The organism is Pseudomonas caspiana, from assembly GCF_040224095.2.
Classification (GTDB): Bacteria; Pseudomonadota; Gammaproteobacteria; order Pseudomonadales; family Pseudomonadaceae; genus Aquipseudomonas; species Aquipseudomonas caspiana.
This window is the reverse complement of record NZ_CP167995.1, coordinates 2,415,114-2,472,784: the sequence shown is the minus strand read 5'-3', so window position 1 is coordinate 2,472,784 and position 57,671 is coordinate 2,415,114. Positions and strand designations below refer to the sequence as shown.

General features: G+C 57.8%; 49 protein-coding genes (2 of these 49 cut by a window edge). 9 read left to right on the top strand and 40 right to left on the bottom strand.

Annotated features, from left to right (window positions below; all coding sequences use genetic code 11):
- The 21 genes from ABRP31_RS11325 to ABRP31_RS11225 form a co-directional block, all read right to left on the bottom strand.
- On the bottom strand, positions 1 to 1,494 hold the 5' portion of the coding sequence (locus ABRP31_RS11325; protein WP_349970720.1) for a gamma-glutamyltransferase. 78 nt of this gene lie to the left of the window's left edge; the window shows 1,494 of its 1,572 coding nt (coding positions 1–1,494); its start codon is at positions 1,492 to 1,494; the stop codon falls past the left edge of the window.
- 219 nt (positions 1,495 to 1,713) lie between these two features.
- Positions 1,714 to 2,901 (bottom strand): MFS transporter, encoded by a 1,188-nt coding sequence (locus ABRP31_RS11320; RefSeq protein WP_349970719.1) that lies wholly within the window; start codon positions 2,899 to 2,901, stop codon positions 1,714 to 1,716.
- Between the two features lie 275 nt (positions 2,902 to 3,176).
- Entirely contained in the window at positions 3,177 to 3,698 is a 522-nt protein-coding gene (locus ABRP31_RS11315; protein ID WP_087268236.1) for a DUF3833 domain-containing protein, read from the bottom strand.
- A 25-nt stretch (positions 3,699 to 3,723) separates the two neighbouring features.
- Positions 3,724 to 4,251: a chalcone isomerase family protein gene (locus ABRP31_RS11310; RefSeq protein ID WP_349970718.1), complete on the bottom strand. Its 528-nt coding sequence runs from the start codon at positions 4,249 to 4,251 to the stop codon at positions 3,724 to 3,726.
- Positions 4,252 to 4,436: 185 nt separating this feature from the next.
- A complete protein-coding gene (locus tag ABRP31_RS11305; protein WP_349970717.1) occupies positions 4,437 to 5,024 on the bottom strand; it encodes a peroxidase-related enzyme in 588 nt (195 codons plus the stop codon).
- Positions 5,024 to 5,542 carry a CMD domain protein gene (locus ABRP31_RS11300; protein ID WP_349970716.1) on the bottom strand — a complete coding sequence of 173 codons (519 nt, stop codon included), beginning with the start codon at positions 5,540 to 5,542 and terminating at the stop codon, positions 5,024 to 5,026. The genes ABRP31_RS11305 and ABRP31_RS11300 overlap by 1 nt, the downstream gene beginning before the upstream one ends.
- 61 nt (positions 5,543 to 5,603) lie before the next feature.
- A complete protein-coding gene (locus ABRP31_RS11295; RefSeq protein ID WP_349970715.1) occupies positions 5,604 to 7,169 on the bottom strand; it encodes an ABC transporter substrate-binding protein in 1,566 nt (521 codons plus the stop codon).
- A 55-nt stretch (positions 7,170 to 7,224) separates the two neighbouring features.
- A complete protein-coding gene (locus ABRP31_RS11290) occupies positions 7,225 to 8,238 on the bottom strand; it encodes an ABC transporter ATP-binding protein (protein ID WP_349970714.1) in 1,014 nt (337 codons plus the stop codon).
- Entirely contained in the window at positions 8,228 to 9,256 is a 1,029-nt protein-coding gene (locus ABRP31_RS11285; protein ID WP_087268217.1) for an ABC transporter ATP-binding protein, read from the bottom strand. Before ABRP31_RS11285 ends, ABRP31_RS11290 begins: the two co-directional genes overlap by 11 nt.
- Entirely contained in the window at positions 9,253 to 10,158 is a 906-nt protein-coding gene (locus ABRP31_RS11280; protein WP_349970713.1) for an ABC transporter permease, read from the bottom strand. Before ABRP31_RS11280 ends, ABRP31_RS11285 begins: the two co-directional genes overlap by 4 nt.
- On the bottom strand, positions 10,155 to 11,129 hold the full coding sequence (locus tag ABRP31_RS11275) for an ABC transporter permease (RefSeq protein WP_187522937.1): 975 nt from the start codon (positions 11,127 to 11,129) through the stop codon (positions 10,155 to 10,157). Before ABRP31_RS11275 ends, ABRP31_RS11280 begins: the two co-directional genes overlap by 4 nt.
- Positions 11,126 to 12,586, bottom strand: coding sequence for an NAD(P)/FAD-dependent oxidoreductase (locus tag ABRP31_RS11270; RefSeq protein WP_349970712.1), 1,461 nt, complete (start codon positions 12,584 to 12,586; stop codon positions 11,126 to 11,128). The genes ABRP31_RS11275 and ABRP31_RS11270 overlap by 4 nt, the downstream gene beginning before the upstream one ends.
- 294 nt (positions 12,587 to 12,880) lie before the next feature.
- Entirely contained in the window at positions 12,881 to 13,831 is a 951-nt protein-coding gene (locus tag ABRP31_RS11265) for a LysR family transcriptional regulator (RefSeq protein ID WP_349970711.1), read from the bottom strand.
- A 512-nt stretch (positions 13,832 to 14,343) separates the two neighbouring features.
- Positions 14,344 to 14,673 carry a hypothetical protein gene (locus ABRP31_RS11260; RefSeq protein WP_349970710.1) on the bottom strand — a complete coding sequence of 110 codons (330 nt, stop codon included), beginning with the start codon at positions 14,671 to 14,673 and terminating at the stop codon, positions 14,344 to 14,346.
- A 532-nt stretch (positions 14,674 to 15,205) separates the two neighbouring features.
- A complete protein-coding gene (locus ABRP31_RS11255) occupies positions 15,206 to 17,152 on the bottom strand; it encodes a response regulator (protein WP_349970709.1) in 1,947 nt (648 codons plus the stop codon).
- Complete coding sequence (locus ABRP31_RS11250; protein ID WP_349970842.1) at positions 17,142 to 17,966, bottom strand: ATP-binding protein; 825 nt, start codon at positions 17,964 to 17,966, stop codon at positions 17,142 to 17,144. The genes ABRP31_RS11255 and ABRP31_RS11250 overlap by 11 nt, the downstream gene beginning before the upstream one ends.
- Before the next feature lie 34 nt (positions 17,967 to 18,000).
- The gene (locus ABRP31_RS11245) at positions 18,001 to 19,017 is read right to left on the bottom strand and encodes an ATP-binding SpoIIE family protein phosphatase (RefSeq protein WP_349970708.1); all 1,017 of its coding nucleotides are present in this window, start codon (positions 19,015 to 19,017) and stop codon (positions 18,001 to 18,003) included.
- A complete protein-coding gene (locus ABRP31_RS11240; protein ID WP_087268196.1) occupies positions 19,008 to 19,412 on the bottom strand; it encodes an anti-sigma regulatory factor in 405 nt (134 codons plus the stop codon). Before ABRP31_RS11240 ends, ABRP31_RS11245 begins: the two co-directional genes overlap by 10 nt.
- Entirely contained in the window at positions 19,409 to 19,771 is a 363-nt protein-coding gene (locus tag ABRP31_RS11235; RefSeq protein WP_032625918.1) for an STAS domain-containing protein, read from the bottom strand. Before ABRP31_RS11235 ends, ABRP31_RS11240 begins: the two co-directional genes overlap by 4 nt.
- Before the next feature lie 4 nt (positions 19,772 to 19,775).
- A complete protein-coding gene (locus ABRP31_RS11230; RefSeq protein WP_349970707.1) occupies positions 19,776 to 20,627 on the bottom strand; it encodes an STAS domain-containing protein in 852 nt (283 codons plus the stop codon).
- 248 nt (positions 20,628 to 20,875) lie between these two features.
- The gene (locus ABRP31_RS11225) at positions 20,876 to 21,748 is read right to left on the bottom strand and encodes a LysR family transcriptional regulator (protein ID WP_349970706.1); all 873 of its coding nucleotides are present in this window, start codon (positions 21,746 to 21,748) and stop codon (positions 20,876 to 20,878) included.
- Positions 21,749 to 21,895: 147 nt separating this feature from the next.
- Here ABRP31_RS11225 and ABRP31_RS11220 point away from each other — a divergent pair, with 147 nt between their 5' ends.
- Entirely contained in the window at positions 21,896 to 23,101 is a 1,206-nt protein-coding gene (locus ABRP31_RS11220; protein ID WP_349970705.1) for a YbfB/YjiJ family MFS transporter, read from the top strand.
- Positions 23,102 to 23,253: 152 nt separating this feature from the next.
- On the opposite strand, the gene ABRP31_RS11215 is transcribed toward ABRP31_RS11220, so the two are convergent.
- From ABRP31_RS11215 to ABRP31_RS11190, 6 genes are all read right to left on the bottom strand, one after another.
- Positions 23,254 to 24,096, bottom strand: a complete 843-nt coding sequence (locus tag ABRP31_RS11215) for a fumarylacetoacetate hydrolase family protein (RefSeq protein ID WP_349970704.1) — start codon at positions 24,094 to 24,096, stop codon at positions 23,254 to 23,256.
- 164 nt (positions 24,097 to 24,260) lie between these two features.
- The gene (ycaC, locus tag ABRP31_RS11210) at positions 24,261 to 24,890 is read right to left on the bottom strand and encodes an isochorismate family cysteine hydrolase YcaC (protein ID WP_087268181.1); all 630 of its coding nucleotides are present in this window, start codon (positions 24,888 to 24,890) and stop codon (positions 24,261 to 24,263) included.
- A gap of 53 nt (positions 24,891 to 24,943) precedes the next feature.
- A complete protein-coding gene (locus ABRP31_RS11205; RefSeq protein ID WP_349970841.1) occupies positions 24,944 to 26,782 on the bottom strand; it encodes an amidohydrolase in 1,839 nt (612 codons plus the stop codon).
- A 148-nt stretch (positions 26,783 to 26,930) separates the two neighbouring features.
- A complete protein-coding gene (locus ABRP31_RS11200) occupies positions 26,931 to 27,560 on the bottom strand; it encodes an antibiotic biosynthesis monooxygenase (protein WP_087268177.1) in 630 nt (209 codons plus the stop codon).
- Entirely contained in the window at positions 27,553 to 27,984 is a 432-nt protein-coding gene (locus ABRP31_RS11195) for a DoxX family protein (RefSeq protein WP_349970703.1), read from the bottom strand. The genes ABRP31_RS11200 and ABRP31_RS11195 overlap by 8 nt, the downstream gene beginning before the upstream one ends.
- A gap of 328 nt (positions 27,985 to 28,312) precedes the next feature.
- Entirely contained in the window at positions 28,313 to 29,230 is a 918-nt protein-coding gene (locus tag ABRP31_RS11190; protein WP_087268171.1) for a LysR substrate-binding domain-containing protein, read from the bottom strand.
- A gap of 248 nt (positions 29,231 to 29,478) precedes the next feature.
- Between ABRP31_RS11190 and ABRP31_RS11185 the strand changes: the two genes are divergently transcribed.
- The gene (locus ABRP31_RS11185) at positions 29,479 to 29,817 is read left to right on the top strand and encodes a hypothetical protein (RefSeq protein WP_372489375.1); all 339 of its coding nucleotides are present in this window, start codon (positions 29,479 to 29,481) and stop codon (positions 29,815 to 29,817) included.
- Positions 29,818 to 29,901: 84 nt separating this feature from the next.
- Positions 29,902 to 31,221: an OprD family porin gene (locus tag ABRP31_RS11180; protein ID WP_372489374.1), complete on the top strand. Its 1,320-nt coding sequence runs from the start codon at positions 29,902 to 29,904 to the stop codon at positions 31,219 to 31,221.
- On the opposite strand, the gene ABRP31_RS11175 is transcribed toward ABRP31_RS11180, so the two are convergent.
- The gene (locus ABRP31_RS11175; protein WP_349970702.1) at positions 31,222 to 31,908 is read right to left on the bottom strand and encodes an AraC family transcriptional regulator; all 687 of its coding nucleotides are present in this window, start codon (positions 31,906 to 31,908) and stop codon (positions 31,222 to 31,224) included.
- A gap of 235 nt (positions 31,909 to 32,143) precedes the next feature.
- Between ABRP31_RS11175 and ABRP31_RS11170 the strand changes: the two genes are divergently transcribed.
- Positions 32,144 to 32,965: an alpha/beta hydrolase gene (locus ABRP31_RS11170; RefSeq protein ID WP_349970701.1), complete on the top strand. Its 822-nt coding sequence runs from the start codon at positions 32,144 to 32,146 to the stop codon at positions 32,963 to 32,965.
- A gap of 114 nt (positions 32,966 to 33,079) precedes the next feature.
- Here ABRP31_RS11170 and ABRP31_RS11165 read toward each other — a convergent pair whose 3' ends face one another.
- The 4 genes from ABRP31_RS11165 to ABRP31_RS11150 are packed head-to-tail and all read right to left on the bottom strand — an operon-like array spanning position 33,080 to position 41,333.
- On the bottom strand, positions 33,080 to 38,659 hold the full coding sequence (locus ABRP31_RS11165; RefSeq protein WP_349970700.1) for an AAA family ATPase: 5,580 nt from the start codon (positions 38,657 to 38,659) through the stop codon (positions 33,080 to 33,082).
- A gap of 9 nt (positions 38,660 to 38,668) precedes the next feature.
- Positions 38,669 to 39,073 (bottom strand): response regulator, encoded by a 405-nt coding sequence (locus tag ABRP31_RS11160; RefSeq protein ID WP_349970699.1) that lies wholly within the window; start codon positions 39,071 to 39,073, stop codon positions 38,669 to 38,671.
- Between the two features lie 55 nt (positions 39,074 to 39,128).
- Positions 39,129 to 39,743 carry a response regulator gene (locus ABRP31_RS11155; protein ID WP_349970698.1) on the bottom strand — a complete coding sequence of 205 codons (615 nt, stop codon included), beginning with the start codon at positions 39,741 to 39,743 and terminating at the stop codon, positions 39,129 to 39,131.
- Positions 39,744 to 39,767: 24 nt separating this feature from the next.
- The gene (locus ABRP31_RS11150) at positions 39,768 to 41,333 is read right to left on the bottom strand and encodes a winged helix-turn-helix domain-containing protein (protein WP_349970697.1); all 1,566 of its coding nucleotides are present in this window, start codon (positions 41,331 to 41,333) and stop codon (positions 39,768 to 39,770) included.
- Between the two features lie 424 nt (positions 41,334 to 41,757).
- On the opposite strand from ABRP31_RS11150, the gene ABRP31_RS11145 reads away from it, so the two are divergent.
- Both ABRP31_RS11145 and ABRP31_RS11140 read left to right on the top strand, forming a co-directional pair.
- Positions 41,758 to 42,663, top strand: a complete 906-nt coding sequence (locus tag ABRP31_RS11145) for a LysR family transcriptional regulator (protein WP_349970696.1) — start codon at positions 41,758 to 41,760, stop codon at positions 42,661 to 42,663.
- 161 nt (positions 42,664 to 42,824) lie between these two features.
- Complete coding sequence (locus ABRP31_RS11140; RefSeq protein WP_349970695.1) at positions 42,825 to 44,024, top strand: MFS transporter; 1,200 nt, start codon at positions 42,825 to 42,827, stop codon at positions 44,022 to 44,024.
- 183 nt (positions 44,025 to 44,207) lie between these two features.
- Here the strand turns inward: ABRP31_RS11140 and ABRP31_RS11135 are convergent, their stop codons facing one another.
- The 3 genes from ABRP31_RS11135 to ABRP31_RS11125 all read right to left on the bottom strand — a co-directional run bounded on the left by ABRP31_RS11135 (position 44,208) and on the right by ABRP31_RS11125 (position 47,259).
- Entirely contained in the window at positions 44,208 to 45,077 is an 870-nt protein-coding gene (locus ABRP31_RS11135) for an AraC family transcriptional regulator (RefSeq protein ID WP_087268151.1), read from the bottom strand.
- Between the two features lie 129 nt (positions 45,078 to 45,206).
- The gene (locus tag ABRP31_RS11130; RefSeq protein ID WP_349970694.1) at positions 45,207 to 46,199 is read right to left on the bottom strand and encodes an MBL fold metallo-hydrolase; all 993 of its coding nucleotides are present in this window, start codon (positions 46,197 to 46,199) and stop codon (positions 45,207 to 45,209) included.
- Between the two features lie 154 nt (positions 46,200 to 46,353).
- A complete protein-coding gene (locus ABRP31_RS11125) occupies positions 46,354 to 47,259 on the bottom strand; it encodes a LysR family transcriptional regulator (RefSeq protein WP_349970693.1) in 906 nt (301 codons plus the stop codon).
- A 114-nt stretch (positions 47,260 to 47,373) separates the two neighbouring features.
- Between ABRP31_RS11125 and ABRP31_RS11120 the strand changes: the two genes are divergently transcribed.
- A complete protein-coding gene (locus ABRP31_RS11120) occupies positions 47,374 to 48,804 on the top strand; it encodes a mechanosensitive ion channel family protein (protein ID WP_349970692.1) in 1,431 nt (476 codons plus the stop codon).
- 116 nt (positions 48,805 to 48,920) lie between these two features.
- Here the strand turns inward: ABRP31_RS11120 and ABRP31_RS11115 are convergent, their stop codons facing one another.
- Together ABRP31_RS11115 and ABRP31_RS11110 are read right to left on the bottom strand one after the other, a co-directional pair.
- Positions 48,921 to 49,961 (bottom strand): histone deacetylase family protein, encoded by a 1,041-nt coding sequence (locus tag ABRP31_RS11115; protein WP_349970691.1) that lies wholly within the window; start codon positions 49,959 to 49,961, stop codon positions 48,921 to 48,923.
- 30 nt (positions 49,962 to 49,991) lie between these two features.
- Positions 49,992 to 51,317 (bottom strand): MFS transporter, encoded by a 1,326-nt coding sequence (locus ABRP31_RS11110; RefSeq protein ID WP_349970690.1) that lies wholly within the window; start codon positions 51,315 to 51,317, stop codon positions 49,992 to 49,994.
- Positions 51,318 to 51,474: 157 nt separating this feature from the next.
- On the opposite strand from ABRP31_RS11110, the gene ABRP31_RS11105 reads away from it, so the two are divergent.
- Complete coding sequence (locus ABRP31_RS11105; RefSeq protein ID WP_349970689.1) at positions 51,475 to 52,416, top strand: LysR family transcriptional regulator; 942 nt, start codon at positions 51,475 to 51,477, stop codon at positions 52,414 to 52,416.
- A 77-nt stretch (positions 52,417 to 52,493) separates the two neighbouring features.
- Here the strand turns inward: ABRP31_RS11105 and ABRP31_RS11100 are convergent, their stop codons facing one another.
- Positions 52,494 to 52,832, bottom strand: coding sequence for a DUF2790 domain-containing protein (locus ABRP31_RS11100; protein WP_349970688.1), 339 nt, complete (start codon positions 52,830 to 52,832; stop codon positions 52,494 to 52,496).
- Positions 52,833 to 53,087: 255 nt separating this feature from the next.
- Between ABRP31_RS11100 and ABRP31_RS11095 the strand changes: the two genes are divergently transcribed.
- On the top strand, positions 53,088 to 53,297 hold the full coding sequence (locus ABRP31_RS11095) for a hypothetical protein (RefSeq protein WP_349970687.1): 210 nt from the start codon (positions 53,088 to 53,090) through the stop codon (positions 53,295 to 53,297).
- A 433-nt stretch (positions 53,298 to 53,730) separates the two neighbouring features.
- Here ABRP31_RS11095 and ABRP31_RS11090 read toward each other — a convergent pair whose 3' ends face one another.
- Together ABRP31_RS11090 and ABRP31_RS11085 are read right to left on the bottom strand one after the other, a co-directional pair.
- On the bottom strand, positions 53,731 to 56,877 hold the full coding sequence (locus ABRP31_RS11090; protein WP_349970686.1) for a CusA/CzcA family heavy metal efflux RND transporter: 3,147 nt from the start codon (positions 56,875 to 56,877) through the stop codon (positions 53,731 to 53,733).
- A 24-nt stretch (positions 56,878 to 56,901) separates the two neighbouring features.
- Positions 56,902 to 57,671, bottom strand: partial view of an efflux RND transporter periplasmic adaptor subunit gene (locus ABRP31_RS11085; protein ID WP_349970685.1) — the 3' portion only. 565 nt of this gene lie beyond the right edge of the window; 770 of the gene's 1,335 nt are visible here — the last part of the coding sequence; the start codon falls outside the window, past its right edge — the gene reads right to left on this strand; its stop codon occupies positions 56,902 to 56,904.

The window sequence follows — 57,671 nt, the reverse complement described above, 5'->3', positions numbered from 1 at the left end:
AATGATCCCGGCATGCCCGGTCATGGGGCTGCGGGCTGGGATGATTTCCACCTCGTGCCCGAGCGCGGCAAGACCCTCGACAGTCGCCGTACTCATGTCACCTTCAAGCTTCAGATTGTCGGTGCTGTCGAAGAAACTGCGCCCCAGCAGGAAGCGTGGCGTCTCCAGTGCCAGATCAATCGGCTGCTGAAAGTCGACCAATTGCGTCGCCAGGACCATTTGCGTCTGCGGCTGACCGTCGCCACCCTGCGTGCCGAAGAACCAGCGACGGCCGTCGTCCGCCAGATAGCAGGACGGATTCAGGGTATGCGCCGGGCGCTTGCCCGGTGCCCAGCCGTTGGCGTGGTGCATATCGGCATTGAAACCGGCAGCGCGGTTCTGCCACAACACACCTGTGTCACCGAGGATGCAGCCCGAGCCAAAATCGTGAAACAGGCTCTGAATCAAGCACGCGGTTCGCCCTTGAGCATCAGTGGCAGCCATCCAGATGGTGTCGGCAGGCCGACCCGGTTCATTCCACGGGGCAGCACGCTGGTCGTTGATGGCATCGGCGTAAGCCTTGATCTGCGCATCCTCCAGGCTGGCGAGGAAATCCCATGAGGTGCTGAGCGGATCGCATAACTGCGCATTACGGCGCAGCAAGCCCTGTTTAATGGCTTCCACCAGATAGTGGTAATACTGCGCGCTGCCGTTATCCACCTGTGCCAATGGTTTGTGTTGCAGTGCGGCCATGGCTTGCAAGGTGTAAAGCCCCTGACAGGGCGGTGCGACGTTATAGAGTCGACCCTGGCGATAACGCACCGAAATCGGTGCAGCCTCAAGCGCACGGGTGGCAGCCAGATCAGCGGCCGTAAGGCCACATCCAAGCCGGTCAAAAGCCGCACCGAAAGCCTCGGCCAGCTCACCTCGATAGAAGTCCTCGACGCCATGCCTGGCCAGATGACGCAGGGTATTGGCCAATTCCGGCTGACGCAGTGTGTCGCCCTCACCCATCCAGCGGCCGTCGGTCTTGCACAGGCGATGCAGGTCCGGTAACTGCTCGATCAGCGGTTGGCGCAAGGTCTGCCAGAACAATTGTGATTGTGAAATAAGCGTGCCTTGATCCGCCATCACGGCAGCGTCATCGAGCAAGTCGCTCCACCCCAGCTTCGAACCCCATTCATGTCGACTGATGTTCGCTGCGGTCTGCCAGCTGGCCAGCGCGCCTGCGGTGCTTGCCACCGAGGCCGGACCACGCACGGTTATCTTTCCGCCCTGAGGCATATGCTGACCGGCCCGACCGATCCCCACGATGGTGCGCACCTTGCTGTCGTGGATCATCCATAGCGCATCGCCGCCCAGCCCGGTCATGTGAGGAAATACCGCCGCAAGCATCGCGCTGGCAGCCAGCATTGCATCAATAGCCGTGCCCCCGGCATCGAGAATACGCATCCCGGCGGCGCTGGCTTCGGCATGAGGCGTACAAATCACGGCACGAGTTGAGGTAGCGATCATGATCAAAGGCTCTCTATTTTTTGCTAGCTATCAATAGTTTTATTGTTAGCAAAGCAAGAAATGTGCCTTGGATATTTCTGACTGAATGAAGACATATGTGGGAGCTGAGCTTGCTCGCGATAAGGTTGAATGCGATTTACTTTAGATCGCGTCCAGCCTTATCGTGAGCAAGCTCAGCTCCCACAAAAGCCTAGCTATCACAAGAGATCATCGCCAAGGCTACACCGCCGCAGCCTGCGCCCTTCTCATGCTCCACATCGCAATCACGGCAATCAACGCAACAAGAGCGCTGAAGAACTCACCCACATGGCGCAAGCCAAACACCGGCACGCTGACGCCAACGGCGATCACCGGCAATGACATCGACAGGTAAAGCACCACAAACAGCGCCGAGGCGACTGCGGCTTTCTGATGTGGCGGGCTGGCGGCCGTTACCGCGCCCATGCCAGCGCGGAACACCATGCCCTGGCCGATACCTGCAGTAATGCCCGCGATGATCAGCAACAGCATTTGTTCGGTGGCGATGCTCAGGCCCAACGTCAACATGCCCAGGATCAGCGCGACGCAACCCAGGGTCATGTGCTGGCGCGATGGCAGCCATTGCAGCAGCGCCTGACCGACTACCGAGGCGGCGAAGAACGAACCTACAACCGCACCGATCACGATGCCACTGGATTGCTCCATGACCTGGCGCATGATCGACGGCACCATGCTGGTGAACAGCCCGGCAACGCTGAAACCTGCCAGACCGGCGATGGCTGCGGGAATAAACAGACCGCGCACTTGGGCAGGAATCGAAGGCCGCATGACTCGCAGACGGGGCACTGCCGGACGCGTGACCGTTTCCCGCGCAATCAAGACGCCCACCAGTGCGATCGCAAGAAAGCCCAGATGCAGCCAGAAGACGAGTTGCAGCGGATGCGGCAGGTGCTGAGACGTCAGGCCCGCCAGCAATGGCCCGAGCCCGAGGCCAAACATGTTGGCGGCCGTGGCCACCAGCGTTGAGCGCTTGCTCCAGGACTTGGGGGCCAGCTCGATGATTGCCACCGTTGCAGTACCGGTCATGATCCCGGCGGAAAACCCTGAAAACAGTCGCCCCAGCAGCAGGCCGCCGATGGAATCGCAATACAGGAATATCACCGCGCTGATCGCGCCCATGACCAGACCGGCACACAGCATCGGACGGCGCCCGACCTGATCGGACCAACTGCCCACTGCCAGCAACGCTGCAATCACTCCGGCGGCGTAGATCGAAAAGATCAGCGTCACCCAGGTTTCGCCGAAGCCCATCTGCTGTTGGTAATAAACATACAGCGGCGTCGGCAATGTGGTGCCCACCATGACGACCAGCAATGCGCAGGCCACCAGAATGAAATCTCTGCTGGAGGTTGAAACAGAATTGGTCATGCGGGGCATCCGGTGAGGAAATTCATGGTCATGCTTCGGCATCGATAGCCGGGTAGCCATGTTACAGAGAGGTGAGAAAGATCGGCAGCGAAGGTTTCAAGAAATTTCAGATTCCAGGGAGAGGAGATATCGCGCCGCAGGACCAGAGCCCAACTGATCACAGCCGTCTGAGCTGGAATATTTTTTGTAGGAGCTGCCGAAGGCTGCGAATGGCGGCGAGTCAGGATTAATGTCTCGCAGCCTTCGGCAGCTCCTACAGGTTCTTCTACAGGTTTCTATTGCTTACGAAAGAAAAACGTCACCTGCCCCAGCTCCACACCCAGCTTGCTCATGTACGAGCGATTGGCCAGAGTCTTGTCGTCCAGCAGGTACATCCAGTCATCGAAATGCACTTTGTAGGTGGTGCCATCCACCGGCAGGTTCAGCACGTAGCGCCAGTGGAAGGCATTGCCGGACACTTCTCCGAACGCCTCGCCATCGACATCCCCCGCTGTGCCCTTCCATCGGCCTGGCCCGTCAGGAACAAGCGTCCATATCCGGGTTTCTTTTTTACCGTCGCTGTAGGTGAAGTCTTCATGCAGGATCAGCGCATCGCCTTCGCTGCGACCATTGATCACCACGTCCATGCGTTTGGTGACCTCTCCCGAGCGCTTCTGGAAAATACCCTGCGCCACAACGCGGCCGGTGAAGTATTCGCGCAGATCCAGCTTGGGCTGTTCCTGGCTGTACTGCTTCACGTCCACGCCGCTACAGGCAGCCAAACCGATACATGCAGCGATGATCAAGGCCTTCAACATGTCGCAGCTCCCAACAGAAAATGGATTACTTGGCGGCGCGTCCCATCAGTTGCTCACGCAGCTCCGGGTTGCGGGTTTTCGGGCTCAGCCAGATGTCGAAGAAAGCTTTGGCGAACTGCGGATCCTGTACAACATGCTGCAGCTTGTCACCGACGTAAAAGCGCGCTTCGCGGCCAGGGAAATACACCCCGGTAATCTTCATGCCCTCTTCAACATCGACAAACGCCTGCGCCATTTGCTCACGCCAGGCGACCAGCTGCTTCTCGGGAATCGCCTTCGGGGAAGTACGCTTGATCTCGACGATACTGGCCTCGACCAGATCGTCCCGGGAAATCGTCCGGTGGTAAGTCAGCTCCAGCGCCAGCGGCTGATCGGCCTTGAAAGGCTTGTCTGCACTCAATAGGCGTGCGGTATAGACACGAAAGCCGAACACCCGCAGATCGCCACCGCCGACCACTTGGGCGTTGGGCAACGACTCTTGCCAGGAAGCGCTCGCCACTTGGCTGAACACCTGACTGAACAGCAGGAAAACCACTAACCATAGTCGTGTCATACAGCGCCTCTCGTCCGGGACTTCAGGGCAAGAACAAAAAAAGGTCAGCAACCCGGTGCAAGGTCAAAGACCACAACAACACCGGGAAGCTGACCCTTCAGACTTAAAAGCTATACGACGATCGACACTTTGTACAATTTTTAGCAAAGTTTTTATTCAAACGCTTGATTGCTGACCACGTCCTGTCACAACCCCTTGTAAACCGGCTCGCCCAGATTGAGCATCAAACGGTTGGCCCAGGCAAAAATCGAGATCGCGTGGATAAGGTCAAGAATCTGCGCATCATCCAGACCTTGCGCGCGCAATGGCCCGATGTGTTCAGCCCCCAGCGCAGCCGGGTCAAGGGTGAGATCGATGGAAAAACGCACGATGGCCTTTTCCCGCTCAGTTGTCCCGGCCGTTTCAGGATCGGTGAAGATCTCGGCAATCACATCGTTACGCTTTGCCAGTTGCTCAAAGCGCTGGGCATGTACCGAGGCGCAATACACACACTGATTGATACGGGAAACCACGGTGCTCGCCAGTTCACGTTCGGCACGTGACAAACCGCCGGGGGCGTACATGATGGCGTTGAAAGCCAGAGAACGCTGGCGCAGCACTTCAGGCTGATGGGCCAGGGTCAGGTAATAATCGGACACCTTGGCTTGCGGATGACTCTCTTCCAGCACGGCGACCTGTTCGGGTGTCGCGCTGTCGAGTTTGATGGTCGGCAGCCAGGCTTTCCACCCCAACACTTCACTGGTGAAACCGTTGATACGGATTGGCTCACTCATCACGCGGCTCCTGCGGCTGACAATGCGGCAAGTCCGGCAGCGAGCCTGACCTGATAAGACAGATACGCAATCAACTGCGCGAGCACGACGATCTCCGCAGTGGACAATCCGGCTTGCTGTAGCACCTGCAACGCCTGCTGATCACCGTCCACTGGGCGTTCGATCAAGGTTTGGGTAAAGCTGAGAATGGCCTGCAGCCGCACACTTTCAAGACGCTCAAGAACACCAGCGTCAATGGCTCCGACCAGCGACGGATCAACGTCCAGCGCCTGCAACTGCTCAAGATAGTAGTCTGCCAATAGCTGATTCGGGGTCAGACGACTGGCAAAATACGCTACCGCCAAACGCTCGATCAGGGACAGATTGTCTGCAAGCAGCGGATCGAAAAACTGTGCGTGGCTACCCTGAGTCGCGGCCAGCACTTTGTCACGGGCATGACGGACCTGATGCAGATGTGTGCCGGGCGTCAGGCCCAACAAATCATCCAGGACATCCGGCGATTGAGCGGTGGAATTCATTACAGCTCCTCTGAATGGATCGGGCTGAGCCTGCCGCTGGTATGGCGGCAGGCTTCGGGCGTCAAGGCAGTTTGGTGACCATGCTCGCTGCAGTGCGGTCGCTGACCAGCGGCTCAACTTTCAGGTCTTTACGCGCAGCCCAGATGTTCTGGTAATGAAACAGCGGGATGATGCCGACGTCGTCAGTCACGACTTTGGCCGACTGCTCCAGAATTGCGCGGCGCTTGGCTTCATCGAATTCCGAGGTCGCGTTGGCCAAGGCTTGATCCACCAACGGGTTGCTGTAGTGCCCCCAGTTGGAAGCGCCGAGACCTTTGGTGCTGTCAACGGTTGCCAGAATGTTGGTCAAGGCATAAGCCGCTTCGCCAGTGCCGTTACCCCAGCCGATCACACTGATTGCCAGTTCGTTCTTGTTCGCCTTGCCGGCGTAAACCGCCCACGGCAGAACTTCCAGTTGCACCTTGACGCCAATCCGCGACCAGAACTGTGCCACCGCCTGCATGGTTTCCGGTGCTTGCGGGTAACGGTCACCCGGCACATGCACGGTCAACTGGAAGCCATCCGGGAAGCCCGCTTCTTTGAGCAGCTCCTTGGCCTGTTTCGGGTCGTACGGGATGTTTTTCAGATCATTGTTATAGCCAAACGTCTTGGCTGGCATCCACTGGTTGGCCTCGGTCACGGTGCCTTGCATGATGCGCTCGACAATCGCCTGGCGATTGATCGCCAGCGACAGCGCCTTGCGCACCTTTACATCACGCAGCGGGTTCTGCTCCAGAGGCTTGCCCGCGTTGTCACGGATGTATTCGTTCGGACCTTCACGGAAGCTCGGTTGAACAATCAGCGCACGCAGCCCGGAGTAAGCGTAAACCTTCACATTCGGGCTTTGACGCAGACGCGCCACGTCGGTTGGCGAGACCTTGTCGATCACGTCCACGTCACCCGCCAGCAAGGCTGCAGTGCGGCTCGCGGCATTGGCGATGTAACGATAATCAACGCTGTCCCACAGCGGTTTCTCGCCCCAATACTCGTTATTGCGCTCGAAAATCGTGCGGTCGCCCGGCACAAAGGAAACGAAACGATAAGGCCCGGTGCCGACCATCGCTTTGCCGGAGTTGTAATCGGCACTTGCAGCACCTGCACCGACATGGCGGCTGACGATGTAGATCGAATCGACATCCGGCAGCAGGTTGGCGTTAGGTGAGCGGGTCTTGATGATCAGCGTGTGATCATCCTTGGCCTGGATCGACTCGACGGTGCGCATGGCACCGGCGTAAGACGCCACGGAGCCTGGCACGGCGCGGGCGCGCTCGAAGGAGAACACGAAATCATCGGCTGTCAGCGGTTTGCCGTCCTGCCACTTGACGTCGTCGCGCAGGTTGAACTCCCAGGTCTTGTCGTCCAGCACCTTCCAGCTTTTGGCCAGCCCTGGCAGGGTCTTGTCGTCGCGACGATTGACCAGCGACTCGAAGGCATGCAGCGCCACCGAGCGGTCCCCGGCATAGTTATTCAGTTGTGGATCAAGGGATGAGACCGGGTCGGCGTAACCGATACGCAACGCTTCAGCCGAGGCACTGCCGCCGGCCAGAATCAGGGCCGAGGCCAACAGTGAACGAACAAGAGGTTTCATGTGTTGTTTCCTTGTACGCAATGGCAATAAGAAAGACAGGCGATCAAGCGCCCGTTCAGGCTGTTTCGTTGAGGTGGCAAGCGCTCAGGTGGTTCGGCGAAACCTCCCTGAGCGGTGGAACTTCCACGCGACAGCGCGCCATGGCGTGCGGGCAACGAGGATGGAAATGACACCCGGCAGGCGGGTTCAGCGGGCTGGGGATTTCCCCTTTGATCGCGTCATAACGGGCACTGCGAATATCGAAACGCGGGATCTGCGCCAATAAGGCCTGGGTGTAAGGATGGTTAGCGCGACTGAACAAGTCATCGACGTCGGCGCTCTCCACGACCCGCCCCAGGTACATCACCACCACGCGATCGCACAGATGCTCGACCACGCCAAGGTCATGGCTGATGAACAGATAGGTCAGGCCAAGCTCATCGCGCAGGTCCATGAACAGGTTGAGAATCTGCGCCTGAATCGACACGTCCAGCGCCGCCACTGACTCATCGCAGACCAGCAGCTCAGGCTGCACCGCCAACGCACGGGCGATACCAATACGCTGACGCTGGCCGCCGCTGAACTGGTGCGGATAGCGCTGGCGCAACTGCGGGCTGAGCCCGGCACGTTGCAGTTGAGCACTGACGTAATCGTCGAAACCCGCCTTGTCGGTCAGGCAATGCAGCAACGCGCCCTCCCCGACGATACGGTCCACACGAAGGCGCGGGTTGAGGCTGGCGGATGGGTCCTGAAAGATCATCTGGATTTTCAGCCGCGCCGCCTGACGCTCTTCATGGGTGAAGTCTTCAATGGATTTGCCGTCAATGGACGCCGTGCCGGAAGACACCGGCAGCAAGCCCGCGACCATTCGCCCAAGGGTCGACTTGCCACAGCCGGACTCGCCGACCAGCCCCACCACTTCGCCCCGCACAATGCGCAGATCAACCCGGTCGACAGCGTGTGTCACTGATGTTGGCCGCGTCAGTTGCAGGCGCTGCAACAGGTGCTGCAGCCCGGTCTCAGGGCTGGCTTTGCCGAATGTCTTGCTGACATCGCGCAGCTCGATGATTGGCGTCGATTTATTGCTCATCGGCGGCTCCCGGGTGAAAACAGCGGACCAGTCGGCCCGGCTCTATCGCTTGACTGGGCGGATCCTGCTCGCACACCGAAGTCGCTCGGGTGCAACGCGCAGCGAAGGCGCAACCTGTTGGCATCGACAGCAGATCCGGCGCCATGCCGGGAATCTGCCGCAACCGCTGACCGCGTTTGTTCCGGCTCGGCAAGCTGTCGATCAGGCCTTGGGTGTAAGGGTGTTGCGGGCGATCCAGCACCGCCGCGACGGTGCCTTGCTCGACGATGCGCCCGGCGTACATCACCGCAATATCGTCCGCCAGACCGGCGACTACCGACAGATCGTGAGTAATCCAGATCAGCGAAGTGCCCTGCTGACGGACCAGCTTCTGCACCTCACTGAGAATCTGCGCCTGAATGGTCACGTCCAGCGCTGTAGTCGGTTCATCGGCAATGATCAGGTCCGGCGAATGCAGCAACGCAATGGCAATCGCTACCCGCTGACGCATGCCCCCGGACAGTTGGTGCGGGTAGGCGCGCAGACGCTCATCGGGGCTGGCGATACCCAGTAACGCCAACGTACGGCTGGCATGTTCACGAGCCTCCGTGCGACTGAGTGGCTGGTGGGCTTGCACCGCCTCGATCATTTGCGTATCGACGCGCAGCACCGGATTGAGGGTCATCATCGGGTCCTGAAAAATCATCGCGATGCGATTGCCTTGCAGGTGGCGCAATTCCTTAGCGGACAAACGCGTCAGGTCGCGACCTTTAAACAGTACTTCCCCGCCACTGATCCGCCCCGGCTCATCCACCAGACCGAGGATGGAGAAACCGGTGACTGACTTGCCGGAACCGGACTCGCCCACCAGTCCAAGTATTCGCCCCGGCTGAATGCTCAGGGACACATCACGCACCGCAGGCAGCACCCCGGCGCGGGTGTAGAAAGAAGTGCACAGCCCGCGCACATCCAGCGTCGGCTGCACGCTTGCCGCTTGTTCGACGGCCAACGACTCGGCAGAACTGTTTGGCAGGCTCATCGTTGCAACCTCGGGTTCAGCACATCACGCAGACGGTCGCCCACCAGGTTGATGGCAACGATGGTGATCAGCAGCGCCACACCGGGATAGAAACTGATCCAGTATTCATCACTGAGCATGTACTGAAAGCCGTTGGCGATCAGCAAGCCCAGCGAAGGCTCGGTAATTGGCACGCCAAGTCCGAGAAACGACAGGGTTGCTTCCAGAGTGATAGCCCGGGCGATCTGCAGCGCGCCGATAACGATCAGCGGTGGCAGGCAGTTGGGCAGAATGTGCCCGACCACAATGCGCCACGAACCGATGCCCTGCCCGCGCGCGGCATCGACGTATTCGCGGCGGCTTTCAGTCAGCGCCTGACCACGGGCGGTACGCGCGTAATAGGCCCATTCCAGCACCACCAGCGTCAGCATCACATTGCCGACGCCCTTGCCCAGCCAGGCGAGAATCATCAACGCCATGAGGATCACCGGGAACGACAACAGCAAATCCACCAGACGCATCAACAACGCATCGACCCAACCACCCGCATACGCGGACAACAAACCGAGCATGGTGCCGAGTACCGCCGCGATCAGCGCCGAACCAATACCGACCCAGAGGCTGATACGCAGACCGTAAATAATCGCCGACAGCAAATCGCGCCCCTGGCCATCGGTGCCCAGCCAATAGATGTAACCCTCATCAACGTTTTCCGTCCCCGGAGGCAGGCGCGCATCCAGAACGTTGAGCTGCATCAGGTCATAGGGATTCTGATGAACAATCCACGGCGCCAGCACCGCGACACCGACGATAAACACCAACACCAGCAAGCCGAGCATCGCTGTCGGCGAAGTCTTGAACTCCGAGATGCCGCGCCGCCATGGCGATTGCGCCTTGAAAGTCGCTACGGGAACCTGGCTCATCGTTTGGCCTCCACACGCACACGCGGGTCGAGGAAGTAATACAGCGCATCGACAATCAGATTGAGCACCACAAAAATCACCACAACCACCATCAGATAAGCCACCACCACCGGGCGGTCTAACATGTTGATGCTGTCCAGAATCAGCTTGCCTGCACCGGGCCAGGCAAAAATGCTTTCGGTCACCACGGCATACGCGATCGTCGAACCCAGCTCCATGGCCAACACCGTGACCAGCGGAATCATGGTGTTGCGCATCACATGCATGCACATCACCCGCACCGGCGACAGGCCTTTGGCGCGGGCAAACTTCACGTATTCCTGCGGCAGCACTTCACGCACGCCAGCACGGGTCAGGCGCAGCACCAGGGATATCTTGAACAGCGCCAGATTGAGTGCAGGTAAAATCAGGTGCTGCAAACCGTCGAGGGTCAGGAAGGACCACTGAATGCCGAACAGTTCACGGGTTTCACCCCGGCCGCTGGCGGGCAGCCAGCCAAGCTTGATGGAGAACAGCATGATCATCATCAACGCCACCCAAAACGCGGGCAGCGAAAAACCGACGATGCTGGAGGCCATCAACATGCGTGACAACGGGTGATCGGGATAGCTGCCGGCGAACATGCCCAGCGGCACGCCAAGCACGACAGCGAGAAACATCGCGCTAAAGGCCAGTTCAAACGTCGCGGGCAGGCGCTGCACGATCAGGCGCATGGCGTCTTCGTGATAAACAAAGCTCTGACCGAGATTGCCTTGCACAGCGCCCTTGAGGAACAGCAGGTATTGCTGCCATAACGGCTTATCCAGCCCCAGATGAGCGATGGCTGCCAGACGTTCGGCCTGGTTGAGGTCCTCGCCGACCAGAATGTCCATCGGATTGCCGATGGCGTTCAGGCCAATGAAAACCACCAGGGTCATCAGCAGTACCACCAACAGCGACTGACTCAGGCGCCGCACCAGCCAGCCGATCATCCGCGTAACTCTTGAGCCGTCGGCTCGCTGGCGACCCATTCATCACCGAGCAACTCAGGTTCGGCGTAGTTCTGCATGGCTTCAAAATGCAGCTCGATGTCTTCGTTGAATAACTGGCCTGCCAGGCCTTGCGCGAGACGCTTGGCGCCTTCGCTGATGGCCGGGATATCACCCGACACCGCGCCGTAGCTCAGGGCTGCCGGATAGTTGAAGCAATGAATCTGACCAATGCCGGGGCACGCGCCGGGGGTCTTTTCCTGAAACTCGAAGCACAGGCCCAGGTCCGGCAAGTCTTCCAGTTCGTTATCAGGCTCGCCGCCGGGTGGTGTGAAGCTGTCGCTCCAGGCGCGGACATGCTGGGCAAAACTGGCGAACTCGGGACGCAACTGGAAGTTGGTGCGAAAGCCGGTAGCGAATACCAGAAAATCCACCTCGATCCGCGCCTTCGGTGTATCCACCCACAGGCCACCGGCCGGGTTTTCCTGAACGGCAACGACCGGGCTGTTCAGCAGAAAACGGGAGTTGGGGGAGCGGGAAACACGCTGTGTGCTGCCCCTCGGCGGTGGGACTTGCTGAGTGTTCAGGTATTTGCGAATTCGCCATTTCCAGGTATCCGGCAGGCGCCAGTAACCGTGGGTCATGCCTGGATTGCCAGCGCCCTTGCCTTTGTTGACCCGTGGCAGCTCGGCCCGACGAATCAGCAGATCGACCCGCTGCGCACCAGCTTCCAGCGCGGTGGCAGCACTGTCCATCGCCGATGCACCACCACCGATCACAGCAACGCGCTTGCCGACGAACCAATCGTCCTGCAACCCATCAGCCGAATGCGCCCAGAAATGCCGGGGCAAACTGTGGGCAAAATCAGGCACCCAAGGACCACCCAGACCATCGCGACCAGTGGCCAACACCACGTGGCGGGCCACAATAGTTTGAAGCTGCCCGGCATGCTGGACATCCAGCTCAACCAGACCGTCCGCACGAGGCTGGACCCGGCTCACCCGATGCTCGTTGCGCACGTCCAGCTTGAGTGCTTTGCGATACCAGCGCAGGTAATCCGCCCATTGCAGACGCGGGATCTTGTCCAGCGCATTCCACGCCGCCAGACCGAACTGCGCCTCGAACCAGGCTCTGAATGTCAGGGCAGGCAGGCCCAATGCGGGACCCGTCAGTTGTTTGGGCGAACGCAACGTTTCCATGCGCGCGGTAGTCGCCCACGGGCCTTCGAAACCGGCTGGCGATTGATCGTAAATGCGCGCGATAACGCCCATGTTGCGCAGCTCGGCGGCCAGCGCCAGGCCCGCCATACCGCCACCGATAATGGCCACATCCAACACCGCCTGCCCGTCATTGACCCGCGGTTTTACCCAGGGTGAAGCAGGCAGATCCAGCCATTGCAAATCCTGCTGCAGGCGAGCTTCCAGCGCAGCAAGACCACTGGCGGTGTTCAAATCGGACATTTTCAATACTCGGCATTCGAGAAAAGGTGGTCACTTGCTATACAAGAAGCATTCCACACTCATACATTTTCGAATTCATAAGGCTCATGAATTCAGATAACGAATAGTAGAAGCCACGGAATATTCCTTCAACGATGATTATTGAATATTGATATTCCATAAAAGCATTAGGGGCATTGATGTTCCGCCCCATGCGGCTTCCTGTGGGAGCGGTGCCTGCCCGCGATAAGGCTGGACGCACTCCAGATCAGGGTGGAGTGAGGTAGGCGCACCGCCACCACTCAGAACCTGCGACTACCCCGCATAAATGCTCTGCAGCAAAGCGTCGTGTTCGCTTGGGTCGTGCATGATCATCGACGGCAGTAGCGCCTGAGCGGACTTGGCAAGTTCGTCGACCAGTGCCACCGCCACATCGGATAACGGGCTGGCAAAGGCAGAAATCAAGCCGAAGAAAAACGGGATGTTGCACTCGATAGGTCGCACTACAACACCATTGATCGGTACACCCAATGCCGTGAACGGGTCCACCAGGGCGATACCCAACCCGACCCGAGCCATCTGCATGGCAACCAGAGAGGTGTTGGTATCGAGCATATGCGGCATCCTGCCGCCTGCATCCTGAAACGCCTTGTCGATACGACGACGGAAACGGAACGGGTTGGACATGGTGATCAACGGGTGCGCCGCCAGCACCTCCATGGGCAGTACGTCGTAGCGAGCCAGTTCTGAATCTGCGGGCAGCACGGCCACGCACGGCGACTCGCCGATCCAGTGAATGTCCAGGCCGCGATGCTCCAGCGGCAGACTCACTGCTCCCAGGTCCATGGTCTTGGAGAGGACTGCCTGAACGACGTTTTCCGGAGACATGCTGTGCAATTGAATGTGCTGCGGTTGCAGAGGTTGCGGCAGCCGGGACAAAGCCGCAGGCAGTAAACCGGCGGCCAGCGCCGGGATTGCCACGAGCTTGATCTGGCGATTTTCATCCTGAGCAATATGCAAGGCGCGCTGGCGAATGTTACGGATGCCCAGCAAGGCACTTTCCACCTCGGCGTACATCATGAACGCTTTCTGGGTCGGCGTGACCTTGGGCCCGCTGCGTTCGAACAGCGCAAAGCCAAGCTCCTGCTCAAGCTCCTGAATGACCCGCGTGACCGAGGGTTGTGAACGACCGAGCATCTTGCCCGCCGCCGTGACACTGCCAGCCGACATAACCGCCGCGAACGCTTCCAGTTGCCGCAAATCCATACACGCGCCTTGTCATGAACAATGAAGATCAGATACTGCCCGGCGCTAACCTACGTCGGGAAGCGGCCAAGCCTAACCTATCGAACAGAACAAGCCTACTTGAGGGTTGCAGGGACTATCTATGTAAATGAAATGGCTATGTAGATGACATGGCTATGTAGATGCCATGATGTCAATTGCACCGCCGTTTCTCGCGGCATATGAACTGTAAGAGTGAATTTGCTCGCGATTCAATATTCATCACAACAACTTGTCGTGAGACCTGATGCTATCGTGAGCAAGCTCACGCCTACAGGAATGCGGTTCAACTCTGTTACTGTATCTATCAAGCAAACGTAAACGCGTTCGCGAAACAATTGCCCTGACACACCGCCTCGCCAACAAGTTGGCGCCCACAAAGACAACGCACAACATACATCCCCTGTAGGAGCGAACTTGTTCGCGAAGCAATGCGACTGACACTACGCTTCGCGAATGAATTCGCGCCTACAGGGGATTACTGCGAACTCAACTTAATACAACCGCTCAGCAACCCGCGCGTCAGGCTGACGCTGGGCTTGACTCCACACATCCTGCAGTGTTTGCAGCACATCACTCATGAATTGCTTGTCGGCGGCGGCCTTCTTGCCTACCCAGCCATGACCACGGCGGTACATCGACAGGCGAGTACGCAAGTTAGGGCGACTGGCAACGAACTGCTCTTCCGGCACGCCTGAAGCAAGAGGATCAATACGCACTTCCCCCTCTTCGCATACCCACAGAATATGGTTATCCAGACTGTCTTTACGCGCAGCAAACAGTTTGGAAAGCTCATCGATCGTTGGTTGCTTATTCAAGTTCATGTGTAACTCCTTGACCGCTCGTTATCTGATTAATTAGTTAGCTCAAACACATCATCAAATCGGCCAATTAATTCGTATTGCTGCAGATGAACGAAACGATGAAACACTCGTTATCGTTCACACCCTTGCAGAACCGGCCCTTGACTAGATGCATGTAGCCTTGATGAAAAGCTGCTACGCGGCAGCGTCTCAACGAGAGGAGAAGTAGCGAAACATCCGAAACCAACGGCAACTTGACAGCTGTCAGCCACAAGCCTCATGAGGACGTATCGCCAGCATCTTCACGTCAGACGACGCTCATGCCGGGTCAGCTTCATCAATCTGCCTTGTGGGCAGCACACATCCGGGAACATCACGACGGCTCGTCGTGCATGTCAAGAACACCCTTTGCAACTCTCCCGATCAGGGAGACAGCTGCATAATGCAAGTCGAAAAGGGCTTCGTCAAGAATTATGTAGTGATATTTTTAGAGCACTACATATTTCTGGTTGTGACTGTGCAGTCACTGAAAACTGGCGGGCGATCAGCTGTTTCAGGGCTGCGACTCAAGCATGGTGTCGACTTTCTCGAGTAAAGCGCCCAGTTTGAAGGGCTTGATAATCATGTCCATGCCCTCCCCCAGAAAGCTCTGCCGGTTCACCGCGTTCTCGGCATAACCGGTCATGAACAGTACCGGCAAGCAAGGTCGCCAGGCTCTGGCCCGATCCGCCAGTTCTCGCCCGTTCATATGCGGCAAGCCGACATCGGTGAGCAGCAGGTCGATGGATGCATCGTTTTCAAGTATCGACAATGCCGTAGCGACGTCCCCTGCCTGAGTGCAGCGATAGCCGGTATCGACCAGCAACTCGTTGACGAACATCCGCACTGACGCCGTGTCCTCAACGATCAGAATGTGCTGCCCCGCGCCTTCCCGTGGAGCAGCACTTGGCGCATCCTCCACCGGCACAGAATCAATCCCGGCTGGCAGCATCAGGGTCACTTCGGTGCCGTGGCCTACAACGCTGCGAATGACTACGTCGCCTCGCGACTGCCGAGCGAAGCCATAGATGGTCGATAGCCCCAGCCCGGTGCCCTCACCAATAGGCTTGGTGGTGAAGAACGGATCAAACACCTTGTCGATGACACTGTGCTCGATGCCGATGCCGTCATCCTTGACCGACAGCGCCAGGTAAGCGCCATCCGCCAGCCGGGCATCGCCTTTTGAATGCGCGGCGAAAGTGGTCACGCGAATCGTGCCGCCGTTCGGCAACGCGTCGCGCGCGTTGATCACCAGATTCAGCAATGCACTTTCCAGCTGACTGCCATCCACCAGCGCAATGGCCGATTGCGAAGTCAGGTCCAGGGTCAACGCAATGCGTTTGCCAATGGTGCGGCGCAGCAAATCCTCCAGCGAACGGATGTGCTTGTTGATATCGATGGGTCGCGCATCAAGCGGTTGCTGACGAGCAAATGCCAGTAAGCGATGGGTCAGAGCCGCCGCACTGGAAGCGGATGCCAGCGCTGCCTCGGCGTAGCGCATGATTTTCTCGGGGCGGTTTTCCTGAGTGCGCTTCTTGATCAACTCGATGCCGGTAATGATTCCGGTCAGCAAGTTGTTGAAGTCATGGGCGATGCCGCCGGTCAGCTTGCCAATCGCATCCATTTTCTGCGCCTGAAGTAACTGCGCCTCGGTGCGGGCACGTTCGGCCACTTCATGGGCAAGCTTGGTGTTGACGCTGTCGAGCTGCTTGAGGTGTGATTGCTCACGCTGCCGGTGCTCGGTCACGTCCTCGACGAACACGAGGCTCAGCTCTGGCGTGCGGTAAGGTGACACCTGCCACTCGGTCTCGCGCAATTCGCCTCTGACCAGCATGCGCAAAGTACCTTGCCAGCGCTCGCCGGCCAACAAGCCTGCACGCAGCTCCTGAATGACTTCATCCTGATCACCCGCCAGAGAGCCCAGCATGGTTTCCTGGGCAAGGCTTTGATGGGTCAGCAGCGCAAACGCGTGGTTGCACTCGTGGACCTTGAGCTGAGCATCCATCACCGCAATCGGTGCGGAAATATTGACGAATATCTCCCTGAAACGCGCTTCACTCTCACGTAACGCGTATTCGGTGTCTCGCACCCGCAGCAGCGTTCGCAAGGTCGCCAGCAATACATCAGGGTCCACCGGATGCACCAGATAGGCGTCAGCACCGGCTTCGAGACCGGTGACAATGTCGGCGGTCTGGATCGACGCGGCAGACACATGCACCACGGGCAGCAAGGCAGTGCGTGGCTCTGCTCGCAACAGACGTACGATATCGAAGCCGCTCATGTCCGGCAGGTTCACATCGAGGATCAGCGCATCCGGAACTTGCGCAGCAATCTGCTCAAGCCCGTCAGTGCCGGTGCCCGCTTCGCTGACAATAAAATCGTGACGTTCCATGCGCCGACGCAGCGCATAGCGTGTCGCTGCGTTGTCATCAACAATCAGCAGCCGAAGTTCACGCTTCATCCGCATGCCCCGAGGCGATTGCCAATGGAATGATCACGAAAAATGTCGATCCGTGGCCGGGTTCGCTTTCCAGCCCTACTCGCCCGCCCAGCAACTCGGCAAATCGTTTGCACAATGACAGACCCAGGCCAGTACCGCGCAAACGCTTTTGCAGCGGCGAGTCGATCTGCGAGAAGTCTTCGAACAAAGCGCCATGCATTTCCTGAGGAATACCCACGCCGGTATCCGCGACCGCAAAGCGGATTTCGCGATCGTTTTCCAGGCGCGCAGACACTCGTACCTCACCACGCTGGGTGAACTTGAGGGAATTGGAGATGAAATTGCGCAGGATCTGCGCAAGCTTCTTGTCGTCGGTATAAAGGCGCGGCAAGCCCACAGGCTCCTCAAAAATGAGATCCACCGAGGAGGCATTGACGATTGGCCGGAACATGCCACGCAACGCCGAGAACAAGTCGAACATGTCGAACCATGCGGGGGAAATGGAGATGCGCCCGGCTTCGATCTTGGCAAGATCAAGCAGGTCATCGACCATGTCGCTCAGCTCACGGGCCGCACCACTGACAAACCCCACCTGCTTGTGCTGCTCTTCGCTCAACGGCCCGTCGATTTCATCCTGAAGCAGACTGGTGATACTCAGAATCGACCCCAGCGGCGTACGGAATTCGTGGCTCATGTAAGACAGAAAGCGGCTCTTCAAATCAGAGGCCTGACGCAACTCCTCCGCCTGATTATCAAGCTCGGCGTACAGCGCCAGTACGCCCTGATTGGTTTCTTCAAGCTCGGCACGCAACGCGTCTGCTTCATCGCGCAACATCTGCAGCTCAACGGACTGATCGGCAGCAATCGGTTCAGGCACTGAACGCCTCCAGGGTAATGACCAACACAGTGACGTCATCGCGACCGCGGCAATAATCACGGTGCAGTACAGCAGCGATAACTGCCGGATGACGATAGATCAGACCCGGATAATCACGCAGGTTCCAACGAGATTGCAGGCCATCGCTGTACATCACCAGCAACTGGCCCGCGACTTGAGCATGCTCGAACGCTTGAGCCTTTCTGAATTGCAGACCGACGATACCCGGGTGCGAGACGAGCCCTCTGACTTTATCTTCACCAATCAGAGTGGCGCCGATATTGCCGATCCCGACAAAGCGTAGCGCATCGCTGTCGGCGTCGAAGTTAACCAACGCCGCCGCACCGCCACGGGTGCCCTTCATTGAATGGTGCATGTCGTCAAACAGGTGCTCGGCCGAATCAAAGGGCCGCTGCTGGAACACCGCTTCGCCAGCACGTGCGGCGACTTCAGCGTCCTCGCCGTGACCAAGGCCGTCGATGATCAGCGCACTGATTCGTCGACCTTCAATTGCCAGCGACCAGACATCACCGCAAGCAGGATCATCGTGCAGAGAGTGCTGACTGATACCCACGCGCAGGTCGCGGGTCTTGCCTTTACGTGAGTAAAAACGGGTCAGGACTACAGCACCACGGGCATCCGTATGCACATCAAAGACATCAGCCTGACGCTCGATTGCCCCCAGGCCAATACCTTGAGTGCCTCCCGTAGAAAAGCCATCGCGCATGCAATCATGCAGATCGAAGCCTTTGCCACGATCCACCGCAATGATCTCAACGCCGGACAACGCGGTCGAATTGAAAACGCGCAGGTGCAACTCGCCACGCACCGCGTGTTTGAGAATATTGCTGGCCAACTCGGTGGCGACCAACGCAACACGTCCGGCGTCCACCTCATCAAACGCGAGGCTCTCCGCCAACTGCTGAGCGGTGCGTCTTGCGTGGCCTACCTGGCTGCTGTCCTCAATCAACAAAACCTGCGTCAGGGTACTGCGCAGGTTCACGTCCATCGGGTAATCGTTATGCGGGTTCCGGCACCGGGAGCGGTGTCCAGTTCGAACTCTTCCACCAGACGCTTGGCGCCGGTCAAACCGAGGCCCATGCCGTTTCCGGAGGTCCAGCCATCTGTCATCGCCAGTTTCAGGTCAGGAATGCCTGGGCCTTCGTCGCGAAAGGTGATTCGCAAACCAGTGCGCATGCCCTCTTCGAGGATCTGCCAGTCCATGTCCCCGCCGCCGCCATAGACCATGGTGTTACGCGCCAGCTCGCTGACAGCGGTTACCATTTTGGTCAGATCAATCAGGCGCATGCCGCACTCCTGAGCCAGCTTGCGCGCGGTCTGGCGCGCAAGTACGACGTCCTGTTCGATCAGCACGGGTTGCGTGCCGCTGCTGCGTACGGTCATTGCGCAAGCACTCGCTCTTGAAGCAGTTTCATGCCGCGCTCGACGTTCAGCGCTGTGCTCACGCCCGGCAGGGTCATGCCCAGCTCAACCAGCGTGATCGCAACGGCAGGCTGCATGCCCACCAGCACGGTCTCGGCATCCATGATCCGCGACAAGCCGGAAATGGTGCCGATCATGCGCCCGACAAAAGAGTCGACGATGTCCAGCGCCGAGATATCGATCAGAACACCCCGTGCCGAGGTTTTGCTGATGCGCTCGGAAAGATCATCCTGCAGCGTCAGGGCCAGCTGATCGTGCATATCGACCTGGATCGTGACGAGCAAATAAGCGCCCATCTGCAGAATAGGAATACGTTCCATGAACTTATACCGCCTTGGTGACGGTCAGCCCCAGACGCTTGAGTGACAGCGCCAACGCATCGGCCAGGTTGGCTTTGGTGACGACGCCCTGCAGGTCCAGACCCAAGTGAACGATGGTCTGAGCGATTTGCGGACGCACGCCACTGATGATGCAGTCTGCGCCCATCAAACGGATCGCGGTCACGGTTTTCAGCAAGTGCTGGGCCACCAGAGTGTCTACGGTTGGCACCCCGGTAATGTCGATGATGGCGATTTCCGAACCGGTGTCGACGATGCGCTGCAACAGGGACTCCATCACCACTTGGGTACGCTGGGAGTCGAGGGTGCCGATCATCGGCAGAGCAAGTACGCCATCCCACAACTTGACGACCGGGGTCGACAGTTCAAGCAGCTCTTCCTGCTGACGCTTGATCACGCTTTCACGCGACTTCTGGAACGTACGGATGGTGTGCATCGCCAAAGCATCAAGTAGCTCGGACAATTCCAGTAGTTGCCCGGCGTAGAGTTCTGGATCAGCCTGATACTTGCGTTGCAGCAAGGCAAACAACGGGCCCTTGAGCGCGAAAACGAAACTGGCAGTCTGTTGCGAGTCCTGACCCACCAAGGCGCGGCTTTGCGAAAGCTTTTCGAGGAATTGACGAATCTCGTCCCAATCACTGCCCGCCAGGGATTGATGGCGCCCCTTCTCAGCAACCGAAGCCACCAGACTCAGAAACTCGACCATCTGTTGTTTCAGTTCATCGTCCTTGAGGTTACGAGTGGCACCGTTGGCCTCCAGCGCTGCAAGCCATGCGGCTGTCAGCTCGGTCTGGGACGTCTTGATCGCGTCAACGGTCTGCTGCTGCACTGCTGCCATCTTGTTTTAACTCCTGAGAAATCCCGACAAACCTGATCGCTCAGGCATGCAATAAAGGTAGAAATGAGGGCTTACGAGGCTCGTGATGCTGCGATTCTCAACAATCTGCATCGAAATGCAAGCAGCCTCTAATGGCACATTGCTAATAGATTTTAGTCAAGTGATATAGACGCTATATTTACCCGCCAAAACCACTGAAAAAGGGGCTTTTAGACGGACTGCACACTCATTCGGATGTCCGCATCGCGCTACCCGATTTCATTGAACACACTAACGATCTCATCGATCACCGCTCTCACGCGCGCGGTGTGTCGCAAGTCCTCGTGAGTCACTAACCATACGTCGTAGGTTTCCTGCCGCTGCCGGTCAGGCCACAGCCGGGTCAACCCGTCACGCTCGCCCAGGCAAACCGGAATTTCGCCGATGCCAATTCCGGCAGCAATTGAACGCCTCATCATCAAGCCGGAGTTAACCGTCGCTGCCAGGCGCCCGTGAGTGACCGGTTCGGAAACAATAGTCGGTTCGCGCCCACTTTCCAGATAGGGCTGAAACATAATCAGGTCATGACCGGCAAAAGCCGAACCAGGCTGCGGCTCGCCGTGTTGCTGCGCGTACGCCGGCGAAGCAAACAACCCCACCGGCCAACGGGCAATGCAGCGAGCAATCAAATCAGGGTTTTCCGGCTTGACGTTCCTGACCGCAATATCGGCCTCACGCCGGGAAAGGCTGAGCATCTGAATTGACGCATCAAGACGGACTTTCACATCCGGATGCTGTTGATGCACCCTGGCGATGGCCGGAATCAGAAAGTCGACGGCCAGCGAATCGGTCGAGGTGATACGCACCTCGCCTTTGAGTCGATCATCCAGCCCCTGAATCTGTCGCTGCAGCTCGAGCGCCGAGCGCTCCATTTTTTCCGCTGACTTGTACGCCGCTTCCCCTGCAGCGGTCAGCACATAGCCTTCGGATGTGCGCAGAAACACCGTAGTGCCCAATGCCTTCTCAAGCGCCGCAATCCGGCGGCCGACCGTGGCCTGATCCACATTCAACAAGCGCGCGGCGCCGCGCAATGTGGATTTTCTGCAGACCGCCAGAAAAATTCGCGTGTCGTCCCAGTTCAAAGGTCACCCGAGTGATGCATTTATGCATCTGACTAAAGAGAATTAACTGCAAGTTTGCATCAATCATCGCCGTTACTATGGACTCAGCCAAGCACTTTGCAGTGCTCATTTTGATTTCCATGATTCTATGGGGAAGGACATTCCACCATGCACATCTCAACTGATCCTCGTGTCACCCCGCGCAGCAACGTCTGGCTGCATATTCTGGCGGGCCTTAGTGCCAGCCTGGTCAGCATCGGCCTGGCGCGATTTGCCTATACGCCATTGATACCTTCCTTGATTGAGGCCCACTGGTTTTCGGCTTCGGATGTCATTTATCTGAGTGCCGCGAACCTGATCGGCTATCTGATTGGTGCCCTCACCGGCCGCCCCATTGCCGCCCGACTGTCCAATGGGCATTCGCTGCGATTGATGATGTTGATTGCCACCGCGTCTTTCTTTGCGTGTGCCTACCCGCTGTCCATTACGTGGTTCTTCAGTTGGCGTCTGCTGTCGGGTATCGCTGGCGGCGCGATCATGGTTGTGGTGGCCGCTACTGTAATTCCTCACGTACCGGTTGCTCGTAGAGGGTTGGCCAGCGGCGCAATCTTCATCGGCGTGGGTCTGGGCATTGCCGGATCCGGGACGCTGGTGCCGTTCCTGCTGTCGCTAGGCCTGCGAGATGCCTGGATTGGCCTGGGCCTGGCATCCCTGATGCTGACTGCAGTGAGCTGGTTCGGCTGGCCATCGGCAAGCGCTGCCGCCGCAGTTTCTGCCCCCAGCCAAGCACCTCATGAAACGCAGCACACCCGCATGGGTTCAGGTATTTACCTGTTGTTTGGTCAGTACGCGCTGATGGCGGTCGGCCTGGTGCCGGCCATGGTGTTCCTGGTGGATTACGTGACACGCGGACTTGGCCTCAGCGCCCATGCCGGTGCGGTGATCTGGGTCATGTACGGCGTCGGCGCGATTCTCGGCCCGGTCGCCTACGGTTTTCTGGCTGACCGTCTGGGAGCCCGCACGTCGATCCGGGTTGTGCTTGCCGTACAAGCGGTGACCGTCGCGCTGTTGTGCACCACCAGTAACTTTGCATTGTTAGCGGTGCTGGCGATCATCATTGGCTCGTTCCCACCCGGCATCGTGCCGCTGGCGCTGAGCAGGATCCACGAACTGGTGCCCCGCCATGACATGCAGCAAGTGGCCTGGAGCCGTGCCACCGTTTCGTTCGCGACCTTTCAGGCGTTGGGCGGTTACGGCTATTCGGTGATCTTCAACGCCAACGGCGGCCATCACGTGATGCTGTTTGTGATAGCGGCGTCGGCGATTGCTGTTGCGTTGCTGGCTGATTATCTGGCTTCGCTGTTTGCCAAGTAGTCATCAACACCAAACTTCCCGGATTGGAATGCATTCTAACTGTGGGAGCGGGGCTTGCCCGCGATAGGGTTCGCAAATTATCGCGGGCAAGCCTCGCTCCCACAGGACACCGTATTTCAACTCAGGCAGTTGATTGACTACCCTACAAAACGTTAAAACGCCTTGATCACCTGCCGCTGCTGCCCAAGCCCTTCAACTCCCAAGGTCACCACATCACCCGGCTTGAGGAACAACGGCTCAGGCTTGTGACCCACCCCCACGCCAGCAGGTGTGCCGGTGCAGATCAGGTCGCCGGATTCCAGCTCGATAAACTGCGACACGTAGCTCACAACAGTTGCCACATCAAAGACCTGATTGGCGGTGTTGCCGTCCTGATGGCGTGTCCCGTTGACCTCCAGCCACAACGCCAGCTTGCCCGAGTCAGCGACTTCATCAGCGGTTACCAGCCACGGTCCCACAGGTGCAAAACCGGGGAAGCTCTTGCCTTTGGTCCACTGCCCGCCGCGCTCCATCTGGTAGCTGCGCTCGGAAAAGTCATTCACTACGCAGTAACCGGCGACATGCTTCAAGGCATCTGCCTTGTCGATGTACAAGCCTTTGGTGCCAATCACGACGCCCAACTCCACCTCCCAGTCAGCCTTCTGCGAGCTGATCGGCAAGCGGATATCGTCGTTGGGCCCCGTGGGGTGGCACGCTTTGAGGAACATCACCGGCTCGGCAGGGATTGGCAAATTGGTTTCAGCAGCGTGGTCGGTGTAGTTCAGCCCGATGCAGATGACACGCCCGCCTCTGCTGATCGGCGGCCCGATACGCACAGTTGCGTCAACCAACGGTAACGAGGAACTGTCGATGGCGCTCAGGCGCGACAGGCTTTCGGCTGAAAGCGCCGTGCCGTCGATATCATCGACATAGGCAGACAAATCACGAATGCCACCGGTGGAATCAATGACACCCGGTTTTTCAGCACCGGGCAAACCGTAGCGAACCAGCTTCATGAGGCTATTCCTTGTCAGTAGATAAGCGGGGGCATCATGGCATAGCTTCTGACTTTACATAGAAGTGTGATCTCAAAAGCTTGATGCGATGTCGCGTGGAACAGGTATAAGCAAAAAACGGCGCCCCACCAAAGGCTGGGCGCCGTTTTTTTTGTGCAGCAAACTTACTTGGCAGTCAGCGCCGAGTAGCTGTTCATCAGGTTGCGGTAGTTAGGAATGCGTGGCGACAGCAGGTTCGCCAGGCCTTCCATGTCGTTACGCCAGTCAACCTGCAGCTCGCACGCTACGGAGAACCAGTTCACCAGTTGCGCACCGGCAGCAGTCATACGCGACCATGCAGCCTGTTGCACGGTTTCGTTGAAGGTGCCCGACGCGTCGGTCACGACAAACACTTCAAAACCTTCAGCCAATGCAGACAGCGTAGGGAACGCAACGCAGACGTCAGTCACCACACCGGCAATGATCAGTTGCTTGCGGCCAGTCGCCTTCACTGCTTTGACGAAGTCTTCGTTATCCCAGGCGTTGATCTGGCCTGGACGCGGGATGTACGGCGCGTCCGGGAACAGCTCTTTGAGCTCAGGCACCATCGGGCCGTTAGGACCGTTTTCGAAGCTGGTGGTCAGAATAGTCGGCAGTTTGAAGAACTTGGCCAGATCAGCCAGCGCCAGCACGTTGTTCTTGAACTCGTTAGGCTGAAAATCCTGTACCAGCGAGATCAGACCTGTCTGGTGGTCAACCAGCAGCACAACGGCGTCGTCTTTGTTCAAACGCTTCCAAGGGGTAGCAGTACTCATGGGGTAACTCCTTCAGGTTTTCAGAGTAACGTCATCGCCGTAGTGGCAGATGATCAGAATGCGAAACATGAACAGCCAAACGCGCCCCAGAAACCCTGGAAGTCGCTGACCGGTACGCTGGACATACGTGCGCGCTCATGGCTGTGGGAATGCACGACACAAGGGCCGCTGCACTGGTGAACCTGAGCCACCAAAGGCGAGTTCGGACGCCAGTGGCCCGGCACTTTGACCACCGGCGACCAGTCCGGCAGGACAGGAACCTGCGGCGGTGCGAGCTTCTCGAAATCGCCGCTGCCGTACACCACCTTGCCGTCCACAACAGTCATCACCGACTCGATCCACTTGATCGACTCTTCATCAACACTGAAGTAGTCCGCCGACAGGGCCACCAGGTCAGCCAGTTGACCGACTTTGATCATGCCCTTCTTGCCCTGCTCGGATGAGAACCAGGCGCTACCGTGGGTGAACAGTTCGAGTGCGGTTTCGCGGGACAGGCCTTCCGGATACAGCTCCAGACCACCGACCGTGCGACCGCTGACCATCCAGTACAGCGAGGTCCACGGGTTGTAGCTGGAAACCCGGGTCGCATCGGTACCGGCACCCACCGGCACACCTTCGGCCAGCATGCGTTTGATCGGCGGCGTGTATTCGGCAGCCTTGGCGCCGTAGCGCTCGACGAAGTATTCGCCCTGGAACGCCATCCGGTCCTGAATCGCGATACCGCCATTCAAGGCACGAACCCGCTCGATGTTTTTTGGTGAGATGGTTTCGCAGTGGTCGAAGAACCACGGCAGGTTATTGAACGGAATATCGCGGTTGACCTTCTCGAACACGTCGAGCATCCGCGAGATGGACTCGTCGTAAGTCGCGTGCAAGCGGAACGGCCAGCGATTTTCGACCAGGTGGCGCACCACCGGCTCCAGATCCTGCTCCATACCCGGCGGCAAATCCGGGCGTGGCTCGAGGAAGTCTTCGAAGTCCGCCGCCGAGAAAGCAAGCATCTCACCCGCGCCGTTGTGGCGCAGGAAGTCATCGCCCTGATGCAACTTGACCGAGCTGGTCCAGTTCTTGAAGTCCGCCAGTTCTTCTTTCGGCTTCTGAGTGAACAGGTTGTAAGCGATACGCACGGTAAGGTGCTTCTCGCGAGCCAACTGTTCAATTACTGCGTAGTCATCCGGGTAATTCTGGAAACCACCGCCGGCATCAATGGCGCTGGTTACACCCAGACGGTTCAGCTCACGCATGAACTGACGCGTCGAGTTGACCTGATACTCCAGTGGCAACTTCGGCCCTTTGGCCAGCGTCGAGTAAAGAATCATCGCGTTAGGCTTGGCCACCAGCATGCCGGTCGGATCGCCATTGGAGTCACGAACAATCTCGCCACCCGGCGGGTTCGGCGTGTTGCGGGTGTACCCGGCGACGCGCAGCGCGGCACGGTTGAGCAAGGCACGGTCGTACAAGTGCAGAACGAATACCGGGGTATCCGGTGCGGCCTGGTTGAGTTCTTCCAGCGTCGGCATGCGTTTTTCAGCGAACTGGAATTCGTTCCAGCCACCTACCACACGCACCCATTGCGGAGTCGGCGTGCGGTCAGCCTGATCCTTGAGCATGCGCAGCGCGTCGGCCAACGAAGGTACACCCTCCCAACGCAGCTCAAGGTTGTAGTTCAGACCGCCACGAATCAAGTGCAGGTGGGAGTCATTAAGGCCCGGGATCACCGTGCGTTTTTGCAAGTCGATGACCTGGGTTGCACTGCCACGCAGCGCCATGACTTCAGCGTCAGTACCGACAGCCACGAAACGACCACCGCTGATGGCGACAGCGCTAGCCTTGGGTTTTTCACGATCGACAGTATGCAGTTGGCCGTTGTAGAGAATCAGTTCGACGTTCATTGCAGTTCCTTCGACAGATTTTTGAGAGGCACCGGCATAGCCAGCGAAGGGAAAAGACGGAAGGATTGCCGCAGCGGCACTGAGCAACGTGCCTTTGGCCAGAAAACGGCGGCGTTCCTGATCGGGGTCTTTGTCGTTGCTCATGGCATCACTCCACAGGAGGTTGTTTTTGCGCGGCGTTCAGCCACGGTGCGAACAAACGGGTTGCGGCGGGCATCATCAAATAGCAGACCAACAGAACGATGGTCACGGTGACCAGTGCGGTGCTTACAACGTAGTTGGCAAGCAACGGGCTCAGGGCGAAAACCGGCCCCCAGATCAGCGGGATCAGCAGGGTCAGCGGACAGATCACCAGGAACGTCACACATGCCTGCTTCCAGCGTGGTGGCTGCGGCGCGGACGCCTCCGAACCGGGCGTGAACCAGAATTCGTTATGTGGATTGACCTCGGTCTGGTCGCCGTCGGCCAGCATCGGAGCCGCCTGCTCAACCAACTGGCGGCGCTCTTCGGAATCCAGCCAGCGCTGCATGGCATCGGTGGAGTGAAAACGTAGTACGCAGGTGAACAAATGCAGGCCGCCGGACTTGCTGCGGATCACGTCTACGCCCAGATGTCCTGGATAACCGGCAGCGATGCTGACAATACGGCGCAGCCAGGCTTCGTAATCCTCTTCCCGGCCGGCGCGGATGCGGTGCTTGATCACCAGCGTCACAACCTCGTTAAATGCCGGCTGGCTGACCACGACCGCTTCATCGGCCAGAGAATTTGCATCAGACATAACGTACCGCTCCGTTGAAACGTGCGTTGAGCGCGAGCCGTCCCGGCCCGGCGATGAACACGGTGGTAAAAATAATCAGTAACAGCCAGCCAAACTGGCCCTGCTCCAGTGTCCATTCCGGGTGAACCACAATCAGGGCCACCAACAGCAGGAACAGAATCGGCAGGCAGGAAAGACGCACGAAGATCCCGGCCGCAATCAACAGCGGGCAGAGGACTTCGGCAAAGATCGCGAGAATCAGCGTCAACTGCGCCCCCATATGGAACGGGTCTTCGATAAGCGTCAGTTGATGGTTGAAATCGAGCAGTTTGGGCAGGCCATGAACGACCAGTAGAAAAGCGGCGGCACTCAGCCTGAGGAACAGAAGACCGAAGTCGCGGGCCCGATTTTCAAGGGATAAGTTTTCTGCTGTCGAAGGATTCATCGCACACCAACCAGATTTGGGAATGGCCAAGACAGCGGGTCTGCATGTACTGGCCAACTCTGGAATTGATAGTGCGACGTTAAAGCTAAATGATAATTGAATGCTTGTGCTTTATTGGTCCAGTCGTGCGCAAAAGCGCGGCTGGATGGTGGTGCGGCGGTAATCGGCTACCCCGCCACTTGCGCCGCTCATACGGGAGCAGCGCTTGGTTTTCGCGGCATCCCGACGATGCAGGCACCGCAGTGTTTCAGGCAGACGGCATCATCGTTCATCGCGAGCAAGCTCAGCGCCCACTAGTTGTCGGCAGTCAGCGCGGTCTAAAAACGCCTCAAGTCACATCAGGTGTCTTGGACATATGCTGGCTGATGCGTGAGCGCAGCCAGCGCTCGGCGGGATCGTTGTCGTGCACCCCGCTCCAGACCATCGACAACTCAGCCGGGACAATCGGGAATGGCGGATCATCAGCACGCAAGGCGCATCCTTCTACCAGCGCACAGGCAGCATAATCAGGCACGGTGGCGATCAGTTCGGTGCCCGCGAGCAACGCACGCAAACCGTTGAACTGCGGCACACCCAGCACGACTTTGCGGGTGCGCCCGACTTTGGCCAGATCCATGTCAATGTTGCCGGACAGATCGCCGGAGAATGACACCATCGCGTGAGGTCGCTCGCAGTATTCGTCGAGCGTCAACGCGCCAGGTCGGGAGTCGCCGCGCAACACCTTGCAGTCGATATCACGCAGCTTCTTGCGCTTGGCGTTGGCTGGCAGGTCCGTGGTGTAGCTGACGCCAACTGAAATTTCTCCCGAAGCCAGCAGCGCTGGCATCAATAGATAGTTGGCGCGGCGAACCACCACGATGATACCCGGTGCTTCTTCACGCAACTGGTGCAGCAACGGTGGCAGCAAGCCGAACTCGGCGTCATCAGACAGGCCGATCCGGAACACATCACAACTGGTCGACGGGTCGAAATCCTTGGCCCGGCTCACCGCGCCGGAAATAGTATCCAGCGCGGGCTGGATTTCCTTGAGGATATCCAGTGCCCGCGCCGTGGGCTCCATGCCGCGACCGTTGCGTAACAACAGTGGATCATCGAACAGATCGCGCAGCCGAGACAATGCAGCACTGACTGCGGGCTGCCCCATGAACAGCTTTTCCGCGACCCGGGTCAGGTTGCGCTCGAACATCAGCGCCTCAAAGATCACCAGCAAATTCAAATCGACTCGGCGCAGGTCATTGCGATTCATGGAGTAGGTCCGGTACTGAAGGAATGAAAAGGCAGGGAGGCGCGTCTGCTGGTCAAGTAGGCACTGTTATTGACGGGCTGCCTTGTATTTTTGTGCTGTTGATTGCCTCGCGCAGCAAACACTTGATCCGCCAGGAGCGCACGAGCACTGCGAGGCCGCCATTGTGAACTGTCTGATACACCGCCATCGCGGCCTCGCGGTGCTCGTGCGCTCCTACAGGTTCGGCGAAATGCTGCGAGGCCGCGATTGTGAACTGTCTGATACACCGCCATCGCGGCCTCGCGGTGCTCGTGCGCTCCTACAGGTTCGGTGAATGCCGCGAGGCCGCGATTGTGAACTGTCTGATACGCCGCCATCGCGGCCTCGCGGTGCTCGTGCGCTCCTACAGGTTCAGTGAATGCCGCGAGGCCGCGATTGTGAACTGTCTGATAAACCGCCATCGCGGCCTCGCGGTGCTCGTGCGCTCCTACAGGTTCAGTGAATGCCGCGAGGCCGCCATTGTGAACTGTCTGATAAACCGCCATCGCGGCCTCGCGGTGCTCGTGCGCTCCTACAGGTTCAGTGAATGCCGCGAGGCCGCGCGATGATGGGCGATGGTTTGCGCACACCTGATCAATCCCGCACCGCCCTCACCTGTCAGCCTGACGTTTTTCCTGATGAAGGGCCGACTTATGCAAAACCGCCTCACGCTGGCTGCCGCTCTGGCACTTGTCGGTGCCTCGCAAGCAATGAATGCCAACGCACAAGAGCAGGGTTTTCTCGAAGACACTACCCTGAACCTGCTGTCGCGTAATTTCTTCCTGCACAACGACTACCGCACCGACCACAACGGACAAAGCTATCGCCAGGAATGGGCACAGGGGTTTATTGCCAACCTGAAATCAGGCTTCACTCAAGGAGACGTCGGCGTCGGCATAGATGCTCACGCTTTTTATGGCCTGAAACTTGATGGTGGTCGCGGCCATGCAGGTACCGGTCTGCTGCCGCTGGACAGCCAGGGCCGCGCCGACAATGAGTACTCCAGCGCAGGCGCTGCGCTCAAGTTGCGCTACTCGAAAACCGTTCTCAAGTTCGGTGAAATGGAAGTCGAAACACCGGTATTCGACACTGCCGACAAACGCCTGCAACCGGAATACGCCAGCGGATTTTTTCTCGACAGTCAGGAGCTCGACGGCGTTCGACTGGTCGCCGGGCACTTCACCGCATTCAAGAACCAGAACGCCTCCAGCAGCCATGAAGATTTTGATGGCTACGGTGCAAGCACCCGCAACGCCAGCATCAGCCTGGCGGGTATCGAACTTTCCGGCGACGCGCCCTTGGGAGGCTCGGTTTATGCGTCGCAGCTGTCCGACACATGGCGTCAGTACTACGGCAATCTGCACCTGAATCAGCAGCTTTCGGCTGACAGTTCTCTGCTACTGGACAGCAATCTGTATCGAACCCTGGACTACGGCAGCGCCCAGGCTGGCTCGATCAACAACACTGCCTACAGCCTGTCCGCGAAATACCGCTTTGGCAGCCAGGCGCTTACGCTCGCCTGGCAGAAAATCGACGGCGATACGCCTTTTGATTTTGTCGGCGGTGACTCCGTTTATCTGGCCAACTCTATCAAGTACGCAGACTTCAACGGTGCTCATGAGCAGTCGTGGCAAGCACGATACGACCTGGATTTCATGACGCTGGGAGTACCGGGACTCAAATTCATGACCCGCTACGTCACCGGTGACCGGATCGATGGCACTCACGCGGCTCAAAACGGAGCGTACAACCCGTTCGACAGCGATACAGGACGCTACCAGCCCATTCAGGGCAAGGGTGGTCGGCATTGGGAGCGCGACATTGACCTCAAATACATTGTGCAGTCAGGCCCGGCCAAAGACCTGTCACTAAACGTGTCGCATGTTTCTCATCGAGGCAATACAGCGCAGGCTGGCGACGATATCGACCGGTTGTATCTGGTCGTCGAATACCCGCTGGACCTTCTCAAGTAGTCAGCCTGCACGACGAGCTTCGGTGGACCGGGAGCGTCTCCAGTTGAACGGCGTCTGGCCTACGACACGAGTAAACACGCGGGTGAAATGCGATTGATCGGCAAAGCCACAATCGAGGCTGATTCGCGAGATAGAAACACTGGACTCGGTCAACAGCGCCTTGGCCTTGTCCAGACGGACTTGCAGGAACCAGTCACGCGGAGAAAAACCGGTGTTCTTTTTGAATGCGCGAGAAAAATGGCTGCGCGACAGGGAGCACTCGGTAGCGATCTGCGCAATAGACAGCCCGCGATCCATATGGCTGGACATCATTTCCTTGGCACGGCGTTCCTGCCAGGGCGACAAGGCGACTTTTTCGCAAGGCTTCGGCTCAGCCTTGGGCATCTCGAAGCGGGTCGACAGGTGCGAGCACAGCACCAGCATCGCACGCTCTACGGAGTCGTCATGATTGGCCTGACGGTCGCGCAAGGCAGGCAACAGCGAGCAGATCAACTGATAGGCCAAAGGATCAATGCCGGGGGTTGCAACGCTGCTTTCGAGCAGTTTCAGATTTGCTTCACTGACGCCATCAAGCGACCGGGACTTCATCAGTTCTTCTACGGCACACGACAACGTATCGAAAGATGGCACCTGAGTAACGGCGGCTTGATTGATATCACGTACGGACAAAGGGCTGAACGCATTCATTACAGACTCTCCTGCTCAGAGGTGTATGGCAGGGATCGAGTCTGGTGAGAGTGGTCCTTAAAGTCCTTTGCAAAACATTAAACGTTCTGAAGCGCAGGTTAACGGTTCTTGCAGAAAACAGCCGTTTCTCAGACAGCTTAATAACGCTTCAGGCACCGCCAAGGACTTGAGGGCCCAAGGCACTTAACCTGGAGGCTCAGCTTATAAACCTTTGTATAGCCCTGTGGAGAACACCATGCCTACGATTACTACGACTGACGGCACCCAGATTTACTACAAGGACTGGGGCAGCGGTCAGCCCATCGTTCTATGCCATGGCTGGCCTCTGAATGCTGACATGTGGGAATACCAGATGAACTTCCTTGCCGACCACGGCTTTCGGGTCATCGCCCATGACCGTCGCGGTTTTGGCAGGTCCAGCCAGCCATGGAAAGGTTACGACTACGACACCTTCGCCGACGATCTGCAAACTCTGATCACCTCGTTGAACCTGACCGATGTAATGCTGGTGGGCTTCTCGATGGGCGGTGGCGAAGTTGCGCGCTACCTCGGTCGTCACGGCAGCAAACATATCTCCAAAGCAGTATTGGTGAGTGCAGTAACGCCGCTGATGATTCGTCGCGAGGATCACCCGGAAGGTATGGACCCGGCGATTTTCGACGGCATTCGCGCAGGTGTACTGAATGATCGGGCAGCCTTCCTTGACGCATTTGGTCCGATCTTCACTGGCAGTAATCAGCCAGGCTCGCCAGTGGGCAAGCCGATGCTGGACTGGACTCAATTCATGGCACTGCAGGCCGGTATCAAAGGCACGCTGGATTGTATTGCGGCATTCTCGGAAACAGACTTCCGCTCAGACCTGGCGCGCTTCGATGTGCCGACGCTGGTCATCCATGGCGACGGCGATGCCGTAGTGAATTTTGATGTGACGGGCAAGGCTGCTGCGGCACTGGTCAGCGGCGCGCAGCTCAAGGTTTATCCGGGCGCACCCCATGCGGTGTATTTCACGCACAAGGATGAGCTGAACAAGGATCTGCTGGAGTTCGCCCGGGGTTGAATCAGACAGGAATCTGATGACCGCACCGCCGCTATCGCGAGCAAGCTCGACTCCGGCACGGGAATGAAGTCTCATGTGGGAGCGGTGCTTGCCCGCGATACAGGCGCTAAGTTCTCACTGCTCCCCTCTAGCAACCACTGGCAACGTAAACACAAAAACAGCCCCGCTCGATCGTCCGGAAAAGGCCCGCAACATTCCACCATGCGCATCTATGATCGACCTGCAAATCGCCAGCCCCATCCCCATGCCTTTTTCCTTGGTCGTGAAAAACGCATCGAACACTCGCTCGATGTGTTCAGGATCAATCCCGTAGCCATTGTCCTGAACACTCACCACCACGTACTCATCGGCCACCGTATCGCACGTGATCGCCAATCGACGCGGTCTGTCATGCAGGTCACTCATCGCATCCACAGCATTCATGATCAGATTCAGGATCACCTGCTGCAACTGCACTGCATCACCCTCCACGCTCAACTGTGGCTCGTGGACTTTCTTGTGAAGTAATACCTGACGCTGTTCGATCTCGCTGGCAGTCAGCAAAACCACTCGCTGGATGACTTCATTGATGTACAACCGTTCACGATTGAGCGGTGCCTGTCTGGCCAGCGATTGCAGCGCACGCACGATTCCGGCTGCGCGTTTGCCATCATTGACGATGTCGTCCAGCCCCGCGAGCGCCTCGTCTACCACGGGCACTGCCCGGTTTAACCAGCGCACACTGGCGCTGGCGTTGGAAACAATCGAGGCCAGCGGCTGATTGATTTCATGCGCAATGGAGGCTGCCAGCTCACCCATGATGTTGGCCTGAGACACCCTTCCCAGTTCGGCCCGGGCAGTGCGCAATGCGGTTTCGGTGTTTTTGCGCTCAGTCACATCACTGACGACACCGACGAAAAACTGATCGCCGTCCGGCTCCCCAAGCAATTCGATATGACGAATCAGGCCGTTCGGCCTGATTATCCGAAACGTATGCCCAAAGGCGCTTGAGTGACGCAGGGCATGGGACAGCATCGATGAGAAGGCTTGCAGGTCCTCTGGATGAATCATCTTTTCCAGCACCGGCAATGAAGGCGCAACCGTCGTTACCGGCAGTCCCCAGACGGCAAACAACTCGTCGGACCATTGCGACTCGTCGGTGTCCGGATCCCAGCGAAAACTCCCGGATTGGCTGATGCGTTGCCCCAATGCCAGGGTTGCTTTGCTGGTGCGCAACGCCGCCTCGATCTCTTTGCGACGCGCGTTCTCTTCAGTCAGTTCGGCATACAGGCGAGCGTTTTCCAGCGAAATCGCTGCCTGCCCGGCGAGCAGTTCAAGCACCGCCGTACGGCTTGACGTGAAGACCCCGGGCGCCAGATTGTTTTCCAGATACAGAACGCCAATCACCTCACCCTGCTTGACCAGCGGCAGGCACAGCACCGAGCGTATCAAGCGATCACGGAAGTACTCGTCACCGGCATAGACATGAGGCTGCATGGCGTTATCCAGCACAATCAATTGCCGGGTACGGATTACCGTGTAGAGCAGCGACAGTGGCAGATGCCAGGCCGAAGGCGGCGTCACCGACAGGTCGGTGGTAATACCGGACTCATGCACTTTACCCACCGCCCGAACCTGCGGCACATCATCATCGACGAGCAGCAAAAGGGCCTGCTGGGCACCCGCATGAACGATCGTATTGGTCAGCAAAATGCCTATCAGCCGATCCAGTACGATTTCCTCGGACAGCGCCTGAGACGCCTTCATAACCGACACCAGATCCAGCGACTCCTGGCCCACGGAAATACTGATCGAGGGTCGCGACAAGGAAGCGTGGGCCCGAAGAATACCGCCTCGGGCCTCAAGCCCGGCTACCTTGCCTTGTGCGCCCCAGCGTTGATAACAATCGCGGGCGTTGCGGTAGTGACTGCGTGCAGAGGTGAACAGCCCGCAAATATGGTGGTGTTCGCCTGCCAGCTCATGGGCCAGCGCCTGAACATGGACGAAACCGCCATTGGCTGCGGACGTGACCGCCTCTTCATACAACCCCATGGCGGCCAGACCATCGCCTTGCAGACGCGCCGCCTCGGCGCGGACCAGCAACGCTTTAGCCTTGAAGTTATACGGATTGAGTTCAGCCCAGCGCTCGAGCTTTTCCATGTGCGGGGCCATGCGCTGCAACACCTCAGCCGCCCCCTCACCCTTGCGACACGTCGCGGCCAGATTCAGCGAGCTGAAGAAATGCAGATCGAATACATGAATATGTGCCGGAGTCGACCACGCGAGACTCGCCGCATGCTCCAGACACTGCGCCGCGCCCGAAAAGTCGCGATACATGTACTTGGCGATGCCTTCAAACAACCACCACCAGAACGCCACAGGCGTCATCGCACTGTCCCGGGCATCATGATTGCCGATCAGGAACTGCCGGGCGCCCTCACCCGAACGGTCGCTATCCGGCAGGTTGCTGCCACGCAACGCATGGATCAAACCGCGTAGGGTCAACAGCGCCGCTTCGACGTCCCGAAAACGAACACGCCCGGCAAAATCCAGTCCCTTGTCGATTTCTTCCTCAACGCGTTCCAGATACTCGCCCATCACCAACAAGCTAATGACGATGTGCAAAGAGGCGTAGCAACTCATGGTCAGATTGCCCGCGTTGTAACTGCTGGCAAAGGCTGATCGCGCATACTCCAGTGCGTGCTCCAGCGGTTGCGTCCAGACACAGACCTGATCCAGAGCCACCAGAGTCGCACTCTCTGAACTGACATAGCCGTGACGCTGCACCAGCGTGCGCGCCAACCGGGCATAGGCCGCGCCCTCTTCGTATTCGCCATACTTGTGCGCCAGCGCCACGCCAAACCAACCCAGACCATGGGTCGCGGCCGGACAGACACCGTACTCCAGCGACAGCAGGACCATTTCACAGGTCAGCACAAACAACAGATCGTCATCGATGAACGAGGCCGACGCGACCATACTCGCCATCAGCCCCATCGCCGCTTCATAGGAAGCGTCACGCATTTCAGGCAGTTCAGCCAAGGAATCGATCGTTCTGGGGCCCAGCACTTCCAGCAGGAAACGATAGCGCTGCTCGACCTCCCGATCGTCGATCTGCGTCGGGATATGGATCCCGAACATACGCAGCCCCTCACCTGCCGTGCTGACCGCCTCTTGATAACTGCTGGCTAGCACCTGCAGCTCAACCTTCAGCCCATAGGCCGCAGCGCGAGAGACATGCGATTGGACATGTGCAAGCACCTCGTCTATGACATGACCCGCCTGTGCGAACTGCCCATCGAGAATCAGGCATTGAGCATGAACAAAACCCAGCTCACGACTGAGCTCGGGGTGTTGCTGCCAGGGCTGATCGAGGGTCAGCGATCTGGCCGTCATGAGGTAACCGAGTGCCGACTGAATCGCCGCCGACTCCATGGCCTGCTGGGCGGCCTGTACCAATAAACCGCAGAACAGCTGTCGCTCGGCGTAATCAATCTGCCCAAGCCCTGTTCGCTGCAAATGACCGGCAATCCGGAAAATCTGATCCGGACGTCCACGGCCGCTTAAATCAGCGATCAACAGTCGAGCAATTCGCGCATGTTCGGCGGGCCTGTCAGCCAGCGGCGTCAACTCGTACGCCGACTCCTGAACCCGGTCATGATAAAACGCAAACCCCTGATGATCCTCGATCACCAGGCCGGCCTCCACGGCGGGAGCCAGATGAGTGCGCAGGAACGGCTCAGCACCAAGGCTTATCTGACCCAGCGTTCGCAGATCGACGCTCGCCCCGATACAGGCCATATGACCGAGAACGCGTTGGGTCTGTAATGGAAGACGAGCAATCCTCACCACCATCAGATCAATCACGTTTTCGGCATGTCGGTGGCCGCGAATGCGCTCCTGATTCCAGCTCCACCGTTTATCCGCAGGGTCAAAGGCGATCAGCCCTTCATCCAGCCAGGTGCGCAGTAACTGACCGACAAAAAACGGATTGCCATCGGTTTTTTCGTGGATAAGCACTGCCAGCGGCATGATCGGGACCGCTTCGGTGCGCAAGGTCAAAGCCACCCATTGCGCGACCGCATCCAGACTCAGTGCCGCCACATGGATCTCGGTGAGCCTCGCAGGCGAGCGACGCAGCAGGCTGATCAAATCGCCAAACATGGCCGAGTCACCGGCATGGCTGTCACGGTAAGCGAGTATCAGCAGAATGTTGCGGTACTGCCCGGTACTGAAGGAGGAAATGAATGACAGGGTTGCATCATCGAGCCATTGCAGGTCATCGAAGAACAGAACCAGCGGCCGCTCGGCGCTGACAAAGCTGCTCAGGAAGCGCTGCAGCACATAATGGAACAAATGCTTGGTTTCATTGGCCGGTAAATCAAGCCCTGCCGACTGAGGGCCGAGGATAAACTCGATCTCGGGCACCAGATTGGCAATCAGGCGGCCATGCCCGGCTACGGCCAGCGACAGCCTGTCGCGCCACAGTTGCAGCTCCTCCGCCGTTTCTCCCAGCACACGCATGATCAGCGAACGCAGCGCTTGCGCCAGTGATGCGTAGGGACTGTTATGCGCCGTCTGGTCGAATTTACCAGACGCAAACAGCACCCGACTGAGCGCCAGATCCTGCTGCAACTGACGAACCAGCGTCGACTTGCCGACTCCCGGCTGGCCTGACAGCAGCACCAACTCACATTGCCCGGTCTCCGCCACCCGAGCAAATGCGGCATGCAGCGCCTGATGCTCGACCGGTCGCGTCAGCAACACTTGCGGCTCACTGCCCACATGCTGATGATCACGACCTGCCGGCTCGAATGCCGATATATGCTGGAACTCACTCCACTGGGCCAGACATTTACGCAAATCCGCCTCGAGGCTGCAGGCGGTCTGATAACGATCCGCAGGATTCTTGGCGATCAGTTGCAGGATCAACTGAGCCAAGGGTACGGGGATCGAATCCCGGAACTGGCGAGGTGACGGCGGCTGGCGGGCGACATGGCAATACACCCACTCGACAGCGTCGCTTGCCTCGAATGGCAACCTGCCAGTCAACAGCTCATAAAACGTCATGCCCAAAGCGTACAAATCGCTGCGCTGATCAGCTTGCTGGCCCGTACGACCGGCCTGCTCGGGTGGCATATACGCCAGCGTCCCGCAGATGGAGTCATCAGGCGTTGCCGGGATACCGCAAAGCAGTTCGATACTTGAACCAAACCCCGTCAGACGGACAACGCCATCCGCAGCCTGGATCAGGTTGCTGGGTTTGATATCCCGATGCAGCAAGCCACTGTCATGAGCTTGCCCAAGTGCACGAGCCGCACTCAGCGCAAGGCGCAGGAATCGATCGATAGAAAGTCTTCCGTCAGCAAGCTCGTGCAAAGCCTGCCCGCCGGGATCGTCACACACCAATAAGGGACCTTCGGTGGTATGCAAGAGAGCTTGCGGGACCAGCGCCCACGCTGAATCGAGCCGAGGGGCCAGGGCATATTCATGTTCAATACGCCGTTTGCTGCTTTCCCTATGCCGAACCGAGGCGCGAAAAACCAGCCACTGCCGATAGCAGCCCTGCACATGGACGCGATAACGGTCAGTCCCGCCGTCGACAAAGAGCAAGTCCCAGGACAAAAGCGCCAGCCATTCAGGCGTGTAGCCTTCGGCCCGGGCGTCAACGCTCACCCCGATGCCGGTAATCGGCTCTGCTCGGATGCTACTCATAAAGGACCTTTACTGGCGTTCAAGTGCCTGCTTTATCGAATCGAGCAACGCCTCCTCGGAGAACGGTTTACGCAAAAAACCCAAAGCGCCGGCGTCGAGTGTTCGACGGATGGTCCCCTCATCATCCTGAGCTGACATGCAGAACACCGCCACGCGAATGCCTGCGGCTTTCAAATGCTGAAGAACCTCCAGCCCCTGCATGCCTTTCATCATCAGATCGAGCAATACGCAGTCTGCTTCTTCAGTTGCCGAAGAAGCGAGAAACTCTTCGCCCGACGCAAAGCCCACAGAGGAATACCCCAAAGACTTGAGAAGATTGCCAAGACCATTTCGTACGGAAGCGTCGTCATCAACAACGCAAATGAGGATCATAAGCTCAACTTCATGACAGTAAAAGTAATAGAAGCCGAGCATACGCCCACAATAAAAAGAGCGCGACTGACCCTATGTATAATTGTGCTGTTTTCTATCAACTCACCAGACTTAATTGCTCTCGCATCTTGACCAGATCAATCAAGGTTCGCGCTTTCATCTTCGTCATAATGTGTCGTTTATGAACTTTCACAGTGATCTCGCTGGTGCCCAGATCACTGGCAATCTGTTTGTTCATTTTGCCGGTTACCAATAAGGTCATTACTTCCCGCTCGCGCGGCGTCAGGGTATCAAACCGGCGCCTGACACTTTCGACGTGCAGCCGACTGACCAGTTCGTTTTCATCGTGCTCAAGCGCCTGACGCACCACCATCAACAAATGGTCCGGTTCGAAGGGCTTGGTTAAAAACTCATGCGCTCCGGCCTTGATGGCCTTGACCGACATAGGGATGGTGCCAAAGCCGGTCATGAAAATAATCGGGAAACGATGCCCCCGGCGCAGCAGCTCTTCCTGCACATCAAAGCCGCTGGAAGCCGCAAGATTGACGTCCAGCAGCAGGCACGTCGGTTGATCCTCAAAACTTTGCTGAAGAAACTCCTGGGCGCTGGCAAAACACTCGCTATCGATGTCGGCAGAATGCAGCAGGCGAGCCAGAGACGTGCGAATCGTGCACTCATCGTCGACTACATAAACCTTGGGTGTTGCGCTCATATACAGATATTCCGAAACCTGGTGCTATTGGCTTGTCGCCAGAACTCTTTGGTGATTGAAATGAAAATAGTCTGACTCGTACTGGATGCGGGGCGCTCGCAAGGTCGCTACCGATGGCATTGACACCGCCCCCTCTAACCTTTCATTACCGCGCAGAATGTTCTGCTGTGGAGCATTGTCACTCGACAGCCTGGCAACCGCGTCCACAAGCCAGCTTCGGGTTGCGTTCAACAGTCGATAGAACCGGAATGGCCCCTGCGCCACAACCGTCATGAGGGATTTCTGCGCCAGGCTGACGATACAATCCATCACTCGCCCCTTAGGCAACACCGGCGTTTGCGCCATTTCACAGGCCTGCGCAAGGGTAAAACGCCCCTCCAACTGAGCCAGACGCTCCAGCACCGCACGCTCTTCCGGACTCAGCAAACGATAGCTCCACTCCAGGGATGCCACCAGTGACTGATGCCGATCCGGGGCACTTCGCAGACCACCGGACAATAAATGCGGACTCTGCTGCAGACTTTGCACTAACTCGAACAAGCCCAGAGTTGCGGCCCGCGCAGCGGCCATCTCCAGCGCAAGCGGAATGCCATCCAGCTGACGACAGACCTGCGCGATCAACGCCACACTCTGCTCGTCCAGCGTCTCAAGGCGTTCCGCCGGAAAAAACGAGTCCAGCGCCCGCAGACGCGTCATGAACAATTGTGCTGAACTGCTCTGCAGGATGACTTCACGACCCGCGTCCAGCCCGGGGATGTCCAGCGGTGCTACGCTGAGCGTGCGTTCGCCGCCAATACGCAATGGCTCACGACTGGTGACGAGGATACGCAACGAAGGGCAACTGCGCAGCAAATGCTCGCTGACCGCAGCTACCGCATCGATCAGGTGCTCGCAATTATCCAGGATAACCAGGCGGTTCTGCTGATCCAGGCGCTCGACAATGGCCGCCATGATCGACTGCCCCGGTAAAACCAACAGATCCAGCGCAAACGCCAGGGACTCGACAATACGCTCAGGGCTGACGACCTGCGCCAACGGCACGAAACAGACGTGCAGGCTGTCAGTCATCGACAAGTGATGGGCAACCGCAACGGCGAGGGACGTCTTGCCGATCCCCCCTGAACCGACGAGGCTCACCAATGAATCCCCCAGCAAGGCCTCGCAGACTTCTTCCAACGCCTTTTCGCGCCCGATCAACGCGACGTTATTGGGCAAGTCATTTTTACGCAGCATTGCGCTGTCAAAGCCGCTGCCTGAGATTGCATCCACATGATCGGGCGCAGATGCAGACACTGAATCATCCTCGCCGCCTACCAGCATGTAACCACGGCCTGGTATGGTCCGGATGAGATCACGGTCTTCGCTCAATGCCTTGCGCAGCGCAGAAACGTGCACCTGCAGGTTGTTTTCTTCAACCACGGTATCTGGCCAGACCCGCTGAAGAATCTCGTCCTTGCTGACCAGTCGCCCCGGACAGGAAATCAACAGCTCCAGAATGTCGAACGCGCGGGTGCCCACCCGCAGCGGTACGCCGTTTCTGAACACTTCTCTTAATTCAAGAGAGACGCTGACTTGGCCGAGACTGATCATTTTTATTCACGCTGTCCGTCGGGGGCGGTAAGTATCCGGCGCAGTGATCAATCGCGATCAAAACGGATTTATCACTGGCGGCTCAGCGTATGTAAGCAGCTAATTCAATCCGCCGATACTATCTATAAGGATAGTCAGCGAACTAAATCAATAAACTTTAGTTGCGACTAAGCACAATCATACAAGTGTATGGGTTGAACTTTGATGTTGTGCTCGTTCATAGTAGCTTTGCGCTATAAAGCATGCGGTTGTGCAAGCTGTAGAACTTGTACTTTGGTGCTCCCGTCAGACAAAATTCAACCGTCCGATCTGGCGTGCTATTTCTGTAGCGGACGCCGAAGGCTGCGAAGCATTCATTCTGATACCGCCACCGCGCCTTCGACAGCGCCTACAGAGTTGGCTGCCGATTTCCGCTGGAGTGTCGATGGACAAGTTGTTAGCACTGAAAATGTTCGTCGAGTCCGTGGATGCCAAAGGCTTTTCCGCTGCTGCTCGCAAACTCGACCTCGCGACATCATCGGTCACCAGAATGATCGGTGCACTGGAGGCAGAACTTGGCGCGGCGCTGCTGAATCGCTCGACGCGACAGGTCACTTTGACCGAGGCGGGCGTCAGTTATTATCAGAAAGCTCGCAAAATCCTTGAGGATGTAGCCGAAGCCGACGCGCAGATCATGGATCGCGGCGACGAGCCGGTGGGACAGTTGCGAGTCTGTGTACCGGTGGAGTTTGGACGACGCCTGATAGCGCCGCAGTTGGGCCGTTTTCTCGCCCGCCATCCCCATCTGGAACTGGACATCGACCTTAGCGATGAGCTGGACGACTTGCTTGGCGGGCGTTATGACGTAGCGATTCGCCTCGGCGCAGCCGCCCCCAACGATGAGCTGGTGTGCCGCAAGGTGGGCGAATTCAGTCGCTGGGTGGTGGCAAGTCCGGAATACCTGGCGGAGCACGGCCGCCCCGTCGAACCCGACGACCTCCTCCAGCATTGCTGCCTGCGCTTCAGTTACGCCGGCCATCGTCAGGTCTGGACTTTTGTACATGCCGGCGACACACAACAGGTCGAGGTGAAGGGCCGCCTGAAAAGCAGTAATGCCGATGTTCTGCGCAAAGCGGCGCTGGCAGGTGCCGGAGTGGCTTTACTCGCTGACTGGCTGGTGAGCACGGACGTCGCAAAAGGCACGCTGGCCCGTGTACTCAGCGACTACGAAATCAACCCGGATCGCGCCAGCTCAGCCATCAATGCGCTGTATTTACCCAATCATCGCGGCTCCAGACGGGTCAATACCTTTATCGAGTTCCTCGCCGAACTCCTCGGCACAACGCAATGAATATTCTGAAATGAACAACCGCCGAGCATTTTGCGCAACGCTGCGTTGCGCTGGCGACCGATTCTCGTCAGTCAACGGCTCGCTTAAGGTGGCAGCCATGCCGATCCGCAAGCCTTTCGCTACGGACTTACCCTATCCAGACTGAACATGAGTTAACCATTATGAATCCCTTGGCAGCGTCATCCGCTCAAACGCCTAAACACACCCTGACTCGCGGCCTGGTGCTGCTGTTCGCTTTTTGCTGCGGCGCCATCGTGGCCAACATCTACTACGCCCAGCCCATCGTCGAACTGATCGCCCCCGACGTTGGCCTGTCGGCACACAGCGCCAGCCTGATCGTCTCGCTGACCCAGATCGGCTACGCCCTGGGACTACTGTTTCTGGTGCCTCTGGCGGACCTGCTGGAAAATCGAAAGCTGATGATCTGCACTGCAATCGTGGCAACCGCCAGCCTGCTGGCCGCCGCTTTCAGCGAACACGCCAACGCATTCCTGATGGTTTCCCTGTTGATTGGCTTCAGCTCGGTTTCAGTGCAGATGCTGGTGCCGCTGGCCGCGCATCTGGCACCGGAAGAAACCCGTGGCCAGGTCGTCGGCAACATCATGGGCGGCCTGCTGCTGGGTATCTTGCTGGCACGCCCGCTGTCCAGCCTGATCGCTGACCATTTCGGCTGGCGCGCTGTATTCATGGCTGCCTCGGTGGTGATGCTGGCGATCATTGTGGTGCTGGCGCTGACCATCCCCAAACGCGTGCCTGATCACAAAGCGTCTTACACGCAACTGCTTGGCTCATTGCTGACCTTGCTGCGCAAGTATTCGGTGTTGCGTCATCGGGCGCTTTACCAGGGCCTGCTGTTTGCGGCATTCAGCCTGTTCTGGACAGCGGTGCCGATTGAGCTTTCGCGTGAGTTCGGCCTGTCGCAAACCCAGATCGCGCTGTTCGCGCTGGTGGGTGCCATTGGTGCGATCGCCGCGCCGATAGCCGGGCGTCTGGCCGATGCCGGGCATACCCAGCGCGCCTCGTTGATCGCTATGACGCTGGCACCGGCGGCGTTTCTTGTTGGTCTGAGTCAGCCAGGCTATAGCGTCATAGGCCTGGCCATTACCGGCGTGCTGCTCGACTTCGCAGTACAGATGAATATGGTTCTGGGCCAGCGCGCCGTGTATGCCCTTGACCCGGCCAGTCGCGGTCGTCTGAACGCGTTGTACATGACCAGTATTTTCGTCGGTGGCGCCATCGGCTCGGCATTGGCCAGTAGCCTGTATGAGCAGAATGGCTGGCAGGGTGTTGTGCTGCTGGGTGCAGGTTTGCCGTTGATTGCGCTGGCGGTATTTCTGGTAAGTGGCCGAGGGAAGCATTAATTCCCGGGCTGGATGATTCTATGTTTGCCCGCAATTGATGCGCCAATCGCGAGCCTACACCAAACCCGTGGGAGCCGGGCTTGCCCGCGATACATGAGACGCAGCCAGTAGCCATACCGCGTTATTGCTTATCGCGAGCAAGCTCACTCCTACAGATGTTTAGCGCAGATGCCTTATCTCCCTTCAACCCAAAACAATCACCGTACCCCGCTGAGCGGCCCGCCATGCGCTAGGCGTCGCGCCGACCAACCGAGTGAACACTCGGGTCAGGTGCGGTTGGTCTGAGAAGCCGCAAGCATCAGCGATGTGGACCAGTGACAACCCGGGCTGGGCCTTCAACAACTCTTTGGCCTTTTCCACACGCATCTGCAACAACCAGGTATGTGGCGCGACCCCCGTGGCCTGTTTGAATGCGCGGGAAAAGTGGCTGCGACTCAGCGAGCACTCTTGCGCGATTCGCTCGACCGATAAATCGCTCCCCAGGTTGCTGGCAATCATCTCCTTGGCCAGGCGCTCCTGAAGCGGAGTCAGGGTGGTGGTGAACTTGCCAGCCGTGGAAGCAATACGTCCGTAATGGCTGATTGAATGCGCGCACATCGCTAACAGAATGTGGTCGATGAACAACTGATTGGCAGCAGCAGGATTTCGCAACGCAGGCAACATCGCCTGGGCCAGGTGATACAGCACCTGATCCTGAGCGCCCTGTTCATAGCGGAAACCGCTGATAATCCTGCCGCCGTTCTCACGCTGGTAATCGTCGAACGTCTGCCGAGGAATATTGAAGCGCAGGTTGTCATAGGACGCACGGTGCTGGCAGCGCAGTTCATCGCCCATGAATGGCAAGGAAACGCTGCCCTGTCGGTAACCACCGGCATAACTCAAACGCCGGCCGCGCCACAGGCGATGTTCGGCGAAATCCTCTAGCTGGACGATGATCGAGAACGCATCGAGACAGGGGATGTCGATGATTTTTTCGGGGTCCGGGCAGGCGTCCACCACCCGCGTGGCGGAGAACTTTTCGCTGTGCAAGTGGGCGATTGCAGGGACGCTCAAGATGACTCCTTCGGCTCATGGCGGGTCGATTCGCCACCCTACCCTATCCGCAAAGCAAAAAAAATCCGCGACCGACCTGAAGCTTGATCGCTCAGACCGGTCGCGGGCAGAAGAGTTAAAACGGACCGTTTATTTCAGCAGCGGGACGTGGGCTGCACGCTGGTAGGGGCCGTATTCCACCGGCACCCACTCAAAACGCTTGTCCAGCGCATTGATGTGACCGATACCCGGGAATGGCAAGTGTGCAGCCGCCGCCCAGATTTTCTGTTTGGCCACCATGCTGAACACCTGATCACGGCTCGCAATTGCCTCTTTGGCATTCACATCAAAGCTGATCGAAACTTCCGGGTGATCAAACTGCACGGCCAGGTCGTGAACAAGATCGCCCATGAACACGATGCTCTGGCCTTGCGAGCTGAACAGGTAAGTCGTACTGCCCGGCGTATGGCCTGCTTCCAGTGCGGTTTTCACTTCAGGTACTGGCGAATCCCCCGGTTTGAAGGTCTTGAAACGGCCCGATGCAAGGTACGGCGCGATGGACTCCTGAGGGATCCTGAAGAATTCCCGGGCGCTTTCCGGTGCCCTGCTGATGGCCGTCGGATCCAGCCAGTAATCGGCTTCGGGCCTGGAGGCGTAAACCGTGGCGTTGGCGAAGACCGGTTTTTTCTGAACATCGACCAGACCGCAGACATGATCCAGATGCAGGTGCGTCAGCAGGATGGTGTCCACATCGGCGGGGTTATACCCGGACGCCTTGATGTTCTCCGATAGAAAACCCGCAGTCTCGCCGATGCAGGCGCCCGCGCCGGTGTCGACGAGGATCAGATGCTTGCCGGTATTGATCAGGAAGGCGTTGAACGCGGTCTGTACGCCAGGCGTCTCGATTGCCCGACGCGCCAGCAGCGCGCGGATCTGACCCGGACTCAGGCCCTTGAGCAAATCAGGGGACAAATCGTTGTAGCCATCAAACAGCGCGGTGACTTCGTAATCACCGACTGCCAGACGCTGATAGCCCGGCACCTGGGTTTTCTGCTGCGCCGGAACCTCAGCGCTGGCAACGCCGGAAAACAGTACGAGACCTAAAGTCAGGCTGCGCAACATCGGTGAGATAGACAAGCTCATGGGCGTTCCTCAAGGCAAATATCCCTTGTAGGAGCTGCCGAAGACTGCGATGGCTATTTTCCTGAAATAACCCCTTCGCAGCCTTCGGCGACTCCTACCTATAGCCCGGATGATGCCGGGCTTGAGATGTCTTGAATTGCACCCTTGTGCTTGTTCAGTCAGGCGATACCAGCGACGGACACTGAACCAGATTTTCCTTGAGGAACTCGATCAACGCCTGCACCGGGCGTGCGCCCTGACGGTGTTGCGGGTAGACCGCTGACAAGGCCAGCGACGGCGTGCGGAACTCGTTCAGAACACGGACCAGACGCCCCTCCTTCAACGCAGCACCGACGATGAACAGCGGCAGATAAGTGATACCCAGACCGCCAATCGCAGCATCACGCAATAGCTCACCGTTGTTGGCCCGCATACGACCGCAGAGGCTGACGGTCAGAGGTTTGCCATTACGCTCAAAGCGCCACTGCACCTGACGGCTGTGGCCGTAAGGCAGACAATCATGGTCCTTGAGATCTTCGGGCTCGGCAGGTGCGCCGCGCCGTTCGAGATAATCGGGGCTGCAGCAGAACACCCGCTCGATCGTAGCAATGTGGCGGGCGATCAGGGTCGAATCCTCCAGCACGCCGATACGCAGCGCCAGATCGTAACCTTCCCCGAGCAAGTCCACCGAGCGGTCGCTCAGGTCCACTTCCACCGACACTTCCGGGTAGCGCTGCAGGAACATCGGCAGCAACGGTCCCAAATGTTCAATGGCAAAAGACAGCGGCGCAGTCAGACGAATAGTGCCTCGCGGTTGAGTGTTTTGTCCGGCTATGCTCTGCTCCGCCTGCTCGAGATCCGCTACCAGACGCAACGCTGATTCGTAGTACGCCTGCCCCAGCGGCGTGACATCCAAACGACGAGTCGAGCGGTTGAGCAAGCGCACGCCGAGACGCTCTTCAAGTTGCATCAGGCGACGACTGATAAATTGCTTGGACAGTCCCAATTGGTCGGCGGCAGCCGTAAAACTGCCGGATTCCATGACCTGGGTAAATATGCGCATATCTTCGAACGGGTTCATTGTCGCTCACTGGTTGACAGTCAAACGCTTTCTACCAGCTTTATCAGCCCAATGCATCCGCTTAATCTGCGCTCACTGCTTTTCCCTTGGCTTATTTATTTCCAGGATCAGACCATGCCCGCATTCATTCAAAGCTATCCGCTGATCTGCAGCATGTTGCTGGTCCTGCTTGATCTGGCCAGCTGGAACCTGGTGCCGTATCAGTATCGCCTGCAGCGAGTTGCGGTTCGGCTGGCGTTATTCCTGGTCTACAGCGTGGTGATTATCAGCGCAGGCCTCAGCCCGCTGGACAGCGCGCCATGGGAGGACGACAGCGCACGGCATCTGGCTGCCACTGCGCTGGAAATCATCTGGTGGATTCTTGCCGCGCGGACCCTGACCGAAATCATCGGTGTTCTGCTGATGCGCCGCATCGGCCACAGCGGTCGTCTGCTGCAGGAAGTCATTGGTGCGGTGATCTTTCTCATCGCTATCGTGGCCGCCGCCGGTTATGTCATGCAGTTGCCCGTCAAAGGTCTGCTGGCGACCTCCGGAGCGATGGCTATCGTGGTCGGTCTGGCGCTGCAAAGCACGCTGAGCGATGTGTTCTCGGGGATCATCCTCAACACCACCAAGCCTTATCAGGTCGATGATTCGATCAACATCGACGGCGTTGAAGGCAAGGTCGTCGATATCGACTGGCGTGCCACCCACTTGCTGACGGGCACGGGCAGCACGGCGGTCATCCCCAACTCGGTGGCCGCCAAAGCCAAGATCGTCAACCTGAGTCGCCCCAAAGACATGTTCGGCGTATCGATCAACATCATGGTCTCGCCACACATTCGCCCGCGCCGCGTGCTGGATGCGCTGGACCGCGCCCTGCAAGGCAGCAGCGCTTTACTGCCGTTCCCCAAAGCCCGCGCCGTTGTCAAGGAAGCCAGCCCGACCACCATCGAGTACACCGTCACGGGGTTCATCAAAGACCTGGACAAGAAAAGCGAGGTCCGTAACCTGCTGTTCGACCTCGCCTATCGCCACCTCGAAGCAGCAGGTATTGCCTGGCAGTCGGACGTGCTGGCGGAGCCGGTCTCTCGTGCCCGTACGTTACTGGATGAAGTCAAAGTGTTCCGCGCGCTGAATACCGAAGAGAAAAACCATCTGGCACAAAGCATGACAGCCAAGGAATACGCCGCAGGGCAAGTGATCATTGAGGCGGACGAAGTGACGGACAGCCTGCTGGTGATCGCCACTGGCGTGGTGTCTGCCGAGGTGTCTGACGGCAAGACGTTCATCGAGGCCGGACGCATGGGGCCCAGTGAAGTCATGGGCGAACAGAGCATCCTCAATGACACCCCGTCCGAAGCCCGCTTCACCGCCCTGACCTCGTGTGTGGTGTACCGCATCGACAAGACGGTCGCCCGGGAAACCATGGAGCTGGAAGGCCAGATCAAAAACGCCCTGAAAAAACTCCAGGCTGTACGTCAACACAGCAGCCAGTCATTGCTGACCGAGAAACCGGCGGCGATCAAAAAAGGCAGTTTTCTGGGGTGGTTGCAGAAGCGCTGAAGTGTTAGTTGTCCTGTGCATTCTGTAGGAGCTGCCGAAGGCTGCGAAACATTCGCCCTGACACACCGCCATCGCAGCCTTCGGCAGCTCCTACAGAAATATTATTGACCCGGTTTTCAGGCTTTGATCACGGCATCCCTCCAGACCTGCGGCCCATCAAAAAACGCATGGGCATTACTGACCAGAGTTTCCAGGTGATAACCGCCTTCCTGCACGATCACGCACGGCAAGCCCAGGCTGCGAATCCGCTCACCGAGTTTCGCGAAACCTTCACGGGTCACGGCCACCTGGCTTTGTGGATCATGCTCGTAAATATCGAACCCGAGGGACAACACCAATACCTGCGCATCAAAGGATTTGACGGCTTGCAGCGCCTGCTCGAGTTTGTCCATGAACACCGATTCAGGCGAAGCATGGGGCATCGGGAAATTCACGTTGTAACCAACCCCGGCGCCAGCGCCCTGCTCGTCATCAAACCCGGCAACGCCCGGATAGAAGTTTTCCGGATCGCCATGAATGGAGACGTACAGCACATCATCGCGGTCGTAAAAGATTTCCTGAATCCCCTGACCATGGTGCATGTCAGTGTCCAGTACCGCGACACGCTCAAAGCCATCGCGTAAAACCTGCGCCGCCACTGCAGCACTGTTGATGTAGCAAAATCCGCCTGCAGCTTCTTTGCGCGCGTGATGGCCTGGCGGACGGCACAGCGCATACGCTGCGGGCTCACCGTCGAGCACGGCTTTAGCGGCCGCCACTGCGCTTTGCGCAGACCAGTACGCAGAACGCCAGGTGTTCTCGCCCACCGGGCAACTGCCGTCGGCCAGATAACGTGCAGCCTGAGCAAGAATTCCGCGCAAGGCATTGGGCTCACGGACGAAGATATTCGACATCACTTCATCGCCCCAATCCTCGGGCATCTTCTTCCATTCCGTGTGCGCGCCTTTCAGGAATGTCAGATAAGCATCGCTGTGGACCGCCAGCAAAGGATCGAGGCCGAAATCAGCCGGTTGCTGAATATCAAACGCCAGGCCCTGAACCGCTTGCAGCAGATTCTGAGCGCGCTGCGGGACCTCTTGGGGCGTGCGCATTTGCCCACGGGAGTAGTAAGTTTTTGGAAAGTGCAGAAGCTGTTCCGGATGAAAAAAACTGAGCATGGGTGTTCCTCATTCAGTAGGTCGCGCCAATCAGGCTTGGCGAGCAGTTTCCAGTTCGAACGCCGTGGCATGTCGCTTGGCGAGTGCCAATACACAGATCAGCGAGGTACCCGCAATCAGGCTGTAGAAAACTGCCATCGGCCACCATTGACCGGGGTAGGAATGCGCCAGCCAGGTACCAATCAACGGGGTAAGACCGCCGGCCAGCGCGCCACATACTTGATAGGCCAGGGAGATCGCGGTGTAGCGAACCCGTGTTTCAAACATACCGCTGACGTAACCAGCGATTACCGCGTAAAACGACGCCATGCAGACCACCGCCAGGGCGATCCCGAGAATGATCAAGGGCGCCTGACCACTGCTGACCAGGATAAACATCGGGTACGGCGATGCCATCGCAAGAATCGTCACGCCACACAGGAAACGCGTTGCACCGACTTTTTCCGCAACCCATGCCGCGACTGGCTGAATGCAGAACTGGATGATCGCCACCACGAACAGACACTCCAGAATCAGCGACCGTGGCAGGCCCAACTGCTGAGTGCTGTAAGCAATCATGAAGGTGTTGGTGAAATACACACCGGCGATGCCCAGCGTGTTTGCGCCGATGCAGAGCAACAACGGTCGCCATGAGGTCTTGAGCACCTCAAACACCGGGGCCTGTGCTTTACGACCAGACTTGGCGACATCCAGACGCGCTTGCTCCTTGTCATTGAGGAACTCTGGCGATTCATTGACGCCCAGGCGAATGGCCAAACCGACGATCAATAGCGCAGCGCTGGCCAGAAACGGCAGACGCCAGCCCCAGCTCATCAAGTCTTCTTCGGGCAGACGCGTTACCGCGCTGAACGCCAGTAAAGACAGGATCAAACCTGCCGGGCTACCCAACTGCGCAAAGGAGGCAAAGAAATTACGTCGGCCTTTGGGCGCATGTTCACCCGCCATCAGGACTGCGCCGCCCCACTCGCCGCCGACCGCAATGCCTTGCACAACACGCAACAGGATCAGCAACACCGGTGCCGCTGCGCCGATTTGCGCATAAGTCGGCAGCAAGCCGATGCAGACCGTGACCACGCCCATCATCACCAACGTGATAACCAGCGATTTCTTGCGGCCGATACGGTCGCCGATGTGACCAAAGACGATGCCGCCCAGTGGTCGGGCGAAGAAGCCCACAGCGAAGGTGCCGAAGGCGGCCATGGTGCTGAACAATTTATCTTCGGAGGGGAAAAAAAGCTGACCGAATACCAGTGCGGCGGCGGTGGCATAAATATAAAAGTCGTACCACTCGATCATCGTACCGATGAACGCAGCGGCAGCAGCCCGGCGTGGCTGCGCAGAAGCGGAAGGCTTCATGAATCAACTCCATTGGTTAGTTTTTTTGGCAGGAGGAAATGATCTTGCTGAGGCCGCTCTGTTGGCGACTCTGGACTGATTTTTTGCCTACAAGGCATAATCAGTCAAATTTCTATTTATTATTCGAACTATAAGCCGCAATTATAGTGAGGTGGCCGTGACCGACTCTTCTCGCGATATCTCTCCCTTGCTCAATGATCGCCTGGACTGGAACCTGCTACGCACCTTCCGGGTCATCGGCCAGGAACTGAGCATCAGCCGCGCCGCAGCCAGAATGCACCTGACCCAACCGGCAGTCAGTCAGGCCCTCAAGCGTCTGGAAGAACAACTGGGTTGTCAGCTCATCGCCCGTCGCGGGCCACGTTTTGACCTGACCGAAGCCGGAGTGAAAATCTTCGCTCTGGCCGGTGAGATCTATGGTCAGGTCTCACAAGTCAGCAACACCTTGCAGATGCCGGGTGACGAAGTGATTGGCAAAGTGCGCTTGTTGATGATCAGCCGCATCGTATCGAGCAACTTCGATAACTTCCTCACAGAGTTCCACCGTCAGCATCCACGGGTAGATCTGGAAGTGGACGTGATGCGCAGCTCCGACATCGTCAGCGCCCTGCTGGAGAAAACCGCCACTCTGGGCTTGAGTCTCAATCGCCGCCCCCAACCCAGACTGGAGCAACGTCTGTTTCAGCGTCAGCGCTATGTATTTTTCTGCGGCCGAAATCATCCGCTGTACGGCCGTACCGACCTCAGTCAGAGCGATTTGCAGTCAGAAAACTTTGTCAGTTTCACCAGTGATCAAATCGGCGGCATGCTTTCGCCCCTGACTATTTTTCGTGATCAGCAAGGGTTCAGCGGAAGAATTGTGGCCTCCTCTTCAAGCCTCGAAGAAATCAGGCGCCTGGTCATTGCGGGGATTGGTCTGGGATGCCTGCCCGAGCATGTCGTCGTCGACGACGTGGAACAGGGCCTGTTGTGGCGAGTACCGCCTTTGGAGGGCGTTGCTGATGTTGATATTCACTTGCTGTGGAACCGCGAACAGCGCATGAGTCGGGCTGAAACCGTATTTATCGAAGGGTTGGCAGCGCGGCTGGAAGACACGTGAAGCTTTCTGTCCTCATGATTAATCCAGCCGCGTTTAACAGGTAACTTAAACAAGAAGCTTAAACAGGAAACTTTTAATCAGCTCTTATTCCGACACTCATTCAGCGCTTGATATTTGACTGTATTCAACGTGCCTTTGGAGTCTTCGTAAGTCATCAACCGCGGGTTGACGCCGCACGCTGTAGACACTGAAGATACACGGATGACTTTTTTAATATCCAGTTTCATCCCATATTGATACTTGATAATACCTGGCGACGCCTGATTATTCTCCACGGCATAACTTCTCACAAATTCTTCATGCGCCTTGATAATCTTTGCAGCCATCGGGTCGTGCCCGCTGGAAGCATAGGAAGCCATAGGAGCAAGCAAAGCAAGGCTGAGTAACAAGAATTTAGGGTATTTAGCGATTTGCATTTTTTCCGTCTCGGTTTATGGGGTGATTGAACATTAACCGTAGACGGCTAACAACGGCGTTGCACGCAAATGACGATTTGGAAATCTTTCAGGAAGTTACCTGAACAGCGCTGACATCATCGATAACAATATTGTCATTATTCACTCACCGTCCTGTTAGCTTCGATACTTATACTCAACGCTAACACTGAGGAGCAGGACGCCGTTTGCATCAAGACTCCACAGTGACTGCCCTTAAACAGAACGGTAATTACAATGAACATCATCAGATCAATCGCCCTTACAGTCGTCGCCTTATCCTCCGCCACGGCAATGGCCCACGATGGAAGTGAACGCGCCAGCCCGGCCGCTGAGAAAATCAAGGTTGCCCAGGAACAGCGCTTCAACGATCAACTCAACAGCGAGTCGTCGCGACTTGTGAACATCGATAAAAAGACACCGGTTAATGAACCTGAAAAAGGCTGAAGATTAAAATTCGCTTCAACTCCATTCACCTTTAGCAGCTGACAAGCTCCTTTGGTCAAGGTGAATCTTTAGCGTCCTTCGGGGCGCTTTTTTTGCTTCTGGTAAACATAAATCGTCTGATAAACCGCTATCAACTCAACAATCGCCAGATCTGCAGAAACCAACTTGTTGGCCTCTGTAAAACAAATCCCTACTCTCTTATTTGAAATACTGTTCTGTAGGAGCTCACGAGCACCGCGAGGCAGCGATAGCGTCCTGCCTGATACACCGCTATCGCGGCCTCGCGGTGCTCGTGCGCTCCTACAGGTCCAATGTTTGCTTTGCTACAGCGTCGTATTAAGGACAGCGGGCCAAGTCTTACGGAGGCAATCAGAGTCTATAAAAAAGCCCGCAACAGTCACCTGCCGCGGGCCTTTGATTCACAATGCTAACGCTATGATGTCTGCTCCTCTTCCCGACGATGCGCCCATTGATACAGCGCAGGCAGAACCAACAACGTCAGCGCGGTCGACGACAGTATCCCGCCGATCACCACGGTGGCCAGCGGACGCTGAACTTCTGCCCCCGTGCCAGTTGCCAGTGCCATCGGAATAAAGCCCAGCGACGCCACCAACGCGGTCATCAACACCGGACGCAAGCGGGTCAGAGCCCCTTCGTTGATAGCATCCCCCAGCGAACGCCCTTCCTCGCGCAGGTTGCGAATAAACGAGATCATCACCAGGCCGTTCAGCACTGCCACACCCGACAACGCGATGAAGCCAACTCCCGCCGAGATAGACAGTGGAATGTCCCTCAACCAGAGCGCCATGACACCGCCAGTCAGCGCAAACGGAATACCGGTGAAAACCAGTAAGCCATCTTTCAGGTTGTTGAACATCATGAACAGCAACGCCAACACCATCAACAGCGCAACCGGAACGACGATCTGCAGGCGCTTGGCAGCGGACTGCAACTGTTCAAACTGGCCGCCCCAACTGGTCCAGTATCCCGCCGGGATCTGCACATTGCTGTTGATTGTTTCCCCTGCCTCCTGAACAAACGAGCCAAGGTCACGACCGCGCACGTTGGCGCTGACGATAACCAGTCGCTTGCCGTTTTCCCGGCTGATCTGATTCGGCCCCAGCACCAGATCCAGGCTTGCCACTTGGGACAGCGAGATAAAGCTGATCTGTTGATTAACGCTGCTTGCCGTCGCGGGCACGGGAATCAGCAGACTCGACAGTCCGGCCACGTCAGTTCGCAGGGTTTCCGACAGTCGCACCACCATGTCAAAGCGACGATCACCTTCGTAAAGAGTACCCGCCTGACGCCCGCCTACCGCGATGGCAATCGCATCCTGGACATCGCCCACATTGAGGCCATAACGTGCGGCCTTGTCACGATCAATGTTGATCGTCAGCACAGGCAAGCCCGTAGTCTGCTCGACCTTGACTTCGGACGAGCCCGGCACCTTCTGCAAGGTCGCAGCGATTTTCGCGGCCGTCTGGTTCAGCACTGCCATGTCATCGCCGAACACCTTCACCGCCACGTCGCTGCGCACCCCCGAAACCAGCTCGTTGAAGCGCAACTGAATCGGCTGCGATAACTCGTAGTTACTGCCTGGTACCGTCGCAGCGGCCTGCTGCAACTCAGCAATCAATGCCTCGCGAGACTTGCCTGGATCCGGCCATTCACTTTGCGGTTTGAGCATGACGTAACTGTCGGAGATATTCGGCGGCATCGGGTCGGCGGCAATTTCGGCCGTTCCCGTGCGGGCAAACACTCGCTCGACTTCCGGCATTTTTTCGACAATGGCCTTCTCAAGACGCTGCTGCATGTCCACTGACTGGCTCAAGCTGGTGCCGGGCACCCGCAGCGCCTGCAACGCGAAGTCGCCCTCACTCAAGCTCGGAATAAACTCACTGCCCATACGGCTTGCCGTAAATCCGGACAACCCAATCAGCACGACAGCGACGGAGAACGCGATCGACCGGTGGCTCAGTACCCACTTCAGAACCGGCGCGTAACGCAGACGCGCGGTACGCATTACCACGCCTTCTTCTTCCTTGACCTTGCCGGTGACAAACATGGCAATGGCAGCCGGTACAAAGGTCACCGACAGGATCATGGCGCCGAGTAGCGCGATCACCACGGTGAAGGCCATCGGGTGGAACATTTTGCCTTCGACACCCGTCAAGGCGAAGATTGGCAAGTAAACAACCATGATGATCAACTGGCCGAAAATCAGCGGACGACGCGCTTCTTTGGCGGCTGCAAATACTTCATGAAAGCGTTCCGAGCGGGTCAACATCCGGCCGTATTTCTGTTGTGCGTGAGCCAGTCGGCGGATAGCGTTTTCGACGATCACGACGGCGCCGTCGACGATGATGCCGAAGTCCAGCGCGCCGAGACTCATCAGGTTGGCACTGACTTTATTGGTGAACATCCCGGTGAAGGTGAACAGCATGGCCAGTGGAATCACCATCGCGGTGATCAACGCGGCACGGATGTTACCGAGGAACAGGAACAGAATCGCGATGACCAGAATGGCCCCTTCGATCAGGTTCTTCTTCACCGTGGCGATGGCTTTTTCAACCAGAGTCGTGCGGTCATAAACCGTGATCGCTTCGACACCTTCAGGCAGTGAACGGTTGATATCAGCCAGCTTCGCGGCGACCGCCTGGGAAACCGTGCGGCTGTTTTCGCCGATCAGCATGAACACCGTACCAAGCACCACTTCCCGGCCATTTTCGGTGGCAGCGCCGGAGCGCAGCTCCTGACCGATGTCCACGTCGGCCACGCTGCTGACCCGGATCGGCGTGCCCTGAACGTTGGCGATAACGATGTTGGCAATGTCCTGCACCGTGCCCAGTTGACCGGGCGCGCGAATGAGCAATTGCTCGCCGCCGCGCTCAATGTAACCCGCGCCAATGTTGGCGTTGTTGCGCTCAAGTGCGGCCACCAGGTCATTCAAGGTCAGCTTGTAAGCCGCGAGCTTTTTCGGATCCGGCGCGATCTGATACTGCTTGGCGAAACCGCCGATGGTGTTGATCTCGGCCACACCCGGCACGTTGCGTAATTGCGGCTTGATGATCCAGTCCTGAATCACTCGAAGATCGGTCGGCGTGTAGGGCGTGCCGTCCTCCTTGAGCGCGCCCTCTTTGGCCTCTACCGTCCACAGAAAAATCTCGCCAAGCCCGGTGGAGATCGGCCCCATGACCGCATCGACACCTTCGGGCAACTGATCCTTGGCAATTTGCAGACGCTCGCCAACCAACTGGCGGGCAAAGAACAAGTCCGTGCCGTCTTCAAAAATCACCGTGACCTGAGACAGGCCCGAGCGCGACAGAGAACGGGTCTGCTGCAAACCTGGCAAGCCTGCCATGCTGGTTTCAATCGAGAAGGTCACGCGTTGCTCAGTCTCCAGCGGCGAAAAGCCGGGAGCCGAGGTGTTGATCTGCACCTGCACGTTGGTGATGTCAGGTACAGCATCGATAGGCAGTTTCTGGTAGCTGGCAATGCCAAGCCCTGCCATGAGCAACACGGCAAGCATCACGACGATGCGTTGCTCGATTGCGAATTGGATCAACCGTTCAAACATGACGTTGTACTCGTGCGAGGCAGATCAATGGGAGTGCTCAGCAGAGCCTTTACCCAGCTCGGACTTGAGAATGAAACTGCCAGCGGCGGCCACTTGAGTGCCCGCCGTCAGGCCTTGAAGGATTTCCACATAGCCGCCGTCACGCCTGCCGACTTTCACCGGGCGCAGTTCAAAGCCTTCGGCGTTGCGCACGAACACTGAAGGTTTGTCCTCAACGGACTGGATGGCGGACTCAGGCAGGCTGACCGCCGCGTTGGCTTTATCCGCCGTCACATCGACAGAGACAAACAGCCCCGGACGCCACGCGCCCTCAGGGTTGGCCAGCACCACGCGCACCGCAGCTGCGCGGGTTTGCTCGCCGAGCAGATTGCCGACATAGCTGATGCGGCCTTCAACCTGAGCATTGAGATCGGGCGCACTGACCGTTACCGCACGGCCCACCACGACTTTGTTCAAATCCTTCGGCGCAACGCCAAAGGTCGCCCAGACCCGCGACAAATCGGAGAGCGTGAACGCCGAAGTGGTGTCATTGACCACCTCGCCTATGGCCAGATGTTTCTCGACAACCATTGAGTCAAAAGGAGCGATCAGTTCGTATCGGTTGCCCGCAGAGGATTTGAGACTCGCGCCGATAGCACTCAGCTTCTGCCGACCGTTGGCGTAACTGATATCTGCTTCCTGATACGCCTGACGCGCCAACAGATAATCCTGCTCGGCGGAAATCTTGTCTTCCCAGAGTTTTTTCTCACGCTGCATGGTCAGGCGGGCAAGCTCAAGACGGCGCTGGGCCGCAT

What these genes read in the sequence shown, in the direction of transcription:
- ABRP31_RS11320 (WP_349970719.1), bottom strand. Translation starts at nt 2,901, where the DNA reads ATGACCAATTCTGTTTCAACCTCCAGCAGAGATTTCATTCTGGTGGCC.
- ABRP31_RS11315 (WP_087268236.1), bottom strand. Translation starts at nt 3,698, where the DNA reads ATGTTGAAGGCCTTGATCATCGCTGCATGTATCGGTTTGGCTGCCTGT.
- ABRP31_RS11310 (WP_349970718.1), bottom strand. Translation starts at nt 4,251, where the DNA reads ATGACACGACTATGGTTAGTGGTTTTCCTGCTGTTCAGTCAGGTGTTC.
- ABRP31_RS11305 (WP_349970717.1), bottom strand. Translation starts at nt 5,024, where the DNA reads ATGAGTGAGCCAATCCGTATCAACGGTTTCACCAGTGAAGTGTTGGGG.
- ABRP31_RS11300 (WP_349970716.1), bottom strand. Translation starts at nt 5,542, where the DNA reads ATGAATTCCACCGCTCAATCGCCGGATGTCCTGGATGATTTGTTGGGC.
- ABRP31_RS11295 (WP_349970715.1), bottom strand. Translation starts at nt 7,169, where the DNA reads ATGAAACCTCTTGTTCGTTCACTGTTGGCCTCGGCCCTGATTCTGGCC.
- ABRP31_RS11290 (WP_349970714.1), bottom strand. Translation starts at nt 8,238, where the DNA reads ATGAGCAATAAATCGACGCCAATCATCGAGCTGCGCGATGTCAGCAAG.
- ABRP31_RS11285 (WP_087268217.1), bottom strand. Translation starts at nt 9,256, where the DNA reads ATGAGCCTGCCAAACAGTTCTGCCGAGTCGTTGGCCGTCGAACAAGCG.
- ABRP31_RS11280 (WP_349970713.1), bottom strand. Translation starts at nt 10,158, where the DNA reads ATGAGCCAGGTTCCCGTAGCGACTTTCAAGGCGCAATCGCCATGGCGG.
- ABRP31_RS11275 (WP_187522937.1), bottom strand. Translation starts at nt 11,129, where the DNA reads ATGATCGGCTGGCTGGTGCGGCGCCTGAGTCAGTCGCTGTTGGTGGTA.
- ABRP31_RS11270 (WP_349970712.1), bottom strand. Translation starts at nt 12,586, where the DNA reads ATGTCCGATTTGAACACCGCCAGTGGTCTTGCTGCGCTGGAAGCTCGC.
- ABRP31_RS11265 (WP_349970711.1), bottom strand. Translation starts at nt 13,831, where the DNA reads ATGGATTTGCGGCAACTGGAAGCGTTCGCGGCGGTTATGTCGGCTGGC.
- ABRP31_RS11260 (WP_349970710.1), bottom strand. Translation starts at nt 14,673, where the DNA reads ATGAACTTGAATAAGCAACCAACGATCGATGAGCTTTCCAAACTGTTT.
- ABRP31_RS11255 (WP_349970709.1), bottom strand. Translation starts at nt 17,152, where the DNA reads ATGAAGCGTGAACTTCGGCTGCTGATTGTTGATGACAACGCAGCGACA.
- ABRP31_RS11250 (WP_349970842.1), bottom strand. Translation starts at nt 17,966, where the DNA reads ATGTTGCGCGATGAAGCAGACGCGTTGCGTGCCGAGCTTGAAGAAACC.
- ABRP31_RS11245 (WP_349970708.1), bottom strand. Translation starts at nt 19,017, where the DNA reads ATGGACGTGAACCTGCGCAGTACCCTGACGCAGGTTTTGTTGATTGAG.
- ABRP31_RS11240 (WP_087268196.1), bottom strand. Translation starts at nt 19,412, where the DNA reads ATGACCGTACGCAGCAGCGGCACGCAACCCGTGCTGATCGAACAGGAC.
- ABRP31_RS11235 (WP_032625918.1), bottom strand. Translation starts at nt 19,771, where the DNA reads ATGGAACGTATTCCTATTCTGCAGATGGGCGCTTATTTGCTCGTCACG.
- ABRP31_RS11230 (WP_349970707.1), bottom strand. Translation starts at nt 20,627, where the DNA reads ATGGCAGCAGTGCAGCAGCAGACCGTTGACGCGATCAAGACGTCCCAG.
- ABRP31_RS11220 (WP_349970705.1), top strand. Translation starts at nt 21,896, where the DNA reads ATGCACATCTCAACTGATCCTCGTGTCACCCCGCGCAGCAACGTCTGG.
- ABRP31_RS11215 (WP_349970704.1), bottom strand. Translation starts at nt 24,096, where the DNA reads ATGAAGCTGGTTCGCTACGGTTTGCCCGGTGCTGAAAAACCGGGTGTC.
- ycaC (WP_087268181.1), bottom strand. Translation starts at nt 24,890, where the DNA reads ATGAGTACTGCTACCCCTTGGAAGCGTTTGAACAAAGACGACGCCGTT.
- ABRP31_RS11205 (WP_349970841.1), bottom strand. Translation starts at nt 26,782, where the DNA reads ATGAACGTCGAACTGATTCTCTACAACGGCCAACTGCATACTGTCGAT.
- ABRP31_RS11200 (WP_087268177.1), bottom strand. Translation starts at nt 27,560, where the DNA reads ATGTCTGATGCAAATTCTCTGGCCGATGAAGCGGTCGTGGTCAGCCAG.
- ABRP31_RS11195 (WP_349970703.1), bottom strand. Translation starts at nt 27,984, where the DNA reads ATGAATCCTTCGACAGCAGAAAACTTATCCCTTGAAAATCGGGCCCGC.
- ABRP31_RS11190 (WP_087268171.1), bottom strand. Translation starts at nt 29,230, where the DNA reads ATGAATCGCAATGACCTGCGCCGAGTCGATTTGAATTTGCTGGTGATC.
- ABRP31_RS11180 (WP_372489374.1), top strand. Translation starts at nt 29,902, where the DNA reads ATGCAAAACCGCCTCACGCTGGCTGCCGCTCTGGCACTTGTCGGTGCC.
- ABRP31_RS11175 (WP_349970702.1), bottom strand. Translation starts at nt 31,908, where the DNA reads ATGAATGCGTTCAGCCCTTTGTCCGTACGTGATATCAATCAAGCCGCC.
- ABRP31_RS11170 (WP_349970701.1), top strand. Translation starts at nt 32,144, where the DNA reads ATGCCTACGATTACTACGACTGACGGCACCCAGATTTACTACAAGGAC.
- ABRP31_RS11165 (WP_349970700.1), bottom strand. Translation starts at nt 38,659, where the DNA reads ATGAGTAGCATCCGAGCAGAGCCGATTACCGGCATCGGGGTGAGCGTT.
- ABRP31_RS11160 (WP_349970699.1), bottom strand. Translation starts at nt 39,073, where the DNA reads ATGCTCGGCTTCTATTACTTTTACTGTCATGAAGTTGAGCTTATGATC.
- ABRP31_RS11155 (WP_349970698.1), bottom strand. Translation starts at nt 39,743, where the DNA reads ATGAGCGCAACACCCAAGGTTTATGTAGTCGACGATGAGTGCACGATT.
- ABRP31_RS11150 (WP_349970697.1), bottom strand. Translation starts at nt 41,333, where the DNA reads ATGATCAGTCTCGGCCAAGTCAGCGTCTCTCTTGAATTAAGAGAAGTG.
- ABRP31_RS11145 (WP_349970696.1), top strand. Translation starts at nt 41,758, where the DNA reads ATGGACAAGTTGTTAGCACTGAAAATGTTCGTCGAGTCCGTGGATGCC.
- ABRP31_RS11140 (WP_349970695.1), top strand. Translation starts at nt 42,825, where the DNA reads ATGAATCCCTTGGCAGCGTCATCCGCTCAAACGCCTAAACACACCCTG.
- ABRP31_RS11130 (WP_349970694.1), bottom strand. Translation starts at nt 46,199, where the DNA reads ATGAGCTTGTCTATCTCACCGATGTTGCGCAGCCTGACTTTAGGTCTC.
- ABRP31_RS11125 (WP_349970693.1), bottom strand. Translation starts at nt 47,259, where the DNA reads ATGAACCCGTTCGAAGATATGCGCATATTTACCCAGGTCATGGAATCC.
- ABRP31_RS11120 (WP_349970692.1), top strand. Translation starts at nt 47,374, where the DNA reads ATGCCCGCATTCATTCAAAGCTATCCGCTGATCTGCAGCATGTTGCTG.
- ABRP31_RS11115 (WP_349970691.1), bottom strand. Translation starts at nt 49,961, where the DNA reads ATGCTCAGTTTTTTTCATCCGGAACAGCTTCTGCACTTTCCAAAAACT.
- ABRP31_RS11110 (WP_349970690.1), bottom strand. Translation starts at nt 51,317, where the DNA reads ATGAAGCCTTCCGCTTCTGCGCAGCCACGCCGGGCTGCTGCCGCTGCG.
- ABRP31_RS11100 (WP_349970688.1), bottom strand. Translation starts at nt 52,832, where the DNA reads ATGCAAATCGCTAAATACCCTAAATTCTTGTTACTCAGCCTTGCTTTG.
- ABRP31_RS11095 (WP_349970687.1), top strand. Translation starts at nt 53,088, where the DNA reads ATGAACATCATCAGATCAATCGCCCTTACAGTCGTCGCCTTATCCTCC.
- ABRP31_RS11090 (WP_349970686.1), bottom strand. Translation starts at nt 56,877, where the DNA reads ATGTTTGAACGGTTGATCCAATTCGCAATCGAGCAACGCATCGTCGTG.